A 57,671-nucleotide genomic window follows, 5' to 3' on the forward strand; every position below is an offset into this window, starting at 1 on the left:
CGAAGGTCCCGTTACGGAAGATGTTCCTGCAAGTTTCTTACAAAATCATGGTGATGTTACGGTCATTGTTGATGAAGCAGCAGCAAGTTTATTAAAAAATAAATAAAGTTACACTTAATATGTAGAACTAATTCGTTTAAAGCGTTAAAATAAATGGATTAGTTCTATTTGTGTTTCGTGCTTGCTTGACGGTTGATAGTAAGTCTAGTAACATAATGACAATTGTAAGAAAATACGTTTTTAGGAAGTTGAAAAAATGGTCGATTATAAAATTAGGGTAAAAAATGTTACAAAAGAATATGACTTATTTAAAACAAAGTCTGAACATATTAAATCATTCTTTTCTTTTAAAAATACGACCGTACCTCATTTTTGGTCATTAAAAGGAATTTCAATGGATGTAATGAGCGGCGAAACGCTTGGCCTAATTGGTGTTAATGGTTCAGGTAAATCAACATTGTCGAATATTATCTCAGGTATTATTCCGCAAACGACAGGTATTGTGGACGTCCGCGGTGAAACATCAATTATCGCGATTGGTGCCGGTTTAAGAGGGCAGTTAACTGGACTAGAAAATATTCGTTTAAAAGGATTAATGCAAGGCTTAACGAATAAACAAATTGATGATATTTTAGAAGATATTATTAACTTTGCTGATTTAGGTGATTTTGTTTATCAACCCGTTAAAAGTTATTCGAGTGGGATGAAATCTCGTTTAGGTTTTGCCATTGCCGTGCATATTGATCCTGATATCTTAATTATTGATGAAGCTTTATCGGTCGGCGATGATACTTTCTATCAAAAATGTGTCGACAAAATTAATGAATTTAAGGATCAAGGGAAAACAATTATTTTTGTTAGTCATTCTTTAAAACAAATTGAAATGTTATGTGATCGTGTTGCATGGATCCAATATGGCGATTTAAAACAAGTTGGCCCAACTAAAGACGTTGTGGATAAATATAAAGCGTACATCGATTGGTTTAAAGGTTTATCAAAGAAAGAAAAAACGGCCTATCAGTTAGAACAAAAAGAGGCCCAAAAAGCCTTTAGTATCGATGACTACCTTGTCAGCCAAGTTGATAAACAAAGTGCTGAAGAAGCGAATTCTGACGTTTCAAAGCAAGTTATTACTGACAGAGTCAAAAAGGATTTCTACGGTTCCGTTTTAAACGAAAAAATGTCTAAACCAAGTAAAGTATTAACGGTGGTCGTATTACTGGCAGTTGTTTTCTTTAGTTTAGCTAATGTATCGGGACATTCAATTACGCATATTATTGAACATCCAACGAGTCTCATCCATCCGGCTAAAACAAACAATTAAATAAATGAAACGTTAACGGGTGATGATGCGTTAACGTTTTTTTGTACCGATATTTGGGTAATCTTGAACTATTTTACTTAATAGGTAAATGGAATTAGAAATTTATTGACAACGCTTACATTAAATGTTATCTTGGTCTTGTAAGGTATATGAATTACCTTTATCAATTCTCTTTCTCTCTTATGCTGGCCACTATTGCGATGTAGTGGCTTTTTTTGTGCTTATTGTACTTATGAACGAATGTGTTTATACTTAAGTTAAGCGAATAAATGTAGAAAGTTGGATTTAACATGAAAAGTCATGAAGTTTTATCGTTAATCGAAGAAATTACAAGAAATGATGACTCTAAATATTTTGAATTATCGAACATGGTTCAAAATGGTCGGGCAGAACTTGCGGTTCAAAGAGGTTTTCTGAAGGGAGTCCGTATTTTACAATTAAATATTCCTAGATCATCGCATGTTATCAATTATGAAAAGTATATTAATGAAAATTTTGAAATGCCAATTGAAGCATTTACGGAATATCAAGAGTGGCACAGAACTGAAGAAGCGCAGAACGACTTGGATGCCATATTGATGGACAATCATATTGAGTAAGGAATGCCAAAAACCTCTTTACAAAATGGGTTAATCTATGGTATAAAATAGTATAGACAGAAATGAAATGATTGCTCAGTAGTTCAGCGGTAGAACGCTTGACTGTTAATCAAGATGTCGTAGGTTCGATCCCTACCTGAGCAGTATTCATAGAGGATGATCGACTTACTGCCGATTATCTTTTTTTATTTATGAACTTAACTTTTTGAGTCCATTGTAAGAAATTAATGATTAACTTGAATTATTTCTGAATACAGTTTAAAATTAAGAGATTGTCAGAAAGGGGGATTGCGAAATGTCATCAAACAACCATACAGGTGTCGGTAACGATCGTCGTCCAGTTAACACTCCAAACAAAAAGAACCGTCGTCGTAAACAACAAGAACTTGCTACTTTCTTAAAAGAAAGCAAAGCTAACGACGCAGCAGCTGCAGCAAAAAAAGCATAATTTAGTTAAATAAATGATGGCCACCGTTGATCGTAACGGTGGTTTTTTTGCGTATTTTGTCAAAAGAATCTTTTATTTAAATATATTTATGTAGGTTTTTAGCATACAATAAAGGAATTAATAAAACTGACTAATGGAGTGATTAAGATGGCAAAAAATTTCTACGCGGTATATAAGGGACGTAAGACAGGTATCTTCACAAAATGGCCTGATGTAGCTAAATTAGTTAACGGATTTGACGGTGCGCGTTACAAAGGGTTTGAAACTAGGGATGAGGCACAGAATTGGATGGATGATGGTGCACCAAAACCAACGTCTGTTAACGGCAAAAAAAGTAGTAAAACAACGCGCAATTCGGTCGTTTTAACGCCTGATTCAATTCAAGTCTGGACGGATGGTGGATCAAGAAATCATGGTAACGTAAAGGGCGGACATGTCTTAAATGAAGACACGGCTGCTTGGGCCTTTTACATCAAGACGCCAGGTGAGACATTTTCCGGTACGGATGGTGAAAAAGGTAAAACCAATAATTATATGGAAATCACGGCATTTTTACAGGCTATAAAAAAATTAATTGATTTAGGATTACGAGAAGAGCATATTGTGTTTATTTTAGATTCTAAATATGTTTTGAATGCCATTGAAAAAAAATGGTTGGCCGGATGGCAACGTCGAGATTGGAAAAAGGCGGATGGTCAAACTGTACTTAACGTTGAACTTTGGCAACAAGTAGCCGAATTACTACCGGCTCTGACACATGTTGATTTTGAATGGACGAAGGGGCATGCGGATAACGAAGGTAATAATAAAGTTGACGAATTGTTAAATGAAACGATGGATCAGATGTAAGCAGTGTTGAGTGAAGTAAGCGGGTTTTCTATTAACGTAGAAAGCCTTTTTTTGTGGGAATAATTAAAAATAAGGTCACTGGTAACGGTAAAGTAGTTATTTAAAGCGTTTACTGAAAGCGGTTGCTATATTTTGTATATGGTGTTATTATATCCATGAAGATAGATATAAGGAGATGGTTGGGAATGGAAGCTGAAGAGCTAGAACCAAGGCAATCTGAAGCATTACAGGAATTTATTTCAAATTTGGACATACTAAATGCCTTGGCTGATGAAAAAAGGCAACGATTAATCATTTTGCTAGGATCAAGGTATCAACGGGAACTAACAGTATCTGAACTAGTAGATCGTATGTCTTTGTCGCAACCAGCAGTCTCACACCATTTAAAAGTGTTAAAAGATGTGGGGTTAATTGATTTTAAACAAACCGGATTAAAACGATTTTATTTTTTAACGCCTGATAAGACGTTAAATCGATTAGAACACCTCATTAAAATGATCCGCGAGGGCGAAAAATTAAAGGAGGACTAAAGTTATGGCTCAAAAAGCATATATGATTGGAACCGGTGTTGGTAATTTAGCAGCAGGTATTTATTTAATTCGTGATGGTGGTTGGCACGGTGACCAAATTACGATGTTTGGACTAGAAAAGCATGGTGCTAATGATGGTGCCGCAGTTGAAGATTACATTTCTGAGTATGGAAATCAAAGTCTAAGTAACCAAAAAGGGTTCTTAGCAAAAGGTGGCCGTATGCTGAATGAGGAAACATACGAAAACCTTTGGGATGTTCTTCGGGAAGTACCATCCCTGGATCATCCTGATAAAACAGTAACAGAAGAAATATTAGATTTTGACCATGCACATCCAACGCATGATATTGCACGTTTGATTGATAAAATGGATGGTATTCGAAATAAAGGTGGTAAGAATGATTACCGCCATATGCAATTTAACACCCGTGATCGTATGTTATTAACAAAATTAATGATGATGCCAGAATCAAAGGAATCAGAAATTAATGATATTAGTATTGAAAAATGGTTTGAAAATAGCCCACATATGTTTACGACGAACTTCTGGTACATGTGGCAAACAACTTTCGCATTTAAAAAGGAAAGTTCAGCAATGGAATTACGCCGATACATGAACCGAATGATTTTAGAATTTAGCCGAATTAATACGTTGGAAGGTGTTACGAGAACACCATACAACCAATATGAAAGTATTATTTTACCAATGCGCAAATATCTTTCAGATCGTGGTGTAACATTTGTGGATAATCGTAAGATAACTGAATTTAAATTTAAAGATACGGCCTTACGTGACGATATTGTCGTTACCGGTCTTGAATACGAAGAAGTCGACAATGACAACCAAATTGGTGAAATCGTTATTAATGATGGTGATTTAGTCTTTGATACGAACGGCTCAATTACGGATAGCTCTTCAATGGGCGACATTGATACACCAATTGTTGAAAATATGGAATATGCGCCTAGTGCCAAACTTTGGAAACAAGCAACTGAACATTTCTACAGTTTAGGTAAACCGGATAAATTCTTTAACGATCGTCAACAAAGTGAATGGATGAGTTTCACAGTTACGACTGATAACCATTTTGCAGTTAATGAAATCGCACGAATTACACAACAAGAACCAGGTAACGCATTAAATACCTGGGTTGATAGTAATAATTTGTTGTCAATCGTCGTTCATCATCAACCACATTTCCATGCACAAAAAGAAAATGAAACTGTTTTCTGGGGCTACTGCCTGTACCCACGTCGTAAAGGTGATTTCGTTCAGAAACCATTTATTGAAATGACGGGTCGTGAGATGCTCGAAGAATTACTAGGACATCTTGCTCAGACGGATACGGCAACGGATAATATTAGTCGCCATACTGATGAGATTATGGACAGCGTGGTTAACGTTATCCCTGTCTACATGCCTTACGCAAGTTCATTATTTAATCGTCGTGCAATTGGTGATCGTCCGGATGTTGTACCTGAACATTCAAAAAACTTAGCATTTATCAGTCAATTTGCGGAAATGCCATTTGACATGGTCTTTACAGAACAATATTCATTCCGTTGTGCACAAGTTGCTGTGTATAAGTTCTTAGGGATTTCAGATACAAAATTGACACCAATGCATCATTATGAAAAAATGCCAAAGGTATTGGCTAAAGCAACAAAAACAATGTTTAGATAAACTAAAATAACGATTTATAATCAATTTTATAAATCGTTATTTTTTTTTGGTGTATAATTAAGGCTTATTCTAACTCGGAGAAGGTGTCTTAATGATCAAAATTAATGCGGCGGTTGATCAGATAGAATTATCAGGCATTCGTCAATTTGATGAATGGGTTTCAAAAATAGATGGTGTTAGCAAACTAACCTTGGGTGAGCCTAATTTTGTCACGCCACAGCATATTATGGATGCGACAAAAAGAGCGCTTGACCAGGGTCAAACGCATTATGAGGCCTCTGCGGGTAATCCAGAATTACGACGAGCTACTGCTGAGTACTATAACGAAAAATTTGAACTAAATTATAGGGCGTCTAACGTTTTGGTAACCGTAGGCGCAACTGAAGCAATTGCAACGGCGCTTAAAACGATAACGGCACCCGGAGACTATGTTCTGATACCAGTTCCGTGTTATCCGGCATATCTTCCGTTAATGGCATTGCAAGGCGTTAAGCCCATATTTATGGACACTCGTGCAACAAATTTTAGAGTCACGGCAGCGCTCATTGAAGAAACGTTAGGTCAAAATAAGGATAAATCGATCGTAGGTTTTATTTTTAATTATCCAACCAACCCCACTGGAATATCGTACGACTGTGCAGAGCTATCTGCCATTAAAGATATTCTGAAAATGAACGGTATTTGGGTAATGAGTGATGAAATCTATTGTGAATTAACTTACGATCAACCTCATATTTCGATGGCTAGCTTATATCCTGAAGGGACTATTTTAATAATGGGATTGTCTAAATCACACGCTATGACTGGTTGGCGAATTGGGTTCGTATTGGCAGAAGAACGATTAATTACCGCTATGAAAAAAGTTCATCAATATCATGTGACAACTGCAGCGACATTATCTCAGGTAGCTGCGCTTGAAGCAGTCACAAATGGTAAGCAAGATAGTGTTTCAATGAGAGATATTTATCAGACAAGACGTGACAGACTGGTTACATTGTTAAAAAAAATAGGTTATAATTTAATTAAGCCGGACGGAACGTTTTATCTGTTCGTCCAAGTACCTGAGAAGTTAAAGGTAACGTCCGTAGAATTTTGTCGGAAACTTGCGATACAAGAAAAAGTGGCCGTTATTCCAGGTAGCGCGTTTACCGAATTCGGTGAGGGGTACTTTAGAGTAAGCTTCGCTGCTAGCGATGAACAATTAGAAAAGGTTGTCATTGCGTTAAAGAACATTGGGCATTAAAGTCAAATTATTAACCTATTTATGGTACGTTTGTGGTAGCTAAAGGAGTGATTAAAATGGATGGAAATGTTGAATGGACAATTACCGAATTGAAAAAAATTGAAACAAAAGAAAATAAATTACTAATTGAGGCAACGATTACGCTGTTAAAAGATCAAGCAGTTGAGATTGAAAGTTTGCATGGTTCAATGGAGGGACAACTTTGGAGCCCTAGTAATTGGCGCAAGTAGCTCGTGAGATTGACAAGATAACAAGTAAGGAGTGACAATATGAATAATAGATTAGAAAAATTAGATTTTGAGATAACACCGGTGACATTCAAACGCGTTTTAGTTGCCATAGATGAGGACGATTCAGCATCATCTATCTTAGCTTTTAATTATGCGGTAGCGTTGGCCAAACTACAGCAAATTCCATTAGGGATCGTTTCTATTTTGGAGACTAGTGATATGAATATTTTTGATTCTATGACGCCAGACGTTATTAAGAAAAAAAGGCAATCACTTGAAGAAAGTATTGAACGTTACGTAGATAAAGCACGTGATTTTGGGGTTGAACATGTTGAAGCAATTGTTTCCGCTGGTAGACCTGGTTCTGAAATTGTAGAACATATTATTCCAGAATTTAAACCAGATATCTTAATTTGTGGGTCAAAAACGAATAAACCAAGCGGCTCTAAAAAGATGTTCATTGGATCACAGGCAAGCTACATGGCACAAAATGCACAATGTTCTGTTAGCGTGATTAGATAAATATCTTTAAAAACAGAATAATAAAAGGGGGAAAAACTAATAATTTAGTTTTTTGCTCTTTTTTTTTATAAAAATGACAAAAAAGTTCGTATTTGTGATAAGATTATGATTAGTAAATTAAAATATAGTGAGGATGGTTAAATTGAAATATTACAAAGCGTACCGAGTAAGTCTTGGTTGGCAAATACTAATTGGATTAATTTTAGGTGTTATTATTGGGGCTCTTGGTTACCAAAATAAACTTATTATTAATTCGCTTCAACCACTTGGGACCATCTTTATCAATATGATTAAAATGATCGTATTACCGATTGTTGTTTCGTGTCTGGTTGTCGGAATCGCCAATATGGGAGATATCCACAAGTTAGGTAGAATCGGTGGGAAAACATTAATTTACTTTGAAATTATGACCACGATTGCAATTGCATTAGGATTAATTGTGGGTAACTTAACAAAACCAGGTCAATTTATCGATATTACGGCCTTGAGTAAGGTGGATATCAGTCAATATGTGACGACTGAAAAATCAACCTCCACTGGATTGAGTACCATTTTAATGAACGTTGTTCCAACTAATATTTTTAAGTCACTTGTTGAAGGGGATATGTTACCAATCATTTTCTTCTCAGTTTTATTCGGACTTGGAACGGCTACGCTGGGTGAAAAAGGCAAGCCGATTATTGATTTCTTTACGGCCGTATCTGAAGTTATGTTTAAAGTAACAAATTGGGTAATGAAGTTAGCGCCAATTGGTGTTTTTGCCTTAATCGGTGTTACAATAGCCCAGTTGGGTGTCGCAGCGTTGAAGCCATTAGGATTTTTTATCCTAGTGACCTATCTAACAATGATCTTTTTTGTTATTGTAGTAATGGGGCTTGTTGCTAAATTATTTAAAATTGATTTGATTGTATTATTGAAAGTAATTAAGGATGAAATGGTACTGGCTTTTTCAACGGCAAGTTCCGAGGCGGCCTTACCTAAAATTATGGAGAAAATGGAAAACTTTGGTGTTAAAAAAGGGATTGTTTCCTTTGTGATTCCAACAGGATATACATTCAACCTTGATGGATCGGCTATTTATCAATCAATTGCGGCATTATTTTTAGCACAGGCGTACCATATTCATCTCTCAATTGGTCAACAAATTACATTACTAGTTGTCCTAATGATTACATCAAAAGGGATGGCCGGTGTACCTGGCGCGTCATTCGTCGTCTTACTGGCTACGATTGCAACTATTGGCGTTCCGGCTTCAGGGTTGGCTTTTATCGCCGGAGTTGATAGAATCATAGATATGGGCCGTACAACCGTCAACGTTGTTGGTAACTCATTGGCAGCAGTAATTATTGCACAATCCGAAAACGAATTTGATCGTGACAAAAATAAAAGGTATTTAAAAGAATTAAACATTAAGTAACCTTAAAAAGGGGGCTTTCGGACAAAATGACAAAAGAAATTAAATTAACATGGCTATTAATTGGTTCAGTAATCAGTAGTGCGGGCTCAAGTTTCGTTTGGCCGTTAACAACAATTTACATGCATAATTACTTGGGTAAAAGTTTAACATTTTCTGGAATTGTATTATTGATCAACTCGGTTGCGACAATTATTGGAAACTACGCGGGTGGGTACTTGTTCGATAAATGGCGACCTTACTATGCCACTTTAGTGGGAATTGTTATCGCTTGGTTATCTATTTTAGGATTAGTCTTCATGCATGGATGGCCAGCGTATCCAATTTTGTTAGTCATTTTAGGATTAGGCAATGGGGTCGTGGCGACCGTTTTGAATTCGTTTGCGGCAACTATCAGAAGAAAAGATAGTCGATATGTTTTTAATCTATTTTACTTAGCATTGAATTTAGGTATCGTTATTGGAACACTACTTGTTGGCTACATAATAGAAGTTAGTATTACAATGGTCTTTGTTTCGGCCTTAATTTTATACTCAATATTTTTAATTATTGCTATTTTTGCTTACCGAGTTGACCCTAAACGTAAGAAGGTTAAACCAACTAAATCAGAAAAAGCAAATGGCGTTAATCCGAAGGTTTGGATTATTGGCGCTATGTGGATAACATTCCTTGTAATCTGGTTAAGCTATGAACAATGGCAAAGTAATTTATCAATTTATATGGACAAGTTAGATATTCCGTTAAGTCAATATAGTTTATTATGGACAATTAACGCTGGACTGATTGTTTTTGGACAACCATTAGTATCACTTGTGACGCGGACAATTGCGAAGTCATTATTTAGACAAATTATTATGGGTATTGGATTATTCGCATTATCATTCACAACGCTTATTTTTGCGAAAGATTTCTCTCATTTTGTCTTCTCAATGGTCTTGTTGACATTAGGTGAGATGGTTGCCTTTCCGGCTATTCCGGCTTGGATCAATGAGCTAGCTGAACCCGGTCAAGAAGGTAAGGCACAGGGGACAATTAATATTGCCGCATCTATCGGTAAAGCTTTAGGACCATTAGTGGGTGGTATCGTAATCGAACGCCTATCATACAATGGCTTATTTATCGGTTCGACATTATTAATTTTACTTGCTTTGGCAGTTGTTGTACTTGCAACGAAGAAAGCAAACATACAATCATAGAAAAAAAGTGTCACAACTATCGCAGTTGTGACACTTTTTCTATTCTAAATCATTAAAATAAGTTAATAAATCAGTCGTAGATAGGTTGGCGCGTGCCTCGCCCGACAAGTCTGATTGGATTTGACCATCGTTTAAAACGATAGTTCGATTGCCATATGATAGTGCATCTTCTAAATGATGTGTAATCATGAGGCACGATAATTGTTCTTGTTCAACAATTTTGGCAGTTAGTTTTAATAACTCTTGACTGGTTTTAGGGTCAAGGGCTGCCGTATGTTCATCTAATAAGAGTAAGTCAGGTTGGACTAAGGTGGCCATTAAGAAACTTAATGTTTGGCGTTGTCCGCCTGATAAATTACCGGCAGGCGTATTCAGATGTTCTGATAACCCATTCGGTATTTGTTTAGTTAATTCTTGAAATTTTGCTATTTGTTGTTTTAAATGACGGGGTTTGAATTTACGGCGACGACCTCTATTTAAAGCTAATAAGAGATTTTCAGCAACTGTCATTCTAGGTGCTGTTCCCATTTTAGGATCTTGAAAAACGCGGCTAATATAATTTGTGCGTTTAATATCGTTTTCAGATGTAATATTTTTAGTTCCTAACAGAATCTGGCCACTTGCGGGTTTAATATTACCGGCAATAGTATTGAAAAGAGTTGATTTACCGGCACCGTTTGTACCGATAACAGTAATAAAGTCGCCTTTATTAATTGTAAGATTTAAATTTTTCAGAATTTGTTGTTCTTCAGAAGTACCAGTGTTAACTGTTGTGACAATATCTGAAAGTGTGAAAACGGGCTCTGTCATTTTGTACGTCCTCCTTCAAATAATGTATTAAGTCGTAGCGATTTTCTGAGTGTGGGCAACATTAAGCAGAACGCTAAGATAATTGCAGAAATTAATTTTAGGTCGTTGGCGTTAAAACCTAATGATAAGACAATTAAGATAACAAATCGGTAGAATATACTACCAATGACAACAGCAATCAAACGAGCCGTTAACGATAGGTTTCCGAAAACAACTTCACCGATAATAATTGCAGCAAGGCCAATAACAATGGTCCCTATCCCCATACTAATATCCGCATACCCATTATTTTGTGCGATTAAGCCACCGGCCAGACCAATGAAACCATTTGAAACCATTAGGCCTAGTATTTTCATGCGATCAGTTTGAATACCGAGTGAACGAGCCATTTTTTCATTATCACCTGTTGCGATGAATGCTTGACCCAATTCGGTGTTTAAAAAGAAAGCTAACAGGCAAATACTAACAACAACTAGGATGACACCTAACACAACGGAATCAAATGATGCGGGTAAGCTAGCTAAAAAGTGGGATGAAAAAATGGTGTCTTTACCAATTAAACTAACATTTGCTTTTGTTAATATTCTTAAGTTAATAGAATATAAACTTGTCATAACAAGAATTCCGGCTAACAAAATAGGTATTTTACCTTTTGTATAAAGCAAACCAGTTGCGAGTCCGGCTAGTGTGCCTGCCAAAAATGCAAATAGAGTTGCTAAGAGGGGGTTGATACCATGAACCAAACAAATAACTGTGACGCTAGCGCCCATTGGGAATGTTCCTTCTACAGTCATATCAGGAAAATCTAAAATTCTAAATGAAAGGAAAAGGCCAAGTCCTAAAACACCCCAGAGGAGACCCTGTCCAATAGCAGATACAATAATTGTCATTTGATTAATTCTCCTTTACTTTTAGCTTGATCAATTAATTTTTGTGGGATTGTAATATTCAGTGCTTTTGCTGTTTTCAAATTAATAACCAGATCACCTTTTTTTACAAAATTAATTGGCGTCGTTGCGGGGGTACTTTTACCCGAAAGAACATCTGCTGCCATTTTTCCTGTAGCAACGCCCAGGTCGTACTGATTAATACTAATTGTAGCGAGCCCACCATTTTTAACCATCGTGTCCACGGCAGGGAAAACGGGAATTTTAGCTTGCGTTGCGTTCTTAACGAGTGTTTGCATACTTGATGCAACAGTATTATCCGTCGGAACGTAGACTGCATCAACTGACGATACAAGTGTTTGTGACACTTGATCAACGTCGTTTGTAGACGTGATGGTTGCAGATTTCACTTTTAAACCTGAGTTAAGGGCTGCAGTCTTGAATTGCTGATACTGTTTTGTTGCCGAATCATCACTCGACGTATAAAGAATACCGACCGTTTTCATGTCTGGCATTAATTGTTTCATTAATGCCAGTTGGGCATCAATTGGGGCTTGATCAGAAACGCCGGTGATGTTATTACCGGGTTTTTGATTATTGCTGACTAAACCGGCGCCTTTAGGATCGGTCACGGCACCCAAAATAATAGGTGTTTTTTTCGTAACATTTGCCAAAGACTGTGCAGAAGGCGTTGCGATACCAATCATGAGATTGACATTTTCGTTGTTGAATTTATCACTCATAGATTTTAAATTGCTTTGGTCAGCTTCGGCATTTTGAAAATCAATGTGAACTGTTTTGCCGGGTATATAGCCACCCGTTTTTAATCCGGCAATAATGCCTTTATGAATTGCATCTAGTGCGGGATGAGTGGTTAGTTGAAGAATTCCTACGGTTGGAACCTTTTTTGAAGTTGATGATACCGGTTGAAGCGCTGAGAAAAAGGCAATCACTAAGAATAGAAATAACGCAATAATAGTTCCAATTAATCGTTTCATTTTAAATGTGCTCCTTTATTTTTTGGTAAAAAAAGACAGTCCTCAGATTCGAGGACTGCCTTAAAAAGACAAAATCCCCCGTATGAATGTACTGATATCCATACAGAGGGTTTTGATTAATAGAAATCAAACCGGTATACAGATACAATCTGAATAGACAGACTGCATCTGTAAGAACAGACTACAATCTGAATAACCGGCTTTGCCAACGATTATTAAGTTTTACTTGTAAATGAGTCATAGGCTTTGATTTCCCTTCTGAGTTAGTTGATAAATGTAGTATAGATAAATCTCAGATTATTGTCAAATGTTATTTAACAGATTTTAAAAGTTATAAGGAGTATAATCTAAAAGACAACAGAATTGATTCAACATTCAGAGTGCGGTATGATATTTTTGTTGGGAAGATACTTATGAATTTATATATGAGGTGAAAGACCATGAAAAAGTCACTAAAAATTGGTATTAGTATTGGTAGTATTTTAGTTTTGGGAATTCTTGGCGGCGCAAGTTACAATCAGAGCACGCATTTTAACAAGGGAATCAAAATTAACAATACGGATGTGAGTGGATTAAGCGTCGATAAAGTTATCAGAAAATTAAAAAATGAAACATCGAAAAATGTAATTTATGTAGGTAATACGAAGATAGTTGACGCGAAAGATACGACTACCGGATTTACCGATAAAGATACAGAAGCAATTAAGGCGTTAATGAAGAAACAACGTACGATTCTTCCTTCAGATGTTAAGAAAAACTATGCGATTGTGCCACAAGAATTGGATACGACAATTAGAAAACAACTGAAATCTGAGTTGAAAACGCGATTAACCGAATTAAATAAAACAAGAACGGTTGCCGTTGATGCGAGCTCTGTCTTGCAAGATGGTAAGGTCTCTGTTATTCCTGCTAAGAAGGGAAATCAGTATGATGTTAAAGCAATTTTAGCTGCCTATGATAAAGCTAGTTATAACAGTGTTACGACGTTAAAAGAAACTGAGCTTCAACCTTTATCAGCTGATAGTAACGTGATAAAGGCAGATACTAAAAAACTAGATACGATTGCGGCCAGCCAAACTGTTTACAAGGTTCAGTCAACAGATTATACGTTAAAAGGATCAGAAATTCTTAAAAAAGTGACCGTCAAAGATGGTGAGTATGTCATTGATACAAGCGGTATTTCTGAGAAAGTAGACGAGATTAATAAGAAGCAAGCAACTTTAAATAAAAAATATGATTTTAAAACTGCGACTGGTGAAACTGTCTCGGTTAGTGGTCAATCATACGGTTGGGCGCTTGGAACTAATGACTCTGTGACGCATATTTTAACGGCATTGAAAAATGGAACCGCAACAATTGATGCAACGAACGACAAGTATGGTGTTGGCTATAATACTTATGGAACTGGTTATACAACAACTACAAATCAGGGTATTGGCGATACGTATGCTGAAGTTTCAATTGCGCAACAAAAAGCTTGGATTCATAAAGATGGTAAAGTGGTCTTGACGACAGATGTTGTTACGGGTAAACAAAGTACCGGTGAAGACACGACTAAAGGTGTTTGGTATATCATGTATAAACAGACACCATCAATACTTAAAGGTAGTGAAGTTGGGAAAGCAAATTATTCCGTAAAAGTTGATTATTGGGCTCAGTTCACAAACAGTGGGATTGGATTCCATGATGCTGGTTGGAGAACAAACTGGAGTAAATCTGCATACCTTAAAGATGGATCAGGTGGTTGTGTGAATACAAAACCGGAAGCAATGGTAACCTTATTTGAAAATGTCTCACAAAATGAACCTGTTATCGTTTATTAATAAAAAGCTTAGCCAGTTATCAGACTGGTTAAGCTTTTTTTAATGGTTTATTACTAATATCTTCATAGATAAGTCATAAAAACGGGGTAGGATGACTTTATACCAGAAAGGAAGTTTAACAATATGAAAAATACACCAGATAACGTAACAGCAAGTGATAATATCGTTTCAGCACAAGTCATTGCGTTAAACGACAATGTCATTACCGTAAAAACTGAAGACTCAGAAATTATAAAAATTAAACAACCTGTGAGTACGCAAGGGGACAATTTATTTTTGGAAACGATGAAAGACATCGTTCGATCAGGATTATGGATTCCGGTCAATCGCGTGATGCGAATCATTATGCGTTACGATTGGTTTGATACACCATTTGAAAAATATAGTTATGTTTAGAAATCATGTATAATAACGTCAGAGGTGGCAGAGATGACGATTAAATTAATTGCGGTAGATTTAGACGGAACCTTTTTAAGGGATGATAAATCTTATGACAAAGAAAGGTTTGCACATCAATTTGAACGAATGCAAGAACAAGATATTCATTTTGTAGTTGCGAGTGGCAATCCAACTTTGGCAATCGCTGAGTATTTTAAAGAATTTAAAGATAAGATAGGCTATGTTGCTGAAAATGGAGCGGTTGTTCAAGATGCGAAAGAGTTGTTGAAAGAATATCTGTTTGATAACAAACTTTATCGAGAAACGGTTAACTATCTAAAAGAAACATTTTCCGAGACTGGTTTATTAGCGGTTAATAACCAAGGTGGATTTTATGAAAAAAGTGAACCGGTTGAATTTATTCAGGATTTAACCGACTACTATCCGAAGGTAACTGGAGTTGAAAGCCTAGCAGTGCTTACTCATGATATTTCAATGCTAACGGGTCATTTTCCAGTATCAATCTATGAAAAAATATCGGCGCAATTAAATGCCGAAATGAGTCACAAGCTACAAGCAAAGGCATCGGGATTTGGCTATATTGATATTAATTCTGTAGATGCTACAAAGAAAAATGGACTTAATTTACTTCAAAATCGTTGGCATATTTTGGATGAAGAGGTTGCAACGTTTGGAGATAATGATAATGATCAAGAAATGTTGGCCTTTACGCCAAACAGTTTTTCAATGGCAACTGGTTCGCGACTCGCAAAACAATCGTCTAACCATATAATTGGGTTGAATCAAGACGATAGCGTTTTAGATACGATTGATGATATTTTGGATCACAAATTTTGAGGGTAGTGCTCTTTGAAAAAGGCACTGCTTTTTTTAGTTCTTTGTATCCGCTTACCAATGCGGTATACTGGATATATTAAAGCATAAGTGGAGGAATATATTTTGACAGTTAAAATAATCGCGGTTGATTTAGATGGTACTTTTTTGAGGGATGACAAAACGTTTGATGAAGTTAGATTTAATCGTCAAATGGGTACAATGAAAAATAAAGGTATCCATTTTGTAGTTGCAAGTGGTAACCAAGTCATGAAAATTAAAGATATTTTTAAGCGTATTTCTGGAGATATTGGATATGTTTCAGATAATGGTGCAGTCATTTACGATGGGGAAGATCATATCAGATCATTTAATATTGATCCAATCGTGTATGAAGAAACAATTTCGTATATCCAAAAGATATCACCTAGTTATGGTATTTTGGCGTCAACGGATCAGAGCGGCTACATCGATGCACGTGAGTCTGATAAATTTGTTGAAATGGCTAATTTATACTATCCTAATATTGTTAAAGTTCCTAATTTGAGTAAGATTGATAAAATCATCTCTAAAGTCACAATTAATGGACCACTTGATGAATATAAAAAATTTGCAGTTGAGTTGAAAGAAAACGTTGATGATTCCCTAGTTGCGAAAGTTTCAGGTTTTGGATTTATTGATATTAATGTTAAAGAAGCCACTAAAAGAAATGGATTGAACGCCTTACAAGAAATTTGGCATATACAAGATGGCGAGGTATTAACTGTTGGAGATAATGATAATGATGCAGAGATGTTGGAATACACGCCGCTTAGCTTTGCAATGGCTAAAGCTTCTGAGACTGCTGCCAAAATGGCAGATCACCGAATTGGATCAAATCAAGATGATAGTGTTTTAGATTTAATTGACGATGTTTTAGCGGGTAAATATTAAGTAAAAATAAGCGGTAGTCGCCGTTTATTTTTCTGCGCAAAAAAGCCACTTTTTTCTAAAAGTGGCTGATAATTGAATTTATTTAGAAACGACGCTAAAACGTTCTTGATGATGTGAGTTTGCCTCAATTTCATCTACTAAAGCGATGGCATAGTCCGCATAACTTATTTCACTTTCACCTTTTTCATTTTTAGTTAATACATCTCCGGCTATTTGATAATGGCCAGTTTTATGACCGTTAGGATTGAAAAATGCGGCGGGTGAAAGGTAAGTCCAATCAAAATTTGTAACCTTTCGAAGATCAGCCAGGGCGTTTCGCATACTTTTAGCTGTTGGTTTGGCAGATTCAGGGAATCCTGGTGTATCTCCTAATACCATTGTTTTTTTGGAATCAATAAATAAGCTACTGGCACCACCGACAACAATTAGTTTATTTTCCGTATTAGCTAAAATAGTGATTAAGTGATCTAGAGATGTTTGATGTAAGGTTTCTTGGCCAAGAGGTGCATTGAAAGCATCTACAATGACATCGAAGGGCGCCAAATCAGTAGCGGTGAGATCAAAAAGATCCTTTTCTATAAAGGGAACCTCTTCCGTTAATTTCCGCTTATTTCTAATAATGGCGGTTACGTCTAGTCCGCGAGATAATGCTTCTTTTAATGTCGTGTGACCTTGTTTCCCAGTTGCACCAATAATGCCAATTTTCATTTTAAGAACCCCTTTTCTGATAACTGACTCTACAATAAGATAATGTTATTTTAATGTCAAAGAATACGTCAGTGGCTTTCGTCTTTATTTTATTGGATAAATATGGTATCTTTATAGTTGTTATGGGGATGTTCAGGATTCGACAGGTATAGGTTGAGCTTGGATTGCGTTTCGAAGTTTGCGTCTTCGTTAAAACGCTCAGTTAAATTATAACTGCAAAAAATAATAGTAATACTTACGCTTTAGCTGCTTAATAGCGCTTTAACGTAGATCCTCCTAGTATCGTCCATGTGCTAGATCTGGGTCCTAAATTAAGTGGACTTACGTTGACTTCTTCCACCTGGAGAAGTTAAAAGAGACTAATCAGGTTAGTCAGACGTGTTAGCCCTGTTATACGGCGCTACGGCTGGTGAAATTTAAATAGTATAACTATGAACGTAGATGTTTGAGTGGCAATATGCTTGGACGCGGGTTCGACTCCCGCCATCTCCATTTTACACTTTGAATAGGATTGAAAAACTTCATATAAGTAACATTTTATATTTTTGAAGATTCTATCCAACATAACAGACAAAAAAGACGACTCCTAAAACGGGTTGTCTTTTTTTATTTTTAAAATTAAATGAATAAACTGGACACTAATCCATCATTAAGAGACGTAAAAATTCTTTTGAAGCATTTGAAAAACGATGATTCTTTTTCCAAACAATATTGATATTTGCGGTTAATGGAGGTGATAAAGGAATGAATTTTAGATTTATATCTGTGGTATTTATAATGCCATCAATACAAAGGGCGCTAGTGACGCCTTCTCTTACTAATAGCGAGGCATTATAAAGTAAGTTATAGGTACCAATGATATTTAAATAATCGATACTTCCCCCCAACCATTCAGACAGTTGATTATCAACTAATGATTGATTTGAAATGAGTAGGGGCGTGTCTTTAATATCGTTTGCGACGACCACTTCTTTATTGGCTAAGGGATGCGAGTTATTGACTAAAATCCCCGAATAATCAACTAAAGGTAGTCTCATGTATTCATATTTTTGCTTTTCTACGGGATCAATAACTAACCCAAAATCGATCAAGCCCTTGTCAACTTTTTCTAAGATATCATCCGCATTTCCACTATAAAGATGAATGTTAATGTCGGGATAGTTATCCCTTAAGGCGTGTAATCTTTCCCCGATGAATTTAAAGGCTCGTGTTTCTCCGCCTCCGATTGTTATCTGACCACTAATGACGTCATTTTTGATAAGATTTGTCGTCGTTGACTCTACCAAAGATAAAATTTCGGATCCTCTATTTACCAAGTAAATACCATCTTCTGTTAATGTAATAAATCGATTTCCCCTAGTAAACAAAGTAACACCTAGTTCATTCTCTAATTCCTTTAATTGTTTTGAAAGGGTAGGTTGAGAAAGATTTAAGACTTCAGCGGCTTTGCTAATTGTTTTTTCACGTGCAACGGTTAGGAAGTAGGTTAAAACGCGTAATTCCATTCGGCTGCTCCTTTCTATGGCGATTAAGAATACATGGGTATTACACATAAGTATTAGTTAAGTATAACCGATACGTATATACTCTGAACAGTAAAGAATGAATAGATATCAGGAGGTAAGTAAATGTTAGACTTACAAAAGAAAATAGTTGGAAAAGATATTTTAAAAGATTCGCCCTTATTTAACGAAATCCATTCTGTGAAACAGAATAACGAACAATTGATTATGATGCTGAATTCGAGATACTATCCCAATGAGGAGGTGTTAAGGCAATTGGAGAAAATAACTGGGCAAACAATTGATTCATCGGTAATAGTTTCACTGCCTTTTTATAGCGATTTTGGTAAACATATTACATTCGGAAAAGATATTTTTATTAATCAAAATGTAACATTTGTTGATTTAGGCGGAATAACACTTGAAGATCAGGTCTTAATTGGTCCGGGTTCTAGGTTAATCACAGTTAATCATTTAATTTCTCCTAAAAATAGGCGTGGACTTAACGTAAAACCGATTTATGTTAAGAAGAATGCATGGATTGGGGCAAATGTAACTATTTTACCTGGAGTTACAATTGGCGAAAATTCGGTTGTTGGCGCTGATTCAACTGTGACGAAAGATGTTCCTGATAACGTGATTATAATTGGTAGTCCAGCTAAAGTAGTTCGTAATATAGAAGAAGCTTAATTAATTTTTGCAGAAAGCATAATAAAAACCCCCAAAAATCCAATTCTGGGGGGTTCACTTTATATAATTCGTTGAAATTATTATTATTTAATATAACGAACTGCGGTACCATATGCAGCAACTGATTGCATATCTTGACCAATAGAACCGGAATCAAAACGCATCATAACGACCGCATCTGCACCCATGCTCGCAGCATTTTCGCGTAGACGATCAATAGATGTATCACGCGATTCAGCCATCATTTCAGTGTAGGCTTTAATTTCGCCACCAACAATATTTTTAAGACTGGCACCGATATTTTTAATCACGTTTTTAGATTGCGTTGTAAGACCGAAAACTTCGCCAATAACTTCGTATTCTCTACCTGGGATACTTTCTGTTGTCACTACTAATATTTTATCTGACATTTATAAAACCTCCGTTTATTTATTATCTTTATCATAACATAGTCAATTTAGAATGAATTAAAAATTGGCTCTATTATTTTGCTTCTTGAATGACTTTAATTTTATTAACTTTAATATCCGTTGTGGGTTTATCGCCTGAGTTGACCTCAACGGCGGCAATCTTATCGACAACATCCATTCCCTCAATAACCTGACCGAAGACGGTGTAAGTACCATCTAGAGAAGGCGTTCCACCTTTTTTATATGCGTCTAGAATTTTTGAAGGCGTTCCATCTTTAATATCGGCACTTGTACTTACATCTTCATTATTTTGAACGATATAGAATTGACTACCAATTGAATTAGGTTCAGATGTTTGAGCCATTGCTAGGGCACCGCGAATATGGTAGAGACTTTTCGAAATTTCAGTGCCGAAAGGTTTACCATAAATACTTTCACCACCAGTACCATCTCCCTTAGGATCTCCACCTTGAATCATGAATTCATTAATAACGCGATGGAAGAGGGTATTATTGTAATATCCTTTTTTGCTGTGAGTCAAGAAATTTTTAACGGCTTTCGGTGCATATTCGGGGAATAATTTAATTTTAATATTACCCTTTGTTGTTTGAAGCTCAACAACAGCTTCTTTTTTTGATACTGTCGAACTAAGTTGCGGTAACGCTACATTTGATGCCACGCTCGAAGATGAGTCACTTTCTGAAACATTCGTTGCTTTTGTATTTTGATGATAGAAGAAAAAACCGATTCCTCCAAGAATAATGATGACGATTATTGCGATTAAACTGATCATTTTTTTACTTTTCATAGTGACCCCAAACTTTCTTTCTATTATTTACTTACTACAGTTTAACGTAGACGATAATGGTTGTACAAGTTTTAAATTGAAACGAAATGATAGCGCTTGAATAAGAAGAATATGAATGTTATATTTAACATACGTTTAACAAGGGGGGACTTACCATTGAAGGATGACTTAATACTTATTTCACAAAATGATGCGGTCGAAGCTCAAAAAATATTTAAATTGTTAAGTAACCCAACTAGAATGCAAATTATGTATCTACTTGAGCAAACGGAGTTAACGGTTTCTCAAATTAAGGATCGGCTAGGAATTGAGCAGTCAGTTGTTTCACATCAGTTACAGCTGTTTAAACAACATCAGCTGGTTACGGTACGCAAGGTGGGTAAATTAAGTTATTACAGACTTGAAGACCAGCATATTATTAGTATATTGACGCAAACGTTAAAACACGCAAATCATGTTTTACATCATTAAAATGTGGCATGTGATTAGATTATTGGGGGTATATCATGTTTATTAAAAACGAATTTAAATGGGAAAAATTAAATTTATACATAGAACAAATGACCCACGTCGCAAAAGTGGGGATGGCATAATGGAAAAACAAGAAAAAATTAAGAAAACAAAATGGCGATACAGACACCCACATATTTTTAGATATGTCGCGATATTTAGTGTTTTACTTTTATTGGGGGTAGCCGCGATTAGTCTGTACGTTGCCGCGGTTATTAAGTCGGTTCCAACTGTTACTAGTCAGGAATTAATCTCAGATGCTAGCTCTAATATGTACGACAGGGAGGGACAATTAATTTGGTCTTCCGCTTTAAATAAACGGGTATATGTGAAGGCAAAGGATATTCCTAAAATTTACAGTGACCTTTTATTATCGACTGAGGATCAAACCTTTTATAAAGATGCAGGATTTTCACCATCTGGGCTAGCTAATGCCGCTTTTTCGACCGTTAAATCAGCGGTGGGTAAGGGGGAAGTTCGGGGTGGATCAAGCATTGAACAACAATTAATTAAATTAACTGTTTTTTCAACAAGCAATAAAGATCGGACCGTAGATCGGAAAATAAAAGAATTTTTTCTAGCGCAACAGTTATATCACAACTATAGTAAAGACCAAATTTTAGAATTCTATATCAATAAAATGAGTTTGGGCGAAGGTTCTTACGGGGCCCAAACTATTTCGGAAACTTATTTTGGTAAAACGTTAAAACAATTAAGTGTCAGTCAACAGGCAATTATTGCGGGATTGGGTCAGGCGCCATCTACTTATAATTTGTATTCAAATCCTAAAGCAGTTCGAGCGCGTCGAAATATCGTTCTAAAGACTGGCTTGGAGAATAAAGTTATTACAAAGTCTCAATACAAAATAGCAATAGCGGAGTCAGTGACTAAAGATTTGAAAAAACGTCATTGGATGGAGAACTCTGTCACAAAAAAAATTCTTGAAAATAATGCGTATGTTACTTCGGCATTAGAACAGGTGAGTGATAAAGGCTATGATTTATCAAAGACGCCGCTTCAAATTAATACGGCACTTGATTCAAGCAAGAATGCTTATGTAAAAAAACTAGCCGATGATGAAAAATATTATCAGGATTCAACTGAACAATCGGCCATTACAATAACCGACCCTAAAACTGGGAATATTGTTGCTCAATATGGGGGACGCCATCAAAAAACAGCTTTTAGTTATAATCGAGCAATATCTACTCAACGCTCATCAGGATCAGGAATTAAACCACTGCTAGATTACGGTCCTGCAATTGAATATTTTGGGTGGGCAACAACGCATGCGCTAGATGGAACTGCTTACGCTTACCGCGGAACTAATTTACTGGCTCAAAACTTTGATGATGTTAGTTATCGGTCAATAACAATGCAAAATGCGCTACGGGTTTCAGCAAATACACCGGCGATTAGGACACTAGATACCGTTGGTAGTGCAAAAGCTGCTCAATTCTTAACTCAAATCGGTATGCCTCAAACCAATGCTCCGGCAGGATCACAGGCTATTGGACTTGATGTCTCCACTGAACAAATGGCGACAGCGTATGGGGCTGTTTCAAATGGTGGTACTTATCATGCTGCCCGTTATGTTACTAGTTTAAAATTTTCAGATAACAGTGTAAAAAAATATGATGTTATTGGTAAACGTGCAATGAAGGCTTCAACCGCTTTTATATTGACTTCGATGATGGAAGGTGTACCTAACGCTGGTGGGACAGCACCAAATGCTAAAATAAATGGAATCCATCAAGCAATGAAAACGGGAACTGTTGGATACTCAGCGGCAGCTAAATTCCCTGAAAATGCGAATATGGATGTCTGGATGAATGGGTTCACTAAGTCCACATCTGTCTCTATGTGGCTGGGCTACGATGAACCAATGAAAAAGGGACACTACATCACGGATGCCGCTTCTGCAATGACAAACGTCAATTTATATCGTGATTTGATGGAACATTTTTCAAAAGAAAATGATGCGGATAATAGTGAGTGGGAAAAGCCATCAACTGTTAACCAATTGTCAGGAATAGGTCTTTCAGCCCAATATGAACCCAATGATAAAGTGGTCGTATTAGGTGTTAAGGAACCAGAAACGATTGACTTAAAAAAAGCAAAAGTATACAAAACATATTTATCAAAAACAATAGATAAGGACATTTTAAAAGTTAAATTTGAAGATATTGCTTATCAAAAAAAACCTGATTCATACAAAATTGGATCATGGAAGAAAGATACAAATGATAAATTAGATTTAACTCAGAAAAAACTAGATAAGGCCAATGATGGAATCAAGTCGGCTAAAGAGATGTTAGAGGGTGAGTGAAAATGGAGCCAAGGTTAAGGGGTAAGAAACAAAAAAATGAAAAACTGGTTAAGCGAGAAGACGAAACTAATTTAAAAAAAGGACAAACTCCAAAAAAAGGGCCAAGGAATTTTTGGAAACAAGTATATCGTCTTTTGTTATTTGTGACTATCGGGTTGACTATTTGGAGTGTTTATACGGTCGTTAATCGTTATCGAATTAGTCTTGATTGGTCTAAAAACGATAATTCAGAGTTAACAATGGCCAAGCAAACGCCAGATTCACTCTACGATTCTAACGCTGAATCTAAAGCGGCGAAACAAAACTTTAATGAAATTTATGCAAAGAGCTATAATATTAAAACGGAAGATTTAACATCTGCGGCAACGACAACCGAAATGAAAAAATTACGCCAAACGTTAACCCATATTTCAGCTAATTCACGTGTCGATTACCAGACGAAATACGACGATATAGTGAAAAAAGTAAAAGTGAACGCGTTATATCAAGATATGTTTGTAAAGGGTGATAATGAAACAATTAAACCTAGCGTAACGCCTGAAACTATTCAAAAATTGAATAACTCACAATTCGGATACATTAATCAATTATTGATTGATTCTTCCAATAAAGATGAGTTTGCGCAACGTATTTATAAACGACAATTGAAGTTGGCAAAAGATGCAACGGCAATAAACGGTGTGATTGATATTGCAAAGAAGACAGTTACTTACGAACCGACTTCAGGTGATGTGGTTATTTTAAAAGATAGCACTAATCAGCAAATCAATGATTATACAACCGCGGTAGGACATCTGAATTATTCATGGAAAAATTTAGCTTTTTTAAATGAAATTGAAAAAGTAATTGCAAAAGATTTAGCGAAACAAACGGAACAGTATCAAGTATTTAACGATTATAAAAAAGATCTTTTAGATGAAAAACAAGCGAATAAAAATTTAGACGCGCTTAAGAAAAATTTGTCTGACACATTGATAAAACAAAAATTTGATGAAAAGCAAGCCAAGGATTATATAAAAATACCTAAATTCACCTCTCAATCTGAGGCACAAAGCTGGGCCGATAAAAACGATATAAAAGTAGAATTTACACGTAAATGGGCTAGAAAAAGTGATATAATATCGGATCCAAGCGAAGGTAAACTATTGAAAAGGACAGATAAACTGAAAGTTATCGTTCAGCAAGGAGGTTCAGGTGGGACATCTGCTGACTCAGTTAAGACGAGTTCAAGTACAAATTCTTCAAGTGCGTCTGAAAAAAAAGCAGATTCCAGTTCAACTAAAGAATCAAGTAGTTCAACAGTTGAATCTTCGTCGAAAGTAGAATCTAAAGAATCAAGTAACACGGGGAATGAAGGCAGTTCATTGCTCACTAGTACAACAAAAAAATAAGGAATTTGATAGTGTATATATTAAGTGATTATCAAAATAATAGGGGTAAATAATGACAACAACCATTCTTTCTGGAGTTACAGCTTATATTTCCACAAGTATTGATTATTTAGTTATCTTAATGATTATTTTTGGCCGAATTAAAAAGTCAAAGGCATTCACATATGTGTACTTAGGAGACATCTTGGGTACAACTGTTTTGGTCTCCGCCGCATTATTTATTAGTTTTATTCTTGGGTTAATACCAGATCCCTGGATTTTAGGATTGCTGGGATTTATTCCGATTGTTATGGGAATCATGGTCATCATCAATGACGAAGATGATGGCGAAGAATCGGTTAATAAACAACTGCACGCGAGTGGTAAGGCTAGAATTATTATTGATGTAGCGTTAATAACAATTATTACATGTGGAGCAGATAATATTGGTATTTATGTACCATTCTTTGTAACGTTAACAATGAGTCAATTAATTATTGTTTTAATTACTTTTTTCTTTATGATGACTTTATTTTGTATCATGGGTTATTTTTTTGGTAAGATACCATTAATTGCTAAAGCTTTTGATAAATATGGCCGATGGATTACGGCTGCGGTGTATATTATCTTAGGACTATATATTGTTTACGAGAATGGTACCTTCGAGAAATTATTATCATTTATATAAACTCAAAGAAAAGACTAAAAAAAATCATATTATTTGATTATAATGATTGTTAAAGGTCAGATATGGGTATTTTAAAGTGAAAAATGGAGAATAATATGAAATTATTAATGGTAGAGGACAATAAAGCAGTTTCCGAAATGATGTCGATGTTTTTCCAAAAAGAAAATTGGGACGTTAAATACGCTTATGATGGTAATGATGCAGTTGCCATGTTTAATGAGGATCCAAATGGCTGGGATATTGTGACGCTTGATTTGAATTTGCCGGGAATGGATGGAATGCAGGTTAGTTCAGCAATCCGCAAGGTTTCGGCTAACGTACCAATCATTATACTAACAGCTCGCGACACAGAAAGTGATCAAGTCCTTGGTCTAGAAATGGGTGCGGACGATTACGTCACGAAGCCATTTAGTCCTATCACGTTAATTGCCAGAATTAAGGCGCTCCACCGTCGTGCAGAAAAACCGAGTGTTGGGACTGATGATGAAAGAGAAGATGATAGTAATCATTTTGATATTGAAACGGCACACTTCAAATTAAGTACGGCCCGCCGAGAGGCTTACCTGGAAGACGTGTTAATTGATGAATTAACACCGAAAGAGTTCGATTTATTGAAGACGTTAGCGAATAAACCAAAACAAGTTTTTTCTCGAGAAAAATTATTAGAATTAGTTTGGAATTATGAATTTTTCGGTGATGAACGAACGGTTGATGCACACATTAAAAAATTACGTCAAAAAATTGAAAAAGTTGGCCCTCAAGTCATTCAAACAGTTTGGGGCGTCGGCTACAAATTTGATGATTCAGGAGCTGGTCACTAATGAAGTTACTTTACCAACAAATGTTAGCATTTTTCGCGGTTATTATTACATTGGTATTAGTATTTGGGGCTTTATTTCTAAACTTTACAAGCGACATGGTGTATAAAAATACATGGACGCAGTTAGAGGGCTATTCAGATAGCTTGATGTCGGAATCAATGGTTTTAAAGACTGCTGATTCGAAAACAGAATTTAACTTAAATTTAAATAATTTAAGAAATGCTGAATCGATTTTAAAAACACAAAATGTTCGGTTTACAATTTATACGAAGAAATCCAAAATTATCTATCCTTATAACGCGGTTCAAGATAATATAACGAAAGAACAGTGGGCTCAGTTAGAAAAAGGCGAGGTTGTTCATCGTACTCCTCACGCAAATAGGCAATTAAAAACTGATATGAAGGCAATCAGTATGACGGATATTTTAAAGCCTTACTTTTATAATGGAAAATTGTATGCTGTTATATCAGTCGGAGCAAGTGTATCTAATATTCAAGCTAATATGAATCAAATGACTCGCAATTTAGTTATTGCGTTTATTGTGTCCGTGATTGCCGGAATTATTTTAAGTTATCTTCTAGCACGATATTCTGTCTCTAGAATTAATCGACTTAGAAGGGCAACACGAATGGTTGCTGATGGTAATTTTGATGTTCATATTGAAAGTAGACATCGGGATGAAATAGATGATTTAGCACAAGATTTTGATGGCATGGTTTCCTCGCTTAAAGAATCCGAAAAAGAAATAAAGCGTCAGGAAGATCGGCGCAGACAATTTATGGCGGACGCCGCGCACGAGATGCGGACGCCCCTTACAACGATTAATGGTTTGCTTGAGGGGTTGGCCTATGATGCAATTCCTGAAGAAAGCAAGGGTAAGAGTATTGAATTAATGCGAAGTGAAACGAAACGTTTAATTCGCTTAGTTAACGAAAATTTAGATTATGAAAAAATTCGAACAAATCAAATTACGCTTGCGCCAAGCACATTTGATTCAGTTGTTGTGATTAACAATATTGTTGAGCAATTAACAAAAAAATCGGTTGAAGCTAATGATCAAATTGAATTGAGCGTTCCTAAAAATTTAATGGTCTTCGCTGATTACGATCGGTTCGTTCAAGTCATATTTAATATTACTCAAAATGCAATTCAGTTCACCGAATCTGGTACGATTCACATTTCTGCCGAACGTGGCTATCACGAAAGTATTTTCAGGATTACTGATTCGGGTATTGGTATGACAGAAGATCAGTTGAAAAATATTTGGGAACGTTATTATAAAGCAGACCCATCTCGGAAAAATACCAAGTATGGTGAATCTGGATTAGGTTTATCGATTGTTCATCAATTAATGCAATTGCATAATGGAAAAGTGGAAGTAGTAAGCTCTGAAGGAAAAGGGACGACATTCATGTTGACGTTTCCGGACCAGGATGAATCATTATTAATAAATAATTAAGAAACAATTTCTTTTATCTAAAAAGAGATTGTTCTTTTTTGTGATATCGATTAAATTCTGTTATACTAAAAAACGGTCAATTATTATATTACTAATGAGAACTAATAGCGTATTTTGAGTGCGAATAATGCCATTTTACCGGCGTTTATCTTGATGTTACAAAACTGTTAGATTAACATAACGAAGTTGTATGTTAGACAAAAAAAATTAAGTGTATACTGTATTAATTTAATAAGGGAGTGATAACTATGAGTCAAAAATGGCATGATTTAAAAGAAAATGAAATTTTTATGTTTATTGTTCGAACGACCTTTTATTTTATCGTATTGGCGATGTTAGTCTATCTGTATTCATTCAGGGGTATAAGTAACGGTACATTTATCTATAATGAATTTTAGAGGGGAAGCGAAAAAAATTGATAAAAAATGTAATTAAACAAATTGATATGGTTGCAACGTCTGATCCAACTCGCATTGTTTATAACAATTTGGGTGAGACGAATACTTATCAACAATTAAAAGAAAAATCTGACGCGCTAGCGTCGCATATTATTGAATTAGACTTAGATAAAAAATCACCAATTATGGTGTATGGTAATCAAAAGTTCGAGATGTTAGTTGCCTTTATGGGTAGTGTTAAAGCTGGACACGCATATATTCCAATCGATTCACATTCACCAGCCGAACGTTTGGAAGAAATTCAAAATATTGCAAAACCGGCTGCTTGTATAGCTATTGCGGAATTACCAGAAATTGAACTTAGTGTTCCCGTAATTTCACATACTAAATTAGTAGAAATCATTGAAAATGGACAAGGAACTGTAGCTCCTGATCCTAGTCTCCAAGTTCAGGGTAATGACAACTTTTATATTATCTTCACGTCGGGTACGACTGGACAGCCTAAGGGAGTTCAGATTAGTCATGATAATTTAATCAGTTACGTAAACTGGATGATAGACGACTTTTCTTTGCCAGAACGTCCTAATATCTTATCGCAGGCGCCATATTCATTTGATTTATCTGTCATGGATGTGTACCCAGCATTAACTATGGGTGGTCAATTATCTGTTTTACCGCAAGAAGTTACGGATAACTTTAAAGTTCTTTTTCAAACGTTACCTACTTTAGACCTCCAAGTTTGGGTTTCTACACCATCATTCATGGATATTTGTTTATTGGAACCAACGTTTGATGCGGATCATTTACCTGATCTCAGCCGCTTTTTATTTTGCGGTGAGGAACTAACGCATAAAACTGCTTCGGCATTGAAGAAAAGATTCCCAATGGCCAAGATATTTAACACATACGGACCAACTGAAGCAACAGTTGCAGTCTCAAGTGTTGAGATTACGAACGATATTTTAGAAGCATACCCACGATTACCAATTGGTTATTCAAAAGCTGATACAAAAATGACTGTGGTTAATTCGAAAAATGAAGTAGTTCCAAATGGAGACGAAGGAGAGCTAATCATTATCGGACCTAGCGTTTCAAAAGGATATATTAATAATCCTGATAAAACGGCTAGTGCCTTTTTCGAAATGGACGGTGGGAATGCATATCGAACAGGAGATGCGGCTACCATAAGTTCTGATGGAATGCTTTTGTATCGAGGCCGAATTGATTTCCAAGTTAAACTTCATGGATACCGGATCGAATTAGAAGAAGTTGATCATCACGTGTCATCGGCTCCTTACGTAAAACAGGCAATTACGATTCCGAAATATGATAAGGACCACAAAGTTTCTCAATTGATTGCATACGTTGTACAAAAAGAGCACCCATTTGACCGTGATATCGAATTGACGGCTGCAATTAAAAAAGATATGGCTGAGACGACAATGTCATATATGATTCCGCAAAAATTTGTTTACGTTGATGCTTTGCCATTAACGCAAAATGGAAAAATCGATCGGAAAAAATTAATTAATGAGGTGAATGCCTAATGGTATCGTTCCAACCTTATGTTAATCCAATTTATTTTTTGTATCTTATTGCGTTTTTAATCCCGATTATTATCGGAATCTTAAATGGCAAACGATTTAGAGTATATGAAACAATCATTTCATTGTTATTTATCTGTCTGATATTTGGTGGACCTAAACTTCACGAAGGATTTAATTTAATCTTATATATCATTTTTGAAGTTTTGATGATTGGGTTGTACATGCGATATCGTAGTAAACATAATCAAACATGGGTTTTTGTTGTGGCGGTTCTTTTAGCAATTTCACCATTATCAATTGTGAAAATTACGCCGGCAATTAATAACGGGATACCATCAATTATCGGTTTCTTAGGAATTAGTTACCTCACATTTAAGGCTGTTCAAATGATTATGGAATCACGGGATGGTAGTATTAAAAAGTTTGATTTAATGCTCACACTACAATTTTTATTGTTTTTTCCAACAATTTCTTCAGGACCAATTGATCGTTACAGACGATTTGTTAAAGATTATCAGAACGTACCAAGCCAAGAAAAATACTTGGAAATGCTACAAAAGGGGATTTTCTATATTTTCCAAGGATTTTTATATAAGTTCTTATTAGCATATCTCTTTGGTACGGTGTTATTACCACCAATTGCTCATGCCGCATTGCAACATGGCGGTATGTCATGGGCATTAGTTGGCTATATGTACACATACAGCATGGATCTATTTTTTGATTTTGCTGGTTATAGCTTATTCGCGGTCGGTATTAGTTACTTTATGGGAATTGAAACACCAATGAACTTCAATAAACCTTTTATCTCGCATAATATTAAGGATTTTTGGAATCGTTGGCATATGACGCTCTCGTTTTGGTTCCGTGATTATGTTTATATGAGACTGGTCTTTTTCATGATGAAACATAAATTAATTAAGAGTCGAATAACGACAGCCATTGTTGGTTATTTTGCTTTATTTTTACTGATGGGATTCTGGCATGGAGTAACCTGGTACTATATCGCATACGGTTTATTTCATGCAATTGCCATTGTGATTAATGATACTTGGCTCAGATTTAAAAAGAAACACAAAGGCAGTATTCCAAGTAATAAATTAACTGAAATTTTTGCAATTTTCATTACGTTTAACGTGGTTTGCCTTAGTTTCTTAATTTTTTCAGGATTTTTAGATAAACTGTTTTTTTCATAAAATAATTAATTAACTTAAAGGAGAATTAAGATGAATACAAAAGATAAAGTTTTAGAAATTTTAGAAAACACAACAGATAGCGCCGAGGTTAGAAATAATTTGGATATAAACATTTTTGATGAAGGTTTATTAGATTCAATGGGGTCAATTCAATTAATTCTAGAATTACAAAATGAATTGGGCATCGATATTCCAATCTCAGAGTTTGAACGTTCTGAATGGGCAACACCAAATCTAATTATTGCAAAAGTAGAAAGCATGATCTAAATGGGATTGAAAAAGAAGTTATTCATGATTATTGGGCCTGTTATTTTGGCAATCATTTTAATAGTTGTCATCTTACTCGCACCAGTCAAATATAATTTCAGTTCCGCAAAAACTGAAGAAAAAGCTGCAGTATCCCAATCTAAAAACATTTTAGGTGGTTCCGTCATTCGACAACAAGCGTTAGAGGATGGTTACGTTCCATTTATTGGTTCGTCTGAATATTCACGAATGGATTCGATGCATCCTTCGGTTTTAGCAAAAAAATATAATCGTTCATATCGACCATTCTTAATGGGAACGGGTGGTACGCAATCTCTCACCCATTACTTCGATTTACAAGGCATAAAAGATCAAATTAAAAATAAAAAGGCAGTATTTATTGTATCACCTCAATGGTTTGTTCCAGGTGGTGTCAGTAAACAAGCTTTCAATATGTTCTACTCACCATTGCAGACAACGGAGTGGTTATTATCCGCAAATGCTAAAACTGAGTCAGACCAATACGCGGCCAAAAGATTCATCGCTTTGATGTCTGATGGAGGCAATGAGTCTATATTGAAGGCAATGCAAAAAATTGCCGATGGAGAATCTTTATCTGGGACTGATACTAATATATTCCGCATGAAGTTAACAATTTTACAGCATGAAGATGAGTTGTTTTCGGGATTCTCTGTACCTAATAGGATGCAACTTATCGACAGACAAACTAGAAACCTACCTGCTAAGTATGATTTAGCAACATTGGATGTTCTTGCAGGTAGATTTGGTGCTAAGGGAACGACTAATAATGATTTTGGAATTCAAAATAGTTATTGGACGGATAGGCATTTGGATGGAAAAGGTAAATTTGCAGGTAAACAGGCTAAGTTAAATTACGACCGTTCTGTTGAATTTTCAGATTTCCAATTGGTTTTAAATCAATTTTCTAAAGAACATACGAATGTTTTATTCATCATTCCACCTGTTAATAAACGTTGGTCGGAATATACGGGATTATCAGCAGAAATGTTGAAAAATAATGCAACTAAAATTACGGAACAACTAAAATCTCAAGGCTTTGATCATGTTGCAGATTTTAGCAAACGTGGTAACGAAAAATATTTTATGGCTGATACGATTCATTTAGGCTGGAAGGGCTGGGTAGCCGTTGATCGATACGTGAACCCATTCTTAACGCAAAAACAGGCTAAACCTGATTATCACATGGACGACTATTATTACTCAAAGGATTGGCAACAAGAATAACGAAAATAGACTTACATTGCGAGTTATCGCAATGTAAGTCTATTTTATTAGAGGGGATTTATTGAAGGGCGTAACCTGAGGTTGAGTAAGTAATTCTGGCTGATTTGTGGTAATAATAATACGAAGATTCAGTTGAAAGGTTAATTCTGTGACGAAATCAATGAAAAATCTTGTTTCCGTTATTGAAAAAGTGTCTATTAAATTTGTTAAAATAATTATAGAATTATTATTTAAAACTGCTCTGAATAACAAAATAATCGCTCTATCCATCTGATTTAAGGATGTAATTTTCTTATCCATAAAATTTGGTGAGTGACGGTTAAAATGATGTCCATAAATCAATTTAGAAATAATACTCTTTTCCTCTTTTTTATAATTTTTTTGCGTCAAACTCATATTTTGAGTGACAGTTAAATAAGGTACCAAGAGTTTAAGATCATCTACAGTGACTAGTTCAATCAGTTTTGAGTGAAGAAGATTTTGATCCAAGAGTTGATTGGTGAACTCGGATGACTGATCTAAAACGATTGAAACTGAATTGGTAGGAAATATCTTTTCTACGAGATCACTCATTTTGTTACGCTTTTTTATCTGCATGGATGAACCTCCTTTTATTGGATAAGTTATGATTAGAAAGTAATGCGGTTAAGAATGAGAGTAGACTGGCTACAATGCCGCTAATGAGTAAGTATGTAGCATTGATAAATAGTTCTTTCGATATCAGGGGCCCAAGCGACATACCTGTAGAAGATATTAAAAAATTCCCATTAAAATTTGTTAATTTATGGGACATTAATTTTAAGAGTTCAGTCGATATTTCGGATGATGAAAGCTGCATGGATAACGAATGCTCAAGCCAATAACTATTAATTGTTTTAAGTAATGAAGCATAGCTACTTTTAAAAAGGAAAATTAAAACGACTACCGAAATCAATGCCATAATGAAAATGATAAAGATTTCAAGCGCAAATGAAAGAGCAATCTTTGAATCACTCTCACCAATATGATGTAAACTGGCATGCTCTTCCTTACGATTTTTAATGATTTTTAAATAAATAAATAAAATAATCAGAAGTAAAATCAACGATAATCCGGTAATGATGGGGAAAATTAAGTTGATTTGCTTTTCGTGGATATCAGTTAGTATCTTAACTAAATTTGAGCTTGATTTAGTTAAGATATTAATATGTTCTAGCATTTTTTTGAAATTCTTGAATGAATCAAACGAAATTTGATTAAATAAAAGAGCCGAGATACTAATGAACAGGCTGAAAAAGAAAAATATAAATAAACCTAAAGATTGTTTCACATGATATAAAAGACTAGATAGTGATTGTAAAATTAAAGACATGATTTCACCTCTTTACGTAAGCTTATGTTGATAATTTTAGTTAAGAAGTATGAATATTTTATGAAATTGGTTAGAATAAAAAAACAAACGTTACTGAAAGTTATATTTTCAGTAACGTTTGTTTTTAATTTGAGGAAGAATTTGATTTATGTGCAGCAGACGTAGCAGCTGAACTTATTTTTGAGTCTGAAGAAGAACTTTCAGATGCTGGTTTTAATTCAGGTGCATCCGTTTTGTATAGATTGGTAGTAGACTTGTTGCCCTTTTCTGAATAAAGACTCGTCGAGTTATTTTTGAGTTCCTGTTGTAGTTTCAATAATTTATCATATTGGTTCTTATAATTGTACTCGGCCGGTTGTACGGGTTTAAAGTTATTGGGTGTATAGTAACGCAATAAGTTTTGATTATTAACGGTATCCGATAAATTCAACTCGATACTGACCTTTTTTTGTTCCTTTTTAATAGTCTCTTGGACGGACTTAGAAGGGTGCGTCACTTCTTTACCCGTTGTATTATCATAAATTGTTGAATCTAACACGGTATAGTCAGGTGTAATGAAGTTTTCATTTCTGAACGCGACAGTTTGATCATGTGTTTTGGAGAATAAGTCTGTTCCAAATTGAACGTATGATGATGAATCCTGACCTAATAAGTGAAGTAAAGTTGGCAGAACGTCAACTTCACCACCATATTCGGGTTGAACACCACCGTTATTTATTCCAGGAATGTGAACCATGAAGGGGACACGTTGCATTTGGGTATTATCAAATGAACTCCACGTCTCAGATGACTTACCGAGTAACTTAGCCAACTTTACGTTCCTAGAATTGGAAATACCATAATGATCACCATATAAAACAACCATGGAATTATTATACAAACCAGATTTCTGTAAGTAATCAAAAAATTCTTTAACGGATTCATCCAAATAATGGGCCGTTTGGAAATAATTATTAACAGATGTATCACCGGTATTTGGAACTTCAAAATCTTTATTTTGGGAATCAATATCAAATGGGAAATGATTTGACACCGTAATAAATTTTGCGTAAAAAGGTTGTTGTAATCTTTCTAAGTACTTAACTGAATCATTAAATAGCAGTTTATCTTTTAAACCATACTCAAGCGTATTTTTTGCGGAGTTATCATAATAACTTGAATCGAAGAAATATTGATAGCCCATACTCTTGTAAACCGTGTCTCTATTCCAAAAGGAACCTGTGTTACCATGAAATACGGCACTAGAGTAGCCCGAGGTTTGATTTAAGATAGCTGGGGCGGCTTCAAAGGTATTCTCTGACCCAAGAGACGTGAACACTGATCCCTGGGCTAAACCATAGATACTTGTTTCTAAGAGATTCTCAGCATCAGATGTTTTTCCTTGCCCAACTTGATTAAAGAAATTAGGAAAACTGTAAGTTTGTTTACCATTGTAAAGTGAGTTTAAAAAAGGTGTTACTTCTTTACCATTTACTTTAAAATTGATTAAAAATTGTTGGAAACTTTCTAAATGAATAACGATCACATTTTTACCTTTTGCAACGCCATACATACTTGGATTTGGTGATGCATAATGTGATTTTGTAAAATCTAGTACTTTATTTAAATCGTAACTTTCGGCTGTATCACGGACACGATTATTTTTAACCGTCTTGAAACTATCGTAAACGGTATAAGAATCAATTCCTAAATATTTAACAATATAATTACGATCAAAAGTTCTCGTAATTAATTGTGGTCGATCAATTTCGCCTAATGTTAGAGTTGCTAACGTTAGCATTATTGAAAATGACATGATCGCAAAAGCATTTATTTTTTTAAATGGGTTTGCGTTAAATTTTAAGTAACGCGTTATAAATAATAGGATGATCAAAGCCAAATCAATAACATAAAAAATATCGTGAGGCTTCATTAGAGCAAAAGAGCTTCCGCTAATCCCTTCGGAAACTTTGGAATAGCCCAACATCGTATTGATTGTCATAAAATCGGTGAACTCACGATAATAAATAACATTAAAAAATAATAATGCTGAATTTGCGATATAAATCAGAAACATTGTTAAATATGAGATAATGGGTTTCTTGATATATAATGCAAGCCCTAGTAGTAACATGGTTGTCCCAATAGGGTTCAGTAGGAGAACAAAGTACTGATAAATCCCTGTAACGCCTAAATTAAAATCAACCAGGTAGGCAGTAATCGTCTTTAACCAGAAGAAGAATAAGAGTAAGGTGAAAAATCCAAGTCTTGTATTGAGAAATAGTCTTAAGCGTTTAAGTGTTTGCACGGTTTGAACCGTCCTTTCGAGTGTAATCATCTAAAGTCGTAATTGTAGTTTACAGTTTCTATTAAATTTGTGTCAATCTATGGTACGCTTTATTAATGCATTTTTAACTTATTAAATTTAAGTGAAAATAAAGACGTCTACTAAAAAATGGCATCATTATTTGTTAACATAGAGAAGCAGACGGGGAGTGAGGTAGCGTAATGTTATTTTTATCAAAATTATACGACTTTGTATTACAACACTACTCACAAGGAATTAATCACTTTCCATTAGTTCGACTCATTTTTGTGAGTGTTGATAAAACCATTTTTTACTTAATCGTGTACCTTGCGATTCGAATAAGTATTTTATTTTTTAAAAAGAAAAAAATTAATTTTAAAATAGAAGGTATAAAACTGATTTTAGCGACCTATCTCATTTTATTAATTGAATTAACGGTCTTGAGACACGTTTATTTTCCTTGGGATATCCGATTTAGTTCCGATTATAATTTTCATTCTGTTAATTTAGAACCATTAATTGAAACAATTAAACTGACAAATGGACAATCTTCGTTCGATTTCGTGTATAATCTATATGGTAACATTCTTTGGTTTGTTCCGTTAGGAATTATTTTACCCAGGTTAAAGCAGTTTAAAAAGTACACCTTAGTTAAATCAATGTTGGTTGGTATCGGGTTATCAATCGCCATTGAATGTGGACAATTTATACTAGGATCCGGAATTAGTGACATTGATGACGTTATTTTTAATTCATTAGGAACATTAATCGGCTGTGGGTTATATTTTATTTTAAATCGACTATTAACAAAGAAAAAATATTTAAAAAACAAAAGGAGTACTAATCATTGAGAAAAGTAGAAATTATTTCACACGCAGCAAAAAAGTTTAAAAATGGATATCCATTAATTGATAAAGAGGATTTGCGAACAACTCGTGATTTCAAAGAGGGAGAATGGGTTGCTTTAACGCTTCATAATCAATTCGTAGCCTATGGTTATTTTGCAGAACAAAATCGTGGAGATGGCTGGATTTTTTCACGTAATGAAGAAGCACGAATCGATGAAGATTTTTTCTCAAAATTGTTTAACAATGCCAGAATGAACCGTAAATCATTATTTACGAATAAAGATACGAATGCTTTCCGATTCTTTAATGGTGAAGGTGAAGGTATTGGTGGCTTAACGATTGATTATTATGATGATTATTATGTATTCACGTGGTATAACTTGGGTCTTTACCAACATAAAGATATGATTTATAACGCTTTTTCTGACGCAGTAACAAGTTATAAAGGAATCTATGCGAACCTTCGTTATGATACGAAAGGTGAACCATCAACATTTAAAGTTCGTGGAAAAGATGCTCCAACGCCACTTATTGTTAAAGAAAATGGCCTTCAATTTGCAGCATATCTTAATGAAGCAACAACGGGTCTTTTCTTAGAACAACGTGAAATGCGTAAAGCAATCATGAATAAATACGCCGAAGGTAAGCTTGTTTTTAACGGATTTAGTAATACGGGGGCTACGTCGGTGGCCGCATCAGTTGGCGGTGCACTTAAAACGACAAGTGTCGACGTTATGAATAAAAATATTGATCGTATGAAAGAACAATTTGCGCTTAATAATATCGATCCTGAAAAACAAGAAATTCGTGGTATGGACGTCTTTGGATACTTAGATTACGCGAAGAAACACCATATTATCTACGATTTAGTTGTTTTGGACCCACCAAGTTTTGTTCGTTCGAAAAAAAGAACATTCTCAGTCCAAAAGGATTATGCTAAACTTGCCGAGGATGCTATTGATATTACGCAAAAAGAGGGTATTATTATGTTCTCAACAAATGCGGCGGGCTTAACGCTTAAAAAATTAAAAGAACAAATTACGGAAGCATTTGCAAATAAGAACCGTTCATTTACGTTACTTGAGACATTCAGATTATCAAGTGATTTTGTTACGAATAAAGAATATCGACAAGGTAATTATTTAAAAACGTTAGTCATAAAAGTAGATTAAATTAAAAACAATCTTATTTATAAAATAAGATTGTTTTTTTATGGAAAAAAATAGTTGAACGTAAAATGCTGGTATTTAAACGTTTTTGAACGATTTTGCTGGTATTTTAATGTAACCCGTTTCAAATGTTGTTATATCAATCATTAAAATTTTAATTTAGGGGTTGTAAATGCGGTTACTTTACTGCTAAAATAGTTAAATCGCGAAAAAAGAATAAAGAGAGAGAATAGAGGATTTAATTAAATATGATTATCTTGATGGCAGTAATCCCCGCAATCGCATGGGGTAGTATTGGACTTATAAGTGGAAAACTTGGTGGGACCGCTAACCAACAAACGGTTGGGATGACATGGGGTGCCCTAATCTTCGGAATTGCCGTTTACGGTATTTATCAACCAGAAATGAGTGGTAAGGCCTGGATTATTGGAATTATTTCAGGTTTATTCTGGAGTTTAGGACAAAACCAACAATTTCATGCAATGAAAGCAATCGGTATTTCAAAAACAGTCCCTGTTTCAACTGGCTTACAGTTAGCCGGTAACGCTTTAGCAGGTGTTATTTTATTCGGTGAATGGAAAACAACAAGAATGGTTGTTATTGGGACAATTGCAATGATCGTTATTATTGCAGGAGCTGCCCTAACATCATTAAAAGACAAAAAGAATTCAGCATTATCCGATTCAGATAAAGATGAAAATACTGCCGCTGGCGTACGTGCTATTATTTTGTCAACAATTGGTTACGTAGGATATACAATTGTTGTTCATTACGCAACCGTTGGAATGACAACTGAAGAATCAAGAGCATTCACAACAGCAACAATTTTACCTCAAGCAGTTGGTATGGTAATTGGTGCTGGATTCTTCGCACTCATAGCACATGAAGTCATTATGAATTCATCAACATTTAAAAATATCTTAACGGGACTTATCTGGGGTACTGGTAATATCTTCATGTTCTTATCAATTCCTAAATTAGGTCAAGCAGTTAGTTTCTCATTTTCTCAAATGGGAATCGTTATCTCAACTTTCGGTAGCATCTACTTATTAGGCGAGAAGAAAACAAACCGCGAAATGGTTTATGTTACATTAGGTTCTATCTTCGTTATTCTTGGTGTTATTATGTTAGGGATTATGAAAACTTTATAAAAATAGTAAAAAGGGAGCTAACTAATGGATTTAAGAAAAAAGAAGTTTGCGACAACTCATGGCGTCAGCAAATTGAAAAGAACTCTTAAAACCAGTGATCTTATTCTGTTAGGCTTAAGCGCAATCGTTGGTACGGGGATTTTCGTCGTTACGGGAACCGCCGCCAGCGAAGAAGCCGGCCCTGCTCTTATTTTGTCGTTTATTATTGCTGCAATTGCGGTAATAATGAACGGCTTTTCTTATGCAGAATTTTCATCGAGAATACCGGTTTCGGGTGGTTCGTATAATTACGTATATGTTATTTTTGGTGAATTCATTGCTTGGTTTGTTAGTTGGTTCACCATTTGTGAATATGTTTTGGCAGGGGCATCCGTCGCTGCAGGCTGGTCGGCGTATATGCAAGGGTTTTTAACGGGCTTAAATATTCATATGCCAACTGCCTTAAGTGCTTCGTATAATGCCTCAAAAGGCTCATATGTTGATATTATAGCTGTTGTTGTTACACTTTTTGTGACTTGGTTGACAACATTTGAAGCGAAAAAGGCATTACGGTTAAGTAAAATAATGGTTTTCGTTAAATTCGCTATTATCATTTTGTTCGTGGTTGTCGGCGTTTTTTACATCAAACCTGGTAATTGGCAGCCATTCATGCCATTTGGTACAAGTGGTGTTATGAGTGGAGCAGCATTAGTATTTTTTGCTTTTCTAGGATTTGAATCAATTGCTATGGCTTCAGATGAAGTTATTGATCCACAAAAAACAATTCCAAAAGGAATTATTGGAGCAATTAGTATTTCGGCAATTTTTTATATAATCGTAACGCTTGTATTAACGGGTATCGTACCTTACACGCAGTTAAATGTGAGCGATCCCGTTGCATTTGCGATGAGATTTGTTAATCAGGGCATTGTCGGAAATGTTATCTCTGTTGGCGCAATAATGACGCTTCTAAGCGTTTTAATCGCATTAGCATATGGTTTGTCGAGAATGATCTATTCGGAGGCTAGGGACGGGTTATTGCCTAAATACCTAACTAAGATTAGTAAGGAAACTAATGCGCCCAGAGCGGCATCGTGGACGGTTGGTATTTTAATCTCAATTGCGAGTGGTTTAATTTCAATTGAAAGTTTAGCAAAATTAACTAATATTGTGACGCTAGCCGTACTTGTTATTTTAGCTTTGGCTCTCATTAGCTTAAGAAAGCAATTTGGGGAACCTAAAAAAGGTCAATTTAGAGTGCCGTTCGTTCCCTTATTACCAATTCTGTCTATTGTTATTTCATGTTATCTGATGATTAAATTACCCATAAATATTTGGATTGCTTTTCTGGTTTGGATTATTTTAGGCGTGATTGCCTACTATGGGTATGGATATTCGCATAGTAAGCAAAAAAAATAGCAAAATATGTAATTAAAGTTCCGTTTCACTGTTATATTTTCTATTAAGTATTGTATAATATAGATTGTTAAATAAAGAATATGAGGGAGATAATTAAAATGGCACATATTTCATTCGATAGTTCTAACTTATCAAAATTCGTTCAAGACAATGAACTTGGCGAAATGCAAGCTCTTGTTACCGCAGCAGATAGTGAATTACGCAACGGTACGGGTGCGGGTAGTGATTTCCGTGGTTTTTTAGATTTACCTAAAGACTATGATAAAGAAGAATTCGCTCGTATTAAAACAGCAGCTAAAAAAATTCAATCTAATTCAGAAGTTTTAGTTGTAATTGGTATTGGTGGTTCATATTTAGGTGCTCGCGCGGCTATTGAATTTTTAAACCATACTTTCTATAACTTATTACCAGCTGAAAAAAGAAATGCACCTCAAATCTTGTTTGCTGGAAACTCAATCAGTCCTTCTTATGTGCATGATTTAGTTGATTTGATTGGTGATCGTGATTTCTCAGTTAATATCATCTCTAAATCTGGTACAACAACAGAACCTTCAATTGCTTTCCGTGTTTTCAAAGAAAAATTAATCGCAAAATATGGTAAAGAAGAAGCTAACTCACGTATCTATGCAACAACTGATCGTAAAGTGGGCGCTTTAAAAGTTGAAGCTGATGCTGAAGGTTACGAAGCATTCGTTATTCCTGATGATGTTGGTGGCCGTTTCTCAGTTCTTACTGCTGTTGGTTTGTTACCAATTGCTGCTTCAGGTGCTGATATTGATGCCTTGATGCAAGGTGCTGAAGATGCGCGTGTTGAATATTCAGATGCTGATTTAACAAAAAATGAAGCATACCAATATGCAGCATTACGTAATATCTTATACCGTAAAGGTTATACAACTGAAATTTTAGAAAACTACGAACCAAGCTTACAATATTTCTCAGAATGGTGGAAACAATTGATGGGCGAATCTGAAGGTAAGGATCAAAAGGGTATTTACCCATCTTCAGCTAACTTCTCAACTGATTTACATTCATTAGGTCAATATATTCAAGAAGGCCGTCGTAATTTGATGGAAACAGTTATCAATGTGGGTACACCCGTTAATGATACTGCTATTCCTGAAGAAGAAGGCGATCTTGATGGTTTAGGATACCTTGAAGGCAAGACAATGGACTTTGTTAATACAAAGGCATTCCAAGGTGTTGTTATGGCTCATACTGATGGTAATGTACCTAACATGATCTTAAACATTCCTACACAAGATGCTTACACATTAGGCTATACAATCTACTTCTTTGAAGCAGCTGTAGCTGTTTCTGGTTACTTGAATGGAATTAACCCATTTAACCAACCAGGTGTTGAAGCGTACAAGAAGAACATGTTTGCCTTACTCGGTAAACCTGGTTTCGAAGATCTTTCAAAAGAATTAAACGCACGTCTTTAAGATTAGTAATCAAAAACGCCTGAACTTTTAAAAAGTTCAGGCGTTTTTTTGATTAAATTTATTTTTGTGGGTGATTAGTTGAAAAGTGTACTATAAAAAAATTAATATCTGTATTTTTATGTAAAAAAAACTTACCCGAAGGTAAGTTTCAAAGGCTTATAATTAAGCTTTAACAACGTTAGTTGCTTGTGGTCCACGATCAGAATCTTCAACATCGAAAGTAACTGCTTGGCCTTCGTCAAGTGATTTAAAACCGTCACCTTGGATAGCTGAGAAATGAACGAAAACGTCATCGCCAGATTCGCGAGTAATAAAACCAAAACCTTTATCTGCGTTAAACCATTTTACTGTACCTTGTTCCATAATATGAAACCTCCATGTGCTGTAAGCACTAATATATTTTGCATTTGTTGATTGAACTATTAAAAAGAAGTGTGTTCATAAATGAAACAAATCACCTTTAAATAACCGAACCATAAATACATAAGTTTAATATAACACCTAATGACGATTAATGCAAATTTATTTGTTTGGTTTTGTGTGTTTTTTTAGATAGTGAAGTAACTCAGACTCATTACGAAATTCGTGTGGGCCAACATGGTTGTGAAGTCGAATCGTAATCTTATTAATCTTAATTCGACCAGTCCAAGTATACGCGTACTCAACAATAAATCTATTATTGAGAGCATCTTCTTCTAAACCGAAATTAAGGACATAAATGCGATCTGGAACCATGAGCGGGTTAACGTGTTCTTTATCGTAAAAAATATTATTTGCTCTTAAAAATTTTTTTGTTCTGCTTAACATAGTGTATAAACCTCCAAACTATTATTATAGTGTATTCAAAATGAAGGAGACAGAATTGAATTGGGGATTTAAGTTGCTGTCACTTTATTAATTTAAGTACCATCATTAAAATATCCCATTTATTATATCATAAATGGGATGGGATATGAGAAAATAACGTTAATTAATAAAAATATAATTGACAATACATGAAAGTGTGTTAAAGTTATGGCAGCTCAATATTAATATTCTTAGCATAAATTATTCAGTTTGATGATTTCTATTCATTTATTCATGCTGGCGCAACCAAGGAGTTGCAAGGATGTAAAGTAGGTAGGGTTACATCGTTTAGAAGTAGAATTAGTAACTTATTTTAAAATTAATTAGATAAATTAAATATAAATATTCAGTGAGAAGGCTACCAGCAATTTTGTTGGTAGCCTTCGTCAATTATTGAGATAAATTGTTATAAAAAAAGAGACTTTCTGAAATTATTTCTCAGAAAGCCTCTTTTTTTATTTGATTTCTTTTAATTTAATCAATGGGGAGTAACTAATTAACATTATCAAGCTTAATACTAAAATATATAGCGGTAAACTTGTAATGGAACCATTGTGCATAAGGCTCATTAAGTAAGTGAGACCACTGACAACCAAATAATAACCCAGACTGAACCAGCCGCTAGCGCTTCCCATAATCTGCTCATACCCAATTAACGCACGATTTAATGCGTTAGGTAGTGTGATATTTAAACCCAGGAATACAAAGAAAATACCGGCTAACATCCAGATAGGTTGATCAATAGTTGCAGCAACTAAAAGTCCTGCGGCTGATATGGTGCTTAGCACTAATCCACTAAAGGCAATAATTTCAGGGCGATACCGATTAACTAAGTGGTTAACGATAAGTGCTCCTAGGAGACTAGCGCTGGCAATAATGAGACCTAACAGGCCATACTGAAAGGTAGAAAAGTTAAAATGTCTCTCGAAAATAAAAGGTGCTTCCGCGTAGTAACTAAATAAAATACCATTTATGCCGCCAATAACTAGGCCATAACACCAGACTACAGGATTAGATAATAATTGTTTTAAAACAAGCCACTGGGAAACTCTGACTAATGTAGATAGCTGTTGTTGCCGTGTTTCAGGTAATCGAATTCCACTGTATAGTAAAATGACTACGGCAAGGCTAATTAGTGTTGTAAAGACATTTCGATAACCTAACGTCGTTTGGACTAAACCGCCAATTAAGGGTCCTAACGCGGGAGATAAAGCCATGGCGGCACCAGTTTTGGCAAATACCTTGGTTCCTGTAACACCTGAAAAGCTTTCACGCATAATCGTTTGCGTGACAACAGAGCCTGCACTGGCGCCAAAAGCTTGAATTAATCGGAAGAATAGTAGCCATTTGAAAGAAGGACTCCAGTAAAGGCCAATATTTCCGATTAAATAAATGATAATACCGCCTAACATTGATGGTCGGCGACCACAATAGTCAGCAAGTTGTCCCCAAAATAAAACACCAATGGCAAATGCGATAAAGTAGATACTCATCGTTAATTGAATTTGGTTGGCGCTAACACTTAAAGCCTGACTTAAGGCCGGTAAAATTGGGGTAAAGATTGATTCACTAATTTGTGGGAAACCCACTAAAGTTATAATTAATGCTAGGGATGGGACTTTTTTTCGGACGTTTTTCATCACAATTTCTCCTAAAATTTAATTTGCGAAAAAACGTCCTCGTCCATCTACAGCGACACAAACCATTATATTTTCATATTCCATGGGTTGTCACCTCATTTCTGTGTATTGTACATTAACATGTGTATTCTAAATTTGTCAAAAAAAGATAGTCTGCTAGAAATACTGTACGAGTTAAAAAATATAATAATATTGTGTCCATATATGTGTTGTACAACTTTGTTTTTTGTTGTTTAATAGAGACTGATAAAAAATTTAGGGGGAGATTAAGAATGAAAAAGGTATTGGTAGTTTTGGGAACAACGATTGTTTTGTTATCATTAGCCGCATGTGGGAAGAGTGAGAGTACAGCTAAGGATTCATCGTCTTCTGAGGCAAAGTCATCTAGTATGTTAAAGGAGAAAGAAAATTCAAGTAAAAAGGAATCAACGAAGAGAGAGTCAAGTAAAAAAGAGTCAATGAAGAAAGTGTCAGGGGAAAAGGCCAAAGCTATTTCTGAAAGTAAGGCTGAATCAATAACGGCTGCTAAAGCATCTAGTATTACGGCGGAAAGCTCGGACAAAGCGGCTAACGAAATGACAGCTGTAAGGAACGAATTAGCTAAGGGATTTGTCTTATCGCCTAAACTATTTAACGGCATAGATGTTGATAAAGCAATGGAAAAATCAGGCGCACCACAGAATATTGTTAGTGACTATACTAAGGTAGGATACGTTAAAAATGATTCAACGATACGTATGGAACAAATGAGGAGTGCATTTGACGTTAAATACACGATAACAAAAACGTATGTAGTAATCGATGGAAGTACTATTCCATATACAACACAAGGCACAGGGGTTACTTTCGGATCATGGACGGAACCTCATGGTAAGGATGTAATTACTATGAATTTAAGAACAGAATCTGGTGCTAAAAGCATAGTGGATTCAGTAATGACACAGAATTAATCGTGGCCGTCGAGTCTACTAAAATGGAATAAATATAGTTTAAAGCATTCGCGATAGCGGATGCTTTTTTTGTATTTCGTGATATGACATGGGCACCTTAATTATAAACAAAAATGCACCTGCTCATTTGAGCAGGTGCATTTTCACGCGATATTTCCACATGATCTATTTTGCCGAATTTAGACGCAACGTTGTAAAACACTTAATTGGGTAAGTAGGGATCGAACCTACAGATTGCGGATTCAGAGTCCGGCGCCTTACCAGTTTGGCTATTACCCATTAATAATTAACTTCCTAATTTTAGCGATATAACGACTTTTTGTCAAATTAAAAATGATAATATTTTGATTAATAAATAAGAAATAGTAAAGATGGTTAATTATTGATAAAGATAATCGAATAAACCTTCGATGACTGAGAAAAAAAGCTATAATAAAAATATGCAAAGTGAAAAATATGATAAATATTTTTACGTCGTTTATTAAATTATCAATCGTGACAGTTAGTTTGGTCATGATTATCATTCTATGAATAAGCCTGAGGCGAATATATTGGAAATAAAATTAAGACGTGAATTAAAAAAATTATACACTAGATTATTGATTGCGAGTGTTACAACATTACTGATAGGGACGACGAAGGTTATCTTACAATACGAGTGGTTGTCATTTGTTATGTGGGGTGCCGCGATATATTGTCTGGGTCTGTATGTATATTGCTGTTTTATTCAATTTTTAATTTGGCAGAAAAAGCATTGACATCAATTCTGTATGGGTTATACTTAAAAGAGTATTTTTGCCCAATGGTCAAATTGGTTAAGACGTCGCCCTCTCAAGGCGGAATTACGGGTTCGAGCCCCGTTTGGGCGATCAGAGTGCTTATAGATAAATTTTAATTATCAAAAAAGGAGTTAACACATCGTCGTGTTAACTCTTTTTTTGTTTAAATATCCTGTTCAAATGACAGTTCAATTAAATATTTATCGTGATGCGTCAAGTAGGTGGTCGTTACCCAAACATCCATATAGTCGGGAACTGAATTTTCTAATTTATTATTAAAATAATCTAGTAGATCACCGTGTTTTGCGACGAATTCATCGGCAAGACGATTAACGGTTAGCTGATCTGGCAAAAAATAAATATCAGCATCGGCAACTTTAGTGCTACCAGGCAAGACGATAGTAAGTGAATTTGTATAAGTTAACCGAGAAAAGAAAACCTGATCGGGGTGTCGTCTAATAAAAGATAAGACGAAGAATATGGAATCTGAATTACTAGCCATAAGTGTGTGCCTCCTAGAATGATTTACTTTATTATATAAGGCTAAATGAAATTGTTTAGCCTTATTCTAGCATAGTCATAAATTAAATGGGTATTTACGGATTAAAAGTTGTTTCAATTTATGGGTTTTTCTTTAGGTAAAATCTTTATGGTAGCGTATACTTAATAATACAAACATTAAATTATTTTATTGGGGGGTGCCGGCGATGAAGACGGTTCATTTTTATTTAGTAAGGCATGGTCAAACACGTTTAAATAGATTAAAGAGGTTACAAGGAGTGACTAATTCTCGTCTGACACACAAAGGACGAGAAGCGGCTAGAAACCTAGGCACGCAATTAAAAGATATGGACTTTGAAGCAGTTTATACTAGTGATTTAAAACGAACACAGGATACCGCGAACTTTATTCTTGAAAAAAATAGATATGCGTTCGATATACAACCATTAAAAGGCCTTAGGGAAGTTGATTTTGGTCGATTAGAGGAAATGAAAAATAAAAAATTAATTCCGTTACTTGTGAAAAAGTTTGGATTTTTTAAGGTGATTAAAGCCGTATTAGGACATAATCGATTTAGGGACTTAGTCGATATGTTTGCGGAACTTGAGGGGACAAGTCAAGCTGAAACATACGACAGCATGACTAGTCGAATTATTGAGACGCTGACTGATATTGGTAGTCAATACCAAACGCGCGGTGGAAATATTTTAATTGTGTCGCATGGGCTTGTTTTATCAAGTTTTATTGATAGCTTAGAAAAAAATCAATTACCGATAATGCTCTTAAAAAATGCCAGTGTTAGTAATGTTGATTTTGAAAAAGGAAAGTTTAAAGTTGTTAAGATTAACCAAAAGGGGTGATTGTCGTTGTTATATTCTGAAACGACAAATAAAATTCAACAGTTAGTCCGTGAAGGAATCGTTCCAGGAGCCTCATTTGGAATTGTGCATCATAATAAAATAATAGCGCAAAGTTTTCTCGGTTACTCACAATTAATTCCCGAAGTAGAAGTGCTAATTGACGATGCACTCTATGACGTGGCTTCTTTAACGAAAGTTGTTGGAACGACCACGCTTATCTTGAAGTTACAAGAAGAAGGAAAATTGAATATTGATAATCCCATAAAAAAATATCTAGCTGATTATCAAGATGAACGAGTGACCCTGCGACATTTACTGACGCATACGGCTAATTTTCAAGGGTATATAAAGGATCGAAATCAGTTATCTGCGCCCGCGTTAAAACAAGCGTTATTTGGATTAACTAATGGTAATAGTCTCGGCGAAACGGTTGTTTATAGTGATATTGGACTCATCTTTTTAGGGTTTATTATTGAAGAAATTTTAGATATTCCAGTCCAAAAGGCGCTGAAACAAGAAATTATAGTGCCCCTTGGCTTAGCTGATAGCACGTTTAATCCTGATGTTGACAGAAGTGTCCCAACAGAGATTATTCCCGAATTGGGTCTTTTGAGAGGAATTGTCCACGATCCTAAGGCGCGCATTTTAAAAGAACATTGTGGATCTGCCGGACTTTTTTCAACCGTATCTGATTTACTTAAATTTATGAGGTGGTTTATGAGTGACGACCCTACACGGCCCGTTTTAAAACCAAGAACGACCCAAATGTTATTTAGCGATCAAACGCCAACTGGACGCCTAGGTCGGTCGCTTGGCTGGGACCTTCGTGGAAGTAGCGAGAACTTATCTGTCTACCATACTGGTTTTACAGGGACGTTCATGCTAATGAATCAGACTACAAAAGATGGATTAGTTGTTCTGACCAATAGGGTACATCCAACGAGCGATAATACGCTCTACCTCGAAAAACGTGATGAGATTGTAACCAGCTTTTTAACGGAACACAATGAGATTGTAACCGATTCACATTCAAAAATGTAACCGCTTGTGATAAAATAAAAAGATAATAACTTAAGATGAAGGAGAACATAACTAATGACAGAACCTCTATTTTTAAAACCCGTACTGCAAGAAAAAATCTGGGGTGGTAACCATCTTAAAACAGTATTTGGTTATGATATTCCGAGCGACCACACCGGTGAACTTTGGGCAATTTCGGCTCATTCACATGGACCAAGTACCATTTTAAATGGGCCATATGCTGGTAAAACATTAAATGAAGTATGGGATTCAAATCGCGAAGTCTTTGGTAATATTAAGGGGGATGTTTTCCCGCTCTTAACGAAAATTTTGGATGCTAATCAAGATTTGTCGGTTCAAGTTCATCCTGATGATGCCTACGCGATGGAACATGAGCATGAACTTGGCAAAACGGAGTGTTGGTATGTGATATCTGCTGAACCAGGGGCAGAACTCATTTATGGTCATCATGCTAAAACGCGTGAAGAGTTGGCAGAAATGATTCATGATGAAAAATGGGATGCACTATTTACCCATGTACCCGTTAAAGCTGGAGATTTCTTCTACGTACCAAGTGGCACAATTCATGCTATTGGTTCAGGTGTAATGGTCCTTGAAACACAACAAAGTAGTGATACAACTTATCGCGTTTACGATTTTGATCGTGTTGACGCAACTACTGGTAAAAAACGTGATTTGCATATTCAACAGTCAATTGATGTTACGAATGTCCCTAACGTTGTGCCAAAGTTAGATATTAAAACTCAATTGATTGGTGATGCAAAAGTGACGAGCTTTGTTAAAACGCCATTTTTCAGTGTTTATGAATGGTTAATTGCAAATGGTTCTGCAACATTTGAGCGAACAATTGCGCCGTACACGCTTGTCTCTGTTCTAAAAGGAGAAGGCCAAATCGAAGTTGATGGTAGGGCATTTGATTTAAAAATGGGCATGCATTTTATTTTACCTAATGAAGTTAAAAAATGGACGATTACAGGCAACATGCAGATTATTGCATCAGAACCTGGAGAAAAAGCTTAAAAAAATAAAGTTTCGAATGACAACTATGCATTGTCGTTCGAAACTTTATTTTTTATTTAAAAGGTTGGTTCGATAACGAGTGCTTCTTGTTGACTGAAATCAACATCTGGATATTTGCGGTGTAAGGCAATTAATAACAAGCGTTTAGCGAGTTCACCATTTCTAGTTAAAATAGGTCCATGGAAGTATGAACCGAAGACATTTTTATAAACAACGCCTTCTGATGCATCCCCGCCATTATTACCTTTACCTTTTAGGACCTTGCCAAGTGGACGTTCGTCTTCACCAAGGAAAGTCATCCCATTATGATTTTCAAAACCATGATATGTTTCGCCTGTTTCTTCGTTTTGAATAGTAATGTCCCCGATAAAACGATTGTTATCTTGAGTTTCAGTGTAGTGACTCATTGCGCCAATACCAGGAATTTTTTCACCGTCAGCACCGACATAATATTGTCCAAGTAATTGGTAACCGCCACAAATCGCGAGTAGAGGACCATCATTTTCAATATAATCAGTTAAATCGTTTTTCTTTTTTTGAATATCTTTTGAAACAATTTTTTGTTCGAAATCTTGACCGCCGCCAAAGAATGTTAAATCAAAATGATTCTTTTCAAAAGGTTGATCTAAACTAATAACTTCAGTTTTTAGTTCAACATCCATTTGTTTGGCGTAATATTCTAAGGCTAGTAGATTGCCGACATCGCCGTAAGTATTCAATAAGTCACCATACAGATGGGCGACGTTTAAATGATATTTTGCCATGTTTACATCCCTTCCTTAATATAACCGTCACTTGCCAATGATTTACGTAATTGTAAAACAGCCGTGTACGTGGCTAAAACGTAAATATGTTTTGTTGGGAAAGATTTAAGTTGGTCAACAACTTTAGAAACGTCTGGTTCTTTAATTAATTGGTCATCAGTAACACCGGCAACTTTAAAACGGAACGAAACATCTTTGTAACGTTCGCCGCCAGTCATAAATTGGGGGATGTTCATTTGTGTTAATTGTTCAAAATTACCATCCCAAATCCAACTCGTATCAATACCATCCGCATAATTAGCATTCAGTAAAAAGGCTAGAGAGAACGGTTCTGTGTCCGTTGCAATCATATCCAATACTTGATCAAGTCCAACTGGATTTTTAACTAAAATTAACGTAATCTCTTTATCATCAACTTGGATAAGTTCTTGTCGGCCAAAGACTTGTTCATCATCTTCGCTTAAGGTATTACTGATTGCTGCGGGTCCAACATCTAAAAAGCGACCAACTGCATAAGCGGCAAGTGCATTGTAGATGTTATACAGGCCACCAACATGAATTTCCATAGGTTGTCCGTCAATGATAAAACGAGACGATGTTGGTGTTTGTTCCAAAAGAGATGTTAATTGATAGTCTAATTCAGGACGACTAAAATGACAATTTGGACAATAATATTTACCGAGATTAGCATACGTACGAATTTTGTAATGTAAAATATGCTGACAGACGGGGCAAAGGACACCATCTGTGTTTGTTGGCGCCAGACTCTCTGTTTCTTCTTCATGATTAAAACCATAAAAAACAAAAGGATTTGGTAAGTCAATCGAATGGAAAATTGGCGCATCGCCATTAGCAATGATTGTCGCCTCAGGGGCTAATTTAATGCCATCAATAATTTTTTTATATGTCGTATAGATTTCGCCATAACGATCCATTTGATCACGGAAAATATTCGTTAGAACAAATGCTTTTGGTGTAATATACTGTGTCACTTTAATGACATTAGCTTCATCAACTTCAAGGATAGCAAGTGGGCGTTCATTTTTCTTACGTTTATCCGTTAAAAATGCAGTAATAATACCCTGTTCCATATTCGATCCAGCTGAATTGGTTAAAATATGATCATATTTAGCACCTAAAACTTTAACTGTTAAGGCAGTCGTTAATGTTTTACCGTTAGTTCCGGTGATGACGATGACATCATAATTTGCACCCAATGTTTTCAAAATATCTGGATCTAATGCGGCAGTTATTTTGCCGGGTAATGAGCTACCACCTTTTAAGAAGGTATGTAAAAACCAGTACGATGATTTTCCGGCAGTAGTTGCTATAGCGCTTTTTATCGTCATTGAATATCCTCCATTTATAGAAAAATTAACTGGATATGCTAAGAGCATAACACGGTCTAATTACTGAATTTATATAATGTCTATAATAGCATAATTACAAAATTCTACATATAAAATGCTTAATATTAAGAAAAAATTTTTATTTAATGAAATCTAAGCGTAAATCGGATATACTTAAAGACGGAAATCTGAAAGATAAAAGAGGATTATTATGGCGCAATTATTTTTTAAATACGGTGCAATGAATAGTGGTAAGACAATTGAAATCTTAAAAGTTGCGCATAATTATGAGGAACAAAATAAATCAGTCATTATTTTAACAAGTGGAATAGATGATCGAGATGGCGTCGGATTCGTGTCGAGTCGAATTGGATTAAAACGGGAAGCAACGCCCATTTTTGATGAGACAAATGTCTTTGAATTGGTGCAACAAACTAATTCAAAAGCTGCTTGTGTCTTGATTGATGAATCACAATTTTTAAAACAAGATCATATTATTCAATTAGCTAAAATTGTGGATGAACTGAATATTCCAGTAATGGCTTTTGGTTTAAAAAATGATTTTAGAAATGAATTGTTTGAAGGGTCAAAATATTTATTATTATATGCTGATAAAATTGAAGAAATGAAAACAATTTGTTGGTTCTGCCTCAAAAAAGCGATTATGAATTTACGGATTCATGATGGACAACCGGTATACAATGGTGAACAAATTCAAATAGGTGGTAATGAAGCTTATTATCCGGTATGTCGTAAACACTACAATAATCCGTTAATGGGACAGTTAGAATAATTCAGATAGACTATACGATAAGGAATTAAAGGGAGACAATATAAATGGATGAAATGTATGACCAATTACAATCAGTTGATGATCGCTATGAAGAACTAGGCGAATTACTCTCTGATCCAGAGATTATTTCAAATAATAATCGATTTATGGAATTATCAAAAGAAATGGCAAGTATCCGAGAAACCGTTGAGAAATACCGTCAATATAAGATTGTTGTTCAAGAGCTTGCGGATGCCGAAGAAATGCTAGGGGAGAACCTTGATCCAGAGATGGCTGAAATGGCAAAGGAAGAGTTATCTGATGCTAAGAAGTCAAAAACGGCGCTGGAAGATGAAATTAAAGTGCTCTTAATTCCTAAGGATCCTAATGATGATAAAAATATTATCATGGAAATTCATGGTGCTGCTGGTGGGGATGAAGCGAGTTTATTCGCTGCCGACTTATTCACAATGTATTCAAAATATGCCGAAAAACAAGGTTGGACTGTTGAAATTGTGGATAAAAATGTGACTGAAGTAGGTGGATTTAAAGAAATCGTATTGCTAATTAACGGTGATAGTGTCTTCTCTAAATTAAAATATGAAAGTGGCGCGCATCGTGTTCAACGAATTCCGTCAACGGAATCAGCTGGGCGTGTACATACATCAACTGCAACGGTTGGTGTGATGCCAGAAGCTGAAGATGTAGAAATCGAAATTGATGCAAAAGATATTAGAACCGATGTTTACCGTTCATCAGGTGCTGGTGGACAACATGTTAATAAGACATCTTCAGCTGTTCGAATGACTCATTTACCAACCAATATTGTTGTAGCAATGCAAGATGAACGTTCACAACAACAAAATCGTGAAAAAGCAATGAAAATTTTGAAGGCACGTGTTTACGATTTTTATTCACAACAAGAACAAAGTGCGTACAACGAAAATAGAAAATCTGCCGTTGGTTCAGGGGACCGTTCTGAACGAATTAGAACGTATAACTTCCCTCAAAACCGTGTTACGGATCATCGAATTGGTTTATCACTGAACAAATTGGATCGTGTCATGAATGGTGAACTTGAAGAAGTTATTGATTCATTGATTTTATATGATCAAACACAAAAAATGGAAAAGTTGCAAGAAAATGACTAATCCAACCTACTATGAAGCCTTGAAATGGGCTTCTTTGTGTATAGAGGAACATAAGCTGGAAACTGAAAGTGCTCAATGGCTCTTGTTGGAACGGCTGAACTGGTCAACAACTGACTTATTAATGCATTATCAAACTAAAATGCCCGAAGCCGAGTGGCAGCAATATCAGATTGATGTTAAGTCGTTTTGTGATGGAATGCCGGCACAGTATATTATTGGACATGCGTATTTTTTTGGTATGCAATTGAAAGTGACAAACGCAACGCTTATTCCGAGACCTGAGACGGAAGAATTGGTAGAATGGATGTTAGAATCATTACCACAAAATGAAAATTTACGAATCGTTGATATTGGTACTGGAACGGGAGCTATCGCGTTAGCTTTAAAGCAAGAACGACCTAATTGGCAAGTATTCGCAAGTGATATTTCAGAGGAGGCTCTTAGTGTCGCAAAAGAGAATGCTGTAAAACAACAGGCGGATATAACCTTTTTAGTTGGTGACTTAACGGAACCAATTAAAAAGATGAAGATGGATGTTGTCGTGTCAAATCCACCCTATATTGCTGAGAATGAGCAAGATGTGATGGATAAAAGCGTTATTGAGTACGAACCTCATCAAGCGTTGTTTGCCACTGAAAATGGCTTGAGTTTATATCGAAGAATGATTCAAGAAATAGCTCAATTTAAACAACTACCACGGGCTATTTTTTTTGAGATAGGGTACCAACAAGAAACGGCTGTAATGGAAATGTTAATGGATACATTTAAAAGTACTTACTTAATAGAAGGAAAAAAAGATAGTTTTGGTAATCAGCGGATGATCCAAGCAAAATTATAAAAGGAGTGTTGACATCATGGAAACAATTATTTATCAACCTAATGAAATAGAAAAGGCTGCAGACTTACTGAAACAAGGACAATTAGTGGCATTTCCCACTGAAACTGTTTATGGATTAGGTGCTGATGCAACTAATGAAGAAGCGGTTAAACGGGTATATGCTGCAAAAGGTCGACCAAGTGATAATCCGTTAATTGTGCATGTTGCCAACCTTGATACCGTTAGAAAGTATGCACAACCACTTTCTGACAACGTAATAAAATTAATCACGGCGTTTTGGCCAGGTTCGTTGACACTTATTCTAAAGTTACAGCCAGGTGTTCTTTCAAAAACAGTCACAGGTGGGTTAGAAACTGCTGCATTTAGAATGCCAGATAACAAGGTGACGCTAGAACTTATTGCTAAGGCAGGTGTCCCAATCGTTGGTCCTTCAGCAAATACTTCTGGGAAACCAAGCCCAACGATGGCAGAACATGTCATGCATGATTTGACCGGGGAAATTGCCGCCGTCATTGATGATGGGCAGACAAAAATTGGCGTAGAATCAACTGTTTTGGATATGAGCACGGAGGTCCCAACGATCTTGAGACCCGGCGCCGTAACGTTATCGCAGATTGAAGCGGTAATTGGACCAGTTAGTGATGAGACACACGAGATTGCCGAGGGCGAGACACCCAAAGCACCTGGCATGAAATATAGACATTATGCGCCAAGGGCACAAGTCGTGATTGTGAATCCAGGACAAAAATGGTCAGATATTTTGGATTGGGTCGCTAAACAAGATATTGCAATTGGACTAATGGCTAAGGAAGGCCAAATCGATACTGATCAGCTGCCGAAAAATAGTGGATACTCTTCTTTAGGGAAGAATGTGGAGTCAGCAAGCCAAGCCCTTTTTGATGGACTACGTTATTTTGATGATAACCCTAACGTGCAAATGATTTTAGTTGAAGGATTCGATAAAACCGGACTTGGTGTCGCTTATATGAACCGACTTGAGAAAGCGGCAGGAAAACAAAATATTGTCGATCTTATGGAAGCTGAAAAAGTAAAATATAAACAACAAGATAAAGCGTTGTGGGAAGCAATCGCACATGAAGAAAAACGTCAAGAAGATAATATTGAATTAATTGCATCTGAAAATATTGTTTCTGATGCTGTGAGAGCTGCTCAAGGTAGTGTTTTAACCAATAAATATGCAGAAGGTTATCCTGGTAAACGTTACTACGGCGGTTGCGAGTATATTGATGTGGTTGAACAATTGGCGATTGATCGTGCTAAGGCTCTATTCCATGCTGAGTATGCTAACGTGCAACCACATTCTGGATCACAGGCAAATATGGCTGTTTACCAGGCATTTTTAGAACCAGAAGATAAGATATTAGGGATGAAGTTAAATGACGGTGGTCATTTAACACATGGTTCACCCGTAAACTTCTCAGGTGAACTATACGATTTTGTTAGTTATGGTGTTGACCCTGAAACGGAACGATTAAATTATGATACGATTCGCGAAATTGCGCTCAGAGAAAAACCCAGAATGATTATTGCCGGTGCCTCAGCTTACAGTCGAATGATTGATTTTACTAAATTCAGAGCAATTGCTGACGAAGTTGGCGCTTATCTAATGGTCGATATGGCTCATATTGCAGGGCTTGTAGCAACTGGATTACATCCTAATCCCGTCGATGTTGCAGATGTTGTGACAACAACGACGCATAAAACATTGCGCGGTCCTCGTGGTGGAATGATTCTTGCAAAAGAAAAATATGCTAAGAAATTAAATTCTGCTGTTTTCCCTGGAACACAGGGTGGGCCACTAGAACATGTTATTGCTGGAAAAGCGGCATCATTTTTTGAAGCGGCGCAACCAGCATTCACATCATACATGTATCAAGTTGTTCAAAATGCGCAAGCTATGGCTGGCGTTTTTGCACAGTCAGATTTAGTTAGAGTTATTTCTGGTGGAACGGATAACCATTTGATGAACTTGGATGTATCGCCATCTGGATTGAATGGGAAAGAAGTTCAAAATTTACTAGATCGCGTTCATATCACAGTAAATAAGAACACAATTCCAAATGAACCATTGAGTCCATTTAAAACATCTGGTATCCGAATTGGCACACCAGCTATTACGACGCGTGGTTTCGATAGTGAGGACGTTAAGGTAATCGCAATCTTAGTTCTGTACGCAATTCAATTCCATGATGATGATGATAAATTAGCTGAAATTGGGTCACAAGTTTTAGCATTATCTAATAATCATCCAATTTCACAAATTAAATACGTTTAAGACTAGTATTTTAAGTGATAGTTCGCTAAAATAGAATAGACTAAATTTAAGGGAGTGTTTCGTAATGGGCAAATTTCAAGTAATGGACCATCCGTTGATTCAACATAAATTAACGATTATACGTGATAAGAACTGTGGAACAAAAGAATTTAGAGAAGTTGTTAATGAAATTGCCGAGTTGATGGTATATGATGTTTCTCGCGATTTTGCTTTAGAAGATGTTGTCGTTGAAACGCCTATGGGTAAAACAACGCAAAAAACATTGGCTGGTAAAAAAATTGCGATTATTCCTATTTTAAGAGCTGGTTTAGGAATGGTTGATGGTATTTTAGAATTATTACCAGCAGCTAAAGTTGGTCACATTGGTATGTATCGTGATGAAACGACATTCCAACCAACGGAATACTTTGTAAAAATGCCAGAAGATATCGCAAGTCGTGACCTTCTTGTTGTTGACCCAATGCTTGCTACTGGTGGTTCTGCCATTATGGCCGTTGATGCATTGAAGAAGCGTGGCGCAAAAACAATTAAGTTTGTTTGTCTTGTTGCGGCACCAGAAGGTGT

General features: G+C 35.6%; 58 protein-coding genes, 3 tRNA genes, 1 other RNA gene and 1 pseudogene (2 of these 63 running past the window's edge). 46 read left to right on the top strand and 17 right to left on the bottom strand.

What is annotated here, in order from left to right; genetic code table 11:
- The 13 genes from FC66_RS02230 to FC66_RS02280 all read left to right on the top strand — a co-directional run.
- Window positions 1-106: the final stretch of a glucosamine-6-phosphate deaminase gene (locus tag FC66_RS02230; RefSeq protein ID WP_057973747.1), read on the top strand. The gene continues 605 nt to the left of window position 1, outside the view; the window shows 106 of its 711 coding nt (coding positions 606-711); the start codon falls outside the window, past its left edge; it ends in the stop codon at window positions 104-106.
- Window positions 107-256: 150 nt separating this feature from the next.
- The gene (locus tag FC66_RS02235; protein ID WP_057973748.1) at window positions 257-1,324 is read left to right on the top strand and encodes an ABC transporter ATP-binding protein; all 1,068 of its coding nucleotides are present in this window, start codon (window positions 257-259) and stop codon (window positions 1,322-1,324) included.
- A gap of 290 nt (window positions 1,325-1,614) precedes the next feature.
- Window positions 1,615-1,923 (top strand): hypothetical protein, encoded by a 309-nt coding sequence (locus FC66_RS02240; protein WP_057973749.1) that lies wholly within the window; start codon window positions 1,615-1,617, stop codon window positions 1,921-1,923.
- Between the two features lie 72 nt (window positions 1,924-1,995).
- A tRNA-Asn gene (locus FC66_RS02245) sits at window positions 1,996-2,067 on the top strand.
- 151 nt (window positions 2,068-2,218) lie between these two features.
- On the top strand, window positions 2,219-2,371 hold the full coding sequence (locus FC66_RS08050) for a hypothetical protein (RefSeq protein ID WP_169787604.1): 153 nt from the start codon (window positions 2,219-2,221) through the stop codon (window positions 2,369-2,371).
- 147 nt (window positions 2,372-2,518) lie between these two features.
- A complete protein-coding gene (locus FC66_RS02250; RefSeq protein WP_057973750.1) occupies window positions 2,519-3,220 on the top strand; it encodes a ribonuclease H family protein in 702 nt (233 codons plus the stop codon).
- 185 nt (window positions 3,221-3,405) lie between these two features.
- Window positions 3,406-3,750, top strand: coding sequence for an ArsR/SmtB family transcription factor (locus tag FC66_RS02255; protein WP_057973751.1), 345 nt, complete (start codon window positions 3,406-3,408; stop codon window positions 3,748-3,750).
- A gap of 4 nt (window positions 3,751-3,754) precedes the next feature.
- Window positions 3,755-5,434 (top strand): oleate hydratase, encoded by a 1,680-nt coding sequence (locus FC66_RS02260; RefSeq protein WP_057973752.1) that lies wholly within the window; start codon window positions 3,755-3,757, stop codon window positions 5,432-5,434.
- 91 nt (window positions 5,435-5,525) lie between these two features.
- Complete coding sequence (locus FC66_RS02265; protein ID WP_057973753.1) at window positions 5,526-6,677, top strand: aminotransferase class I/II-fold pyridoxal phosphate-dependent enzyme; 1,152 nt, start codon at window positions 5,526-5,528, stop codon at window positions 6,675-6,677.
- Window positions 6,678-6,733: 56 nt separating this feature from the next.
- Window positions 6,734-6,907: a hypothetical protein gene (locus tag FC66_RS08055; RefSeq protein ID WP_169787605.1), complete on the top strand. Its 174-nt coding sequence runs from the start codon at window positions 6,734-6,736 to the stop codon at window positions 6,905-6,907.
- Window positions 6,908-6,946: 39 nt separating this feature from the next.
- The gene (locus FC66_RS02270; RefSeq protein ID WP_057973754.1) at window positions 6,947-7,429 is read left to right on the top strand and encodes a universal stress protein; all 483 of its coding nucleotides are present in this window, start codon (window positions 6,947-6,949) and stop codon (window positions 7,427-7,429) included.
- A gap of 142 nt (window positions 7,430-7,571) precedes the next feature.
- Window positions 7,572-8,846: a cation:dicarboxylate symporter family transporter gene (locus FC66_RS02275; protein WP_057973755.1), complete on the top strand. Its 1,275-nt coding sequence runs from the start codon at window positions 7,572-7,574 to the stop codon at window positions 8,844-8,846.
- A 26-nt stretch (window positions 8,847-8,872) separates the two neighbouring features.
- Window positions 8,873-10,039, top strand: coding sequence for an MDR family MFS transporter (locus tag FC66_RS02280; RefSeq protein WP_057973756.1), 1,167 nt, complete (start codon window positions 8,873-8,875; stop codon window positions 10,037-10,039).
- 39 nt (window positions 10,040-10,078) lie between these two features.
- On the opposite strand, the gene FC66_RS02285 is transcribed toward FC66_RS02280, so the two are convergent.
- Genes FC66_RS02285 through trpX form a run of 3 tightly spaced genes read right to left on the bottom strand, consistent with a single transcriptional unit; the run spans window position 10,079 to window position 12,734 of the window.
- The gene (locus tag FC66_RS02285; protein WP_057973757.1) at window positions 10,079-10,849 is read right to left on the bottom strand and encodes an ABC transporter ATP-binding protein; all 771 of its coding nucleotides are present in this window, start codon (window positions 10,847-10,849) and stop codon (window positions 10,079-10,081) included.
- The gene (locus FC66_RS02290; protein WP_057973758.1) at window positions 10,846-11,739 is read right to left on the bottom strand and encodes an ABC transporter permease; all 894 of its coding nucleotides are present in this window, start codon (window positions 11,737-11,739) and stop codon (window positions 10,846-10,848) included. The genes FC66_RS02285 and FC66_RS02290 overlap by 4 nt, the downstream gene beginning before the upstream one ends.
- A complete protein-coding gene (gene trpX, locus FC66_RS02295) occupies window positions 11,736-12,734 on the bottom strand; it encodes a tryptophan ABC transporter substrate-binding protein (protein WP_057973759.1) in 999 nt (332 codons plus the stop codon). The genes FC66_RS02290 and trpX overlap by 4 nt, the downstream gene beginning before the upstream one ends.
- Window positions 12,735-13,174: 440 nt before the next feature.
- On the opposite strand from trpX, the gene FC66_RS02300 reads away from it, so the two are divergent.
- From FC66_RS02300 to FC66_RS02315, 4 genes are all read left to right on the top strand, one after another.
- Complete coding sequence (locus FC66_RS02300) at window positions 13,175-14,557, top strand: L,D-transpeptidase family protein (protein ID WP_057973760.1); 1,383 nt, start codon at window positions 13,175-13,177, stop codon at window positions 14,555-14,557.
- Window positions 14,558-14,680: 123 nt separating this feature from the next.
- Window positions 14,681-14,953: a hypothetical protein gene (locus FC66_RS02305; protein ID WP_057973761.1), complete on the top strand. Its 273-nt coding sequence runs from the start codon at window positions 14,681-14,683 to the stop codon at window positions 14,951-14,953.
- Window positions 14,954-14,986: 33 nt separating this feature from the next.
- A complete protein-coding gene (locus FC66_RS02310) occupies window positions 14,987-15,793 on the top strand; it encodes a Cof-type HAD-IIB family hydrolase (protein WP_057973762.1) in 807 nt (268 codons plus the stop codon).
- 102 nt (window positions 15,794-15,895) lie between these two features.
- Entirely contained in the window at window positions 15,896-16,702 is an 807-nt protein-coding gene (locus FC66_RS02315; RefSeq protein ID WP_057973763.1) for a Cof-type HAD-IIB family hydrolase, read from the top strand.
- Window positions 16,703-16,780: 78 nt separating this feature from the next.
- Here the strand turns inward: FC66_RS02315 and FC66_RS02320 are convergent, their stop codons facing one another.
- Window positions 16,781-17,410 carry an NAD(P)-dependent oxidoreductase gene (locus FC66_RS02320; RefSeq protein WP_057973764.1) on the bottom strand — a complete coding sequence of 210 codons (630 nt, stop codon included), beginning with the start codon at window positions 17,408-17,410 and terminating at the stop codon, window positions 16,781-16,783.
- 124 nt (window positions 17,411-17,534) lie between these two features.
- Here FC66_RS02320 and ssrA point away from each other — a divergent pair.
- Window positions 17,535-17,905: a transfer-messenger RNA gene (gene ssrA, locus FC66_RS07850) on the top strand.
- 143 nt (window positions 17,906-18,048) lie between these two features.
- Here ssrA and FC66_RS02325 read toward each other — a convergent pair.
- Window positions 18,049-18,915, bottom strand: a complete 867-nt coding sequence (locus FC66_RS02325; protein ID WP_057973765.1) for a LysR family transcriptional regulator — start codon at window positions 18,913-18,915, stop codon at window positions 18,049-18,051.
- Window positions 18,916-19,038: 123 nt separating this feature from the next.
- On the opposite strand from FC66_RS02325, the gene FC66_RS02330 reads away from it, so the two are divergent.
- Window positions 19,039-19,602, top strand: coding sequence for a DapH/DapD/GlmU-related protein (locus tag FC66_RS02330; RefSeq protein WP_057973766.1), 564 nt, complete (start codon window positions 19,039-19,041; stop codon window positions 19,600-19,602).
- Window positions 19,603-19,685: 83 nt separating this feature from the next.
- Here FC66_RS02330 and FC66_RS02335 read toward each other — a convergent pair whose 3' ends face one another.
- Together FC66_RS02335 and FC66_RS02340 are read right to left on the bottom strand one after the other, a co-directional pair.
- Entirely contained in the window at window positions 19,686-20,012 is a 327-nt protein-coding gene (locus FC66_RS02335; RefSeq protein WP_057973767.1) for a heavy metal-binding domain-containing protein, read from the bottom strand.
- Window positions 20,013-20,085: 73 nt separating this feature from the next.
- Window positions 20,086-20,820, bottom strand: a complete 735-nt coding sequence (locus tag FC66_RS02340) for a peptidylprolyl isomerase (RefSeq protein ID WP_057973768.1) — start codon at window positions 20,818-20,820, stop codon at window positions 20,086-20,088.
- Window positions 20,821-20,976: 156 nt separating this feature from the next.
- Here FC66_RS02340 and FC66_RS02345 point away from each other — a divergent pair, with 156 nt between their 5' ends.
- The 11 genes from FC66_RS02345 (at window position 20,977) to dltD (ending at window position 32,651) form a co-directional block, all read left to right on the top strand.
- Window positions 20,977-21,291: an ArsR/SmtB family transcription factor gene (locus FC66_RS02345; protein ID WP_235804034.1), complete on the top strand. Its 315-nt coding sequence runs from the start codon at window positions 20,977-20,979 to the stop codon at window positions 21,289-21,291.
- A 121-nt stretch (window positions 21,292-21,412) separates the two neighbouring features.
- Window positions 21,413-23,659 carry a transglycosylase domain-containing protein gene (locus FC66_RS02350; RefSeq protein ID WP_057973770.1) on the top strand — a complete coding sequence of 749 codons (2,247 nt, stop codon included), beginning with the start codon at window positions 21,413-21,415 and terminating at the stop codon, window positions 23,657-23,659.
- A gap of 2 nt (window positions 23,660-23,661) precedes the next feature.
- Window positions 23,662-25,050, top strand: a complete 1,389-nt coding sequence (locus FC66_RS02355; protein WP_057973771.1) for a hypothetical protein — start codon at window positions 23,662-23,664, stop codon at window positions 25,048-25,050.
- Window positions 25,051-25,102: 52 nt separating this feature from the next.
- A complete protein-coding gene (locus FC66_RS02360; RefSeq protein WP_057973772.1) occupies window positions 25,103-25,717 on the top strand; it encodes a CadD family cadmium resistance transporter in 615 nt (204 codons plus the stop codon).
- A gap of 95 nt (window positions 25,718-25,812) precedes the next feature.
- The gene (locus FC66_RS02365; RefSeq protein ID WP_057973773.1) at window positions 25,813-26,538 is read left to right on the top strand and encodes a response regulator transcription factor; all 726 of its coding nucleotides are present in this window, start codon (window positions 25,813-25,815) and stop codon (window positions 26,536-26,538) included.
- Complete coding sequence (locus tag FC66_RS02370) at window positions 26,538-27,998, top strand: sensor histidine kinase (RefSeq protein ID WP_057973774.1); 1,461 nt, start codon at window positions 26,538-26,540, stop codon at window positions 27,996-27,998. The genes FC66_RS02365 and FC66_RS02370 overlap by 1 nt, the downstream gene beginning before the upstream one ends.
- Window positions 27,999-28,246: 248 nt before the next feature.
- Entirely contained in the window at window positions 28,247-28,396 is a 150-nt protein-coding gene (locus FC66_RS07855) for a teichoic acid D-Ala incorporation-associated protein DltX (protein ID WP_083478933.1), read from the top strand.
- Window positions 28,397-28,413: 17 nt separating this feature from the next.
- Entirely contained in the window at window positions 28,414-29,943 is a 1,530-nt protein-coding gene (gene dltA, locus FC66_RS02375; RefSeq protein WP_083478934.1) for a D-alanine--poly(phosphoribitol) ligase subunit DltA, read from the top strand.
- Window positions 29,943-31,139 (top strand): D-alanyl-lipoteichoic acid biosynthesis protein DltB, encoded by a 1,197-nt coding sequence (gene dltB / locus FC66_RS02380; RefSeq protein ID WP_057973775.1) that lies wholly within the window; start codon window positions 29,943-29,945, stop codon window positions 31,137-31,139. Before dltA ends, dltB begins: the two co-directional genes overlap by 1 nt.
- A 30-nt stretch (window positions 31,140-31,169) precedes the next feature.
- Entirely contained in the window at window positions 31,170-31,406 is a 237-nt protein-coding gene (dltC, locus tag FC66_RS02385) for a D-alanine--poly(phosphoribitol) ligase subunit DltC (protein ID WP_057973776.1), read from the top strand.
- Window positions 31,407-32,651: a D-alanyl-lipoteichoic acid biosynthesis protein DltD gene (dltD, locus tag FC66_RS02390; RefSeq protein WP_057973777.1), complete on the top strand. Its 1,245-nt coding sequence runs from the start codon at window positions 31,407-31,409 to the stop codon at window positions 32,649-32,651.
- A gap of 39 nt (window positions 32,652-32,690) precedes the next feature.
- On the opposite strand, the gene FC66_RS02395 is transcribed toward dltD, so the two are convergent.
- From FC66_RS02395 to FC66_RS02405, 3 genes are all read right to left on the bottom strand, one after another.
- Window positions 32,691-33,248 (bottom strand): P-loop NTPase family protein, encoded by a 558-nt coding sequence (locus FC66_RS02395; RefSeq protein WP_057973778.1) that lies wholly within the window; start codon window positions 33,246-33,248, stop codon window positions 32,691-32,693.
- On the bottom strand, window positions 33,229-34,002 hold the full coding sequence (locus FC66_RS02400) for a hypothetical protein (protein WP_057973779.1): 774 nt from the start codon (window positions 34,000-34,002) through the stop codon (window positions 33,229-33,231). The genes FC66_RS02395 and FC66_RS02400 overlap by 20 nt, the downstream gene beginning before the upstream one ends.
- Before the next feature lie 124 nt (window positions 34,003-34,126).
- A complete protein-coding gene (locus FC66_RS02405) occupies window positions 34,127-36,289 on the bottom strand; it encodes an LTA synthase family protein (protein WP_191978431.1) in 2,163 nt (720 codons plus the stop codon).
- 200 nt (window positions 36,290-36,489) lie between these two features.
- Here FC66_RS02405 and FC66_RS02410 point away from each other — a divergent pair, with 200 nt between their 5' ends.
- The 5 genes from FC66_RS02410 to FC66_RS02430 all read left to right on the top strand — a co-directional run bounded on the left by FC66_RS02410 (window position 36,490) and on the right by FC66_RS02430 (window position 42,300).
- Entirely contained in the window at window positions 36,490-37,140 is a 651-nt protein-coding gene (locus tag FC66_RS02410) for a VanZ family protein (protein ID WP_057973781.1), read from the top strand.
- Complete coding sequence (locus FC66_RS02415) at window positions 37,137-38,309, top strand: class I SAM-dependent rRNA methyltransferase (RefSeq protein ID WP_057973782.1); 1,173 nt, start codon at window positions 37,137-37,139, stop codon at window positions 38,307-38,309. The genes FC66_RS02410 and FC66_RS02415 overlap by 4 nt, the downstream gene beginning before the upstream one ends.
- A 245-nt stretch (window positions 38,310-38,554) precedes the next feature.
- On the top strand, window positions 38,555-39,457 hold the full coding sequence (locus FC66_RS02420; RefSeq protein WP_057973783.1) for a GRP family sugar transporter: 903 nt from the start codon (window positions 38,555-38,557) through the stop codon (window positions 39,455-39,457).
- A 24-nt stretch (window positions 39,458-39,481) separates the two neighbouring features.
- On the top strand, window positions 39,482-40,855 hold the full coding sequence (locus tag FC66_RS02425) for an APC family permease (protein ID WP_057973784.1): 1,374 nt from the start codon (window positions 39,482-39,484) through the stop codon (window positions 40,853-40,855).
- Between the two features lie 98 nt (window positions 40,856-40,953).
- Window positions 40,954-42,300 carry a glucose-6-phosphate isomerase gene (locus FC66_RS02430; protein WP_057973785.1) on the top strand — a complete coding sequence of 449 codons (1,347 nt, stop codon included), beginning with the start codon at window positions 40,954-40,956 and terminating at the stop codon, window positions 42,298-42,300.
- Window positions 42,301-42,462: 162 nt separating this feature from the next.
- On the opposite strand, the gene FC66_RS02435 is transcribed toward FC66_RS02430, so the two are convergent.
- From FC66_RS02435 to FC66_RS02445, 3 genes are all read right to left on the bottom strand, one after another.
- A complete protein-coding gene (locus tag FC66_RS02435; RefSeq protein ID WP_057973786.1) occupies window positions 42,463-42,663 on the bottom strand; it encodes a cold-shock protein in 201 nt (66 codons plus the stop codon).
- A 159-nt stretch (window positions 42,664-42,822) separates the two neighbouring features.
- Entirely contained in the window at window positions 42,823-43,107 is a 285-nt protein-coding gene (locus tag FC66_RS02440; RefSeq protein ID WP_057973787.1) for a hypothetical protein, read from the bottom strand.
- Between the two features lie 494 nt (window positions 43,108-43,601).
- Complete coding sequence (locus FC66_RS02445; protein ID WP_057973788.1) at window positions 43,602-44,786, bottom strand: multidrug effflux MFS transporter; 1,185 nt, start codon at window positions 44,784-44,786, stop codon at window positions 43,602-43,604.
- A 272-nt stretch (window positions 44,787-45,058) separates the two neighbouring features.
- On the opposite strand from FC66_RS02445, the gene FC66_RS02450 reads away from it, so the two are divergent.
- Window positions 45,059-45,736 carry a hypothetical protein gene (locus FC66_RS02450; RefSeq protein ID WP_057973789.1) on the top strand — a complete coding sequence of 226 codons (678 nt, stop codon included), beginning with the start codon at window positions 45,059-45,061 and terminating at the stop codon, window positions 45,734-45,736.
- Between the two features lie 206 nt (window positions 45,737-45,942).
- On the opposite strand, the gene FC66_RS02455 is transcribed toward FC66_RS02450, so the two are convergent.
- A tRNA-Gln gene (locus tag FC66_RS02455) sits at window positions 45,943-46,015 on the bottom strand.
- Window positions 46,016-46,532: 517 nt separating this feature from the next.
- Between FC66_RS02455 and FC66_RS02460 the strand changes: the two genes are divergently transcribed.
- Window positions 46,533-46,605, top strand: a tRNA-Glu gene (locus FC66_RS02460).
- Window positions 46,606-46,678: 73 nt separating this feature from the next.
- Here FC66_RS02460 and FC66_RS02465 read toward each other — a convergent pair.
- On the bottom strand, window positions 46,679-47,017 hold the full coding sequence (locus FC66_RS02465) for a hypothetical protein (protein WP_057973790.1): 339 nt from the start codon (window positions 47,015-47,017) through the stop codon (window positions 46,679-46,681).
- Between the two features lie 205 nt (window positions 47,018-47,222).
- Here FC66_RS02465 and FC66_RS02470 point away from each other — a divergent pair, with 205 nt between their 5' ends.
- The 3 genes from FC66_RS02470 to manA are packed head-to-tail and all read left to right on the top strand — an operon-like array spanning window position 47,223 to window position 49,937.
- Window positions 47,223-47,876 (top strand): histidine phosphatase family protein, encoded by a 654-nt coding sequence (locus tag FC66_RS02470; protein WP_057973791.1) that lies wholly within the window; start codon window positions 47,223-47,225, stop codon window positions 47,874-47,876.
- Window positions 47,877-47,882: 6 nt separating this feature from the next.
- Entirely contained in the window at window positions 47,883-48,917 is a 1,035-nt protein-coding gene (locus FC66_RS02475) for a serine hydrolase domain-containing protein (protein ID WP_057973792.1), read from the top strand.
- Window positions 48,918-48,971: 54 nt separating this feature from the next.
- Entirely contained in the window at window positions 48,972-49,937 is a 966-nt protein-coding gene (manA, locus tag FC66_RS02480) for a mannose-6-phosphate isomerase, class I (protein ID WP_057973793.1), read from the top strand.
- Window positions 49,938-49,993: 56 nt separating this feature from the next.
- Here manA and FC66_RS02485 read toward each other — a convergent pair whose 3' ends face one another.
- Both FC66_RS02485 and FC66_RS02490 read right to left on the bottom strand, forming a co-directional pair.
- On the bottom strand, window positions 49,994-50,701 hold the full coding sequence (locus tag FC66_RS02485) for a type 1 glutamine amidotransferase (RefSeq protein ID WP_057973794.1): 708 nt from the start codon (window positions 50,699-50,701) through the stop codon (window positions 49,994-49,996).
- 2 nt (window positions 50,702-50,703) lie between these two features.
- Window positions 50,704-52,050 (bottom strand): Mur ligase family protein, encoded by a 1,347-nt coding sequence (locus FC66_RS02490; RefSeq protein ID WP_057973795.1) that lies wholly within the window; start codon window positions 52,048-52,050, stop codon window positions 50,704-50,706.
- A 211-nt stretch (window positions 52,051-52,261) separates the two neighbouring features.
- Here FC66_RS02490 and FC66_RS02495 point away from each other — a divergent pair, with 211 nt between their 5' ends.
- The 6 genes and pseudogenes from FC66_RS02495 to upp all read left to right on the top strand — a co-directional run.
- The gene (locus FC66_RS02495) at window positions 52,262-52,843 is read left to right on the top strand and encodes a thymidine kinase (RefSeq protein WP_057973796.1); all 582 of its coding nucleotides are present in this window, start codon (window positions 52,262-52,264) and stop codon (window positions 52,841-52,843) included.
- Between the two features lie 44 nt (window positions 52,844-52,887).
- Window positions 52,888-53,973: a peptide chain release factor 1 gene (gene prfA / locus FC66_RS02500; RefSeq protein ID WP_057973797.1), complete on the top strand. Its 1,086-nt coding sequence runs from the start codon at window positions 52,888-52,890 to the stop codon at window positions 53,971-53,973.
- Entirely contained in the window at window positions 53,966-54,811 is an 846-nt protein-coding gene (gene prmC, locus FC66_RS02505) for a peptide chain release factor N(5)-glutamine methyltransferase (RefSeq protein ID WP_057973798.1), read from the top strand. The genes prfA and prmC overlap by 8 nt, the downstream gene beginning before the upstream one ends.
- A 16-nt stretch (window positions 54,812-54,827) precedes the next feature.
- Window positions 54,828-55,811: pseudogene (locus FC66_RS08110) on the top strand (L-threonylcarbamoyladenylate synthase); the annotation flags it as partial.
- A gap of 33 nt (window positions 55,812-55,844) precedes the next feature.
- On the top strand, window positions 55,845-57,107 hold the full coding sequence (gene glyA, locus FC66_RS08115; protein ID WP_057973944.1) for a serine hydroxymethyltransferase: 1,263 nt from the start codon (window positions 55,845-55,847) through the stop codon (window positions 57,105-57,107).
- 64 nt (window positions 57,108-57,171) lie between these two features.
- On the top strand, window positions 57,172-57,671 hold the 5' portion of the coding sequence (gene upp, locus FC66_RS02515) for a uracil phosphoribosyltransferase (RefSeq protein WP_057973799.1). 130 nt of this gene lie beyond the right edge of the window; 500 of the gene's 630 nt are visible here — the first part of the coding sequence; the start codon lies at window positions 57,172-57,174; its stop codon lies beyond the right edge, outside the window.

Source organism: Dellaglioa algida DSM 15638 (genome assembly GCF_001434695.1).
GTDB lineage: Bacteria > Bacillota > Bacilli > Lactobacillales > Lactobacillaceae > Dellaglioa > Dellaglioa algida.

What these genes read in the sequence shown, in the direction of transcription:
- FC66_RS02350 (WP_057973770.1), top strand. Translation starts at nt 21,413, where the DNA reads ATGGAAAAACAAGAAAAAATTAAGAAAACAAAATGGCGATACAGACAC.
- dltC (WP_057973776.1), top strand. Translation starts at nt 31,170, where the DNA reads ATGAATACAAAAGATAAAGTTTTAGAAATTTTAGAAAACACAACAGAT.
- FC66_RS02300 (WP_057973760.1), top strand. Translation starts at nt 13,175, where the DNA reads ATGAAAAAGTCACTAAAAATTGGTATTAGTATTGGTAGTATTTTAGTT.
- FC66_RS02495 (WP_057973796.1), top strand. Translation starts at nt 52,262, where the DNA reads ATGGCGCAATTATTTTTTAAATACGGTGCAATGAATAGTGGTAAGACA.
- FC66_RS02410 (WP_057973781.1), top strand. Translation starts at nt 36,490, where the DNA reads ATGTTATTTTTATCAAAATTATACGACTTTGTATTACAACACTACTCA.
- FC66_RS02240 (WP_057973749.1), top strand. Translation starts at nt 1,615, where the DNA reads ATGAAAAGTCATGAAGTTTTATCGTTAATCGAAGAAATTACAAGAAAT.
- FC66_RS02285 (WP_057973757.1), bottom strand. Translation starts at nt 10,849, where the DNA reads ATGACAGAGCCCGTTTTCACACTTTCAGATATTGTCACAACAGTTAAC.
- dltD (WP_057973777.1), top strand. Translation starts at nt 31,407, where the DNA reads ATGGGATTGAAAAAGAAGTTATTCATGATTATTGGGCCTGTTATTTTG.
- FC66_RS02395 (WP_057973778.1), bottom strand. Translation starts at nt 33,248, where the DNA reads ATGCAGATAAAAAAGCGTAACAAAATGAGTGATCTCGTAGAAAAGATA.
- FC66_RS02440 (WP_057973787.1), bottom strand. Translation starts at nt 43,107, where the DNA reads ATGTTAAGCAGAACAAAAAAATTTTTAAGAGCAAATAATATTTTTTAC.
- FC66_RS08055 (WP_169787605.1), top strand. Translation starts at nt 6,734, where the DNA reads ATGGATGGAAATGTTGAATGGACAATTACCGAATTGAAAAAAATTGAA.
- FC66_RS02290 (WP_057973758.1), bottom strand. Translation starts at nt 11,739, where the DNA reads ATGACAATTATTGTATCTGCTATTGGACAGGGTCTCCTCTGGGGTGTT.
- FC66_RS02430 (WP_057973785.1), top strand. Translation starts at nt 40,954, where the DNA reads ATGGCACATATTTCATTCGATAGTTCTAACTTATCAAAATTCGTTCAA.
- dltB (WP_057973775.1), top strand. Translation starts at nt 29,943, where the DNA reads ATGGTATCGTTCCAACCTTATGTTAATCCAATTTATTTTTTGTATCTT.
- FC66_RS08050 (WP_169787604.1), top strand. Translation starts at nt 2,219, where the DNA reads ATGTCATCAAACAACCATACAGGTGTCGGTAACGATCGTCGTCCAGTT.
- FC66_RS02305 (WP_057973761.1), top strand. Translation starts at nt 14,681, where the DNA reads ATGAAAAATACACCAGATAACGTAACAGCAAGTGATAATATCGTTTCA.
- FC66_RS02265 (WP_057973753.1), top strand. Translation starts at nt 5,526, where the DNA reads ATGATCAAAATTAATGCGGCGGTTGATCAGATAGAATTATCAGGCATT.
- FC66_RS02330 (WP_057973766.1), top strand. Translation starts at nt 19,039, where the DNA reads ATGTTAGACTTACAAAAGAAAATAGTTGGAAAAGATATTTTAAAAGAT.
- FC66_RS02370 (WP_057973774.1), top strand. Translation starts at nt 26,538, where the DNA reads ATGAAGTTACTTTACCAACAAATGTTAGCATTTTTCGCGGTTATTATT.
- FC66_RS02260 (WP_057973752.1), top strand. Translation starts at nt 3,755, where the DNA reads ATGGCTCAAAAAGCATATATGATTGGAACCGGTGTTGGTAATTTAGCA.
- FC66_RS02270 (WP_057973754.1), top strand. Translation starts at nt 6,947, where the DNA reads ATGAATAATAGATTAGAAAAATTAGATTTTGAGATAACACCGGTGACA.
- prfA (WP_057973797.1), top strand. Translation starts at nt 52,888, where the DNA reads ATGGATGAAATGTATGACCAATTACAATCAGTTGATGATCGCTATGAA.
- FC66_RS02445 (WP_057973788.1), bottom strand. Translation starts at nt 44,786, where the DNA reads ATGAAAAACGTCCGAAAAAAAGTCCCATCCCTAGCATTAATTATAACT.
- FC66_RS02310 (WP_057973762.1), top strand. Translation starts at nt 14,987, where the DNA reads ATGACGATTAAATTAATTGCGGTAGATTTAGACGGAACCTTTTTAAGG.
- FC66_RS02450 (WP_057973789.1), top strand. Translation starts at nt 45,059, where the DNA reads ATGAAAAAGGTATTGGTAGTTTTGGGAACAACGATTGTTTTGTTATCA.
- FC66_RS02400 (WP_057973779.1), bottom strand. Translation starts at nt 34,002, where the DNA reads ATGTCTTTAATTTTACAATCACTATCTAGTCTTTTATATCATGTGAAA.
- FC66_RS02280 (WP_057973756.1), top strand. Translation starts at nt 8,873, where the DNA reads ATGACAAAAGAAATTAAATTAACATGGCTATTAATTGGTTCAGTAATC.
- glyA (WP_057973944.1), top strand. Translation starts at nt 55,845, where the DNA reads ATGGAAGCTGAAAAAGTAAAATATAAACAACAAGATAAAGCGTTGTGG.
- FC66_RS02325 (WP_057973765.1), bottom strand. Translation starts at nt 18,915, where the DNA reads ATGGAATTACGCGTTTTAACCTACTTCCTAACCGTTGCACGTGAAAAA.
- FC66_RS02470 (WP_057973791.1), top strand. Translation starts at nt 47,223, where the DNA reads ATGAAGACGGTTCATTTTTATTTAGTAAGGCATGGTCAAACACGTTTA.
- FC66_RS02255 (WP_057973751.1), top strand. Translation starts at nt 3,406, where the DNA reads ATGGAAGCTGAAGAGCTAGAACCAAGGCAATCTGAAGCATTACAGGAA.
- FC66_RS02485 (WP_057973794.1), bottom strand. Translation starts at nt 50,701, where the DNA reads ATGGCAAAATATCATTTAAACGTCGCCCATCTGTATGGTGACTTATTG.
- manA (WP_057973793.1), top strand. Translation starts at nt 48,972, where the DNA reads ATGACAGAACCTCTATTTTTAAAACCCGTACTGCAAGAAAAAATCTGG.
- FC66_RS02320 (WP_057973764.1), bottom strand. Translation starts at nt 17,410, where the DNA reads ATGAAAATTGGCATTATTGGTGCAACTGGGAAACAAGGTCACACGACA.
- FC66_RS02340 (WP_057973768.1), bottom strand. Translation starts at nt 20,820, where the DNA reads ATGAAAAGTAAAAAAATGATCAGTTTAATCGCAATAATCGTCATCATT.
- FC66_RS07855 (WP_083478933.1), top strand. Translation starts at nt 28,247, where the DNA reads ATGAGTCAAAAATGGCATGATTTAAAAGAAAATGAAATTTTTATGTTT.
- FC66_RS02250 (WP_057973750.1), top strand. Translation starts at nt 2,519, where the DNA reads ATGGCAAAAAATTTCTACGCGGTATATAAGGGACGTAAGACAGGTATC.
- trpX (WP_057973759.1), bottom strand. Translation starts at nt 12,734, where the DNA reads ATGAAACGATTAATTGGAACTATTATTGCGTTATTTCTATTCTTAGTG.
- FC66_RS02435 (WP_057973786.1), bottom strand. Translation starts at nt 42,663, where the DNA reads ATGGAACAAGGTACAGTAAAATGGTTTAACGCAGATAAAGGTTTTGGT.
- FC66_RS02365 (WP_057973773.1), top strand. Translation starts at nt 25,813, where the DNA reads ATGAAATTATTAATGGTAGAGGACAATAAAGCAGTTTCCGAAATGATG.
- FC66_RS02420 (WP_057973783.1), top strand. Translation starts at nt 38,555, where the DNA reads ATGATTATCTTGATGGCAGTAATCCCCGCAATCGCATGGGGTAGTATT.
- FC66_RS02425 (WP_057973784.1), top strand. Translation starts at nt 39,482, where the DNA reads ATGGATTTAAGAAAAAAGAAGTTTGCGACAACTCATGGCGTCAGCAAA.
- FC66_RS02235 (WP_057973748.1), top strand. Translation starts at nt 257, where the DNA reads ATGGTCGATTATAAAATTAGGGTAAAAAATGTTACAAAAGAATATGAC.
- FC66_RS02465 (WP_057973790.1), bottom strand. Translation starts at nt 47,017, where the DNA reads ATGGCTAGTAATTCAGATTCCATATTCTTCGTCTTATCTTTTATTAGA.
- FC66_RS02355 (WP_057973771.1), top strand. Translation starts at nt 23,662, where the DNA reads ATGGAGCCAAGGTTAAGGGGTAAGAAACAAAAAAATGAAAAACTGGTT.
- FC66_RS02360 (WP_057973772.1), top strand. Translation starts at nt 25,103, where the DNA reads ATGACAACAACCATTCTTTCTGGAGTTACAGCTTATATTTCCACAAGT.
- FC66_RS02335 (WP_057973767.1), bottom strand. Translation starts at nt 20,012, where the DNA reads ATGTCAGATAAAATATTAGTAGTGACAACAGAAAGTATCCCAGGTAGA.
- prmC (WP_057973798.1), top strand. Translation starts at nt 53,966, where the DNA reads ATGACTAATCCAACCTACTATGAAGCCTTGAAATGGGCTTCTTTGTGT.
- FC66_RS02490 (WP_057973795.1), bottom strand. Translation starts at nt 52,050, where the DNA reads ATGACGATAAAAAGCGCTATAGCAACTACTGCCGGAAAATCATCGTAC.